This is a genomic window from Rhodococcus phenolicus, from assembly GCF_001646785.1.
GTDB lineage: Bacteria > Actinomycetota > Actinomycetes > Mycobacteriales > Mycobacteriaceae > Rhodococcus > Rhodococcus phenolicus.
The window spans coordinates 1-57671 of record NZ_LRRH01000052.1 but is presented as its reverse complement, the minus strand read 5'-3'; the positions used below and the strand labels follow the sequence as shown (position 1 = coordinate 57671).

At 67.2% G+C, this 57671-nt stretch carries 49 protein-coding genes, 1 tRNA gene and 3 pseudogenes (1 of these 53 running past the window's edge); 26 read left to right on the top strand and 27 right to left on the bottom strand.

The genetic code is table 11. The features are described from left to right. Positions 1-224, top strand: partial view of an AraC family transcriptional regulator gene (locus A8G15_RS15065; RefSeq protein ID WP_068160879.1) — the final stretch only. Its footprint begins 712 nt before the window's first position; only the last 224 of its 936 coding nucleotides appear in the window; the start codon falls outside the window, past its left edge; it ends in the stop codon at positions 222-224. Positions 225-251: 27 nt separating this feature from the next. Here the strand turns inward: A8G15_RS15065 and A8G15_RS15060 are convergent, their stop codons facing one another. After that, positions 252-1046 (bottom strand): IclR family transcriptional regulator domain-containing protein, encoded by a 795-nt coding sequence (locus tag A8G15_RS15060; protein ID WP_068160876.1) that lies wholly within the window; start codon positions 1044-1046, stop codon positions 252-254. A 207-nt stretch (positions 1047-1253) separates the two neighbouring features. Here A8G15_RS15060 and catA point away from each other — a divergent pair, with 207 nt between their 5' ends. The 3 genes from catA (at position 1254) to catC (ending at position 3654) form a co-directional block, all read left to right on the top strand. Beyond that, positions 1254-2105, top strand: coding sequence for a catechol 1,2-dioxygenase (gene catA, locus A8G15_RS15055; protein ID WP_068160872.1), 852 nt, complete (start codon positions 1254-1256; stop codon positions 2103-2105). Positions 2106-2207: 102 nt separating this feature from the next. Then, a complete protein-coding gene (locus A8G15_RS15050; RefSeq protein WP_068160868.1) occupies positions 2208-3335 on the top strand; it encodes a muconate/chloromuconate family cycloisomerase in 1128 nt (375 codons plus the stop codon). A gap of 37 nt (positions 3336-3372) precedes the next feature. Further along, positions 3373-3654 (top strand): muconolactone Delta-isomerase, encoded by a 282-nt coding sequence (catC, locus tag A8G15_RS15045; protein ID WP_068160865.1) that lies wholly within the window; start codon positions 3373-3375, stop codon positions 3652-3654. Here catC and A8G15_RS30670 read toward each other — a convergent pair. Both A8G15_RS30670 and A8G15_RS15040 read right to left on the bottom strand, forming a co-directional pair. Then, the gene (locus A8G15_RS30670) at positions 3647-4327 is read right to left on the bottom strand and encodes a hypothetical protein (protein WP_156665410.1); all 681 of its coding nucleotides are present in this window, start codon (positions 4325-4327) and stop codon (positions 3647-3649) included. The genes catC and A8G15_RS30670 overlap by 8 nt on opposite strands. Positions 4328-5512: 1185 nt before the next feature. Continuing rightward, positions 5513-6892 carry an FAD-binding oxidoreductase gene (locus A8G15_RS15040; RefSeq protein ID WP_068160862.1) on the bottom strand — a complete coding sequence of 460 codons (1380 nt, stop codon included), beginning with the start codon at positions 6890-6892 and terminating at the stop codon, positions 5513-5515. A gap of 204 nt (positions 6893-7096) precedes the next feature. On the opposite strand from A8G15_RS15040, the gene A8G15_RS15035 reads away from it, so the two are divergent. Both A8G15_RS15035 and A8G15_RS15030 read left to right on the top strand, forming a co-directional pair. After that, positions 7097-8245: an alkaline phosphatase family protein gene (locus tag A8G15_RS15035; protein ID WP_068160859.1), complete on the top strand. Its 1149-nt coding sequence runs from the start codon at positions 7097-7099 to the stop codon at positions 8243-8245. 86 nt (positions 8246-8331) lie between these two features. Beyond that, positions 8332-9309: an alpha/beta hydrolase gene (locus A8G15_RS15030; protein ID WP_068161006.1), complete on the top strand. Its 978-nt coding sequence runs from the start codon at positions 8332-8334 to the stop codon at positions 9307-9309. Positions 9310-9385: 76 nt separating this feature from the next. On the opposite strand, the gene A8G15_RS15025 is transcribed toward A8G15_RS15030, so the two are convergent. Continuing rightward, positions 9386-10570, bottom strand: coding sequence for an alpha/beta hydrolase (locus tag A8G15_RS15025; protein WP_068160857.1), 1185 nt, complete (start codon positions 10568-10570; stop codon positions 9386-9388). 61 nt (positions 10571-10631) lie between these two features. Between A8G15_RS15025 and A8G15_RS15020 the strand changes: the two genes are divergently transcribed. Then, positions 10632-11273 (top strand): TetR/AcrR family transcriptional regulator, encoded by a 642-nt coding sequence (locus A8G15_RS15020; RefSeq protein ID WP_068160854.1) that lies wholly within the window; start codon positions 10632-10634, stop codon positions 11271-11273. Positions 11274-11293: 20 nt separating this feature from the next. On the opposite strand, the gene A8G15_RS15015 is transcribed toward A8G15_RS15020, so the two are convergent. Then, entirely contained in the window at positions 11294-12133 is an 840-nt protein-coding gene (locus A8G15_RS15015) for an alpha/beta hydrolase (protein WP_068160850.1), read from the bottom strand. Positions 12134-12318: 185 nt separating this feature from the next. Here A8G15_RS15015 and A8G15_RS15010 point away from each other — a divergent pair, with 185 nt between their 5' ends. Next, positions 12319-13587, top strand: a complete 1269-nt coding sequence (locus tag A8G15_RS15010) for an MFS transporter (protein ID WP_068160847.1) — start codon at positions 12319-12321, stop codon at positions 13585-13587. A 5-nt stretch (positions 13588-13592) separates the two neighbouring features. On the opposite strand, the gene A8G15_RS15005 is transcribed toward A8G15_RS15010, so the two are convergent. Continuing rightward, a complete protein-coding gene (locus A8G15_RS15005; RefSeq protein WP_068160844.1) occupies positions 13593-14477 on the bottom strand; it encodes a LysR family transcriptional regulator in 885 nt (294 codons plus the stop codon). A gap of 135 nt (positions 14478-14612) precedes the next feature. On the opposite strand from A8G15_RS15005, the gene A8G15_RS15000 reads away from it, so the two are divergent. Continuing rightward, the gene (locus A8G15_RS15000) at positions 14613-15998 is read left to right on the top strand and encodes an NAD(P)/FAD-dependent oxidoreductase (protein WP_068160841.1); all 1386 of its coding nucleotides are present in this window, start codon (positions 14613-14615) and stop codon (positions 15996-15998) included. Between the two features lie 69 nt (positions 15999-16067). On the opposite strand, the gene A8G15_RS14995 is transcribed toward A8G15_RS15000, so the two are convergent. The 4 genes from A8G15_RS14995 to A8G15_RS14980 form a co-directional block, all read right to left on the bottom strand. Beyond that, positions 16068-17180, bottom strand: coding sequence for an NDMA-dependent alcohol dehydrogenase (locus tag A8G15_RS14995; protein WP_068160837.1), 1113 nt, complete (start codon positions 17178-17180; stop codon positions 16068-16070). Positions 17181-17218: 38 nt separating this feature from the next. Then, positions 17219-18718 carry an aldehyde dehydrogenase family protein gene (locus tag A8G15_RS14990; RefSeq protein WP_068160834.1) on the bottom strand — a complete coding sequence of 500 codons (1500 nt, stop codon included), beginning with the start codon at positions 18716-18718 and terminating at the stop codon, positions 17219-17221. Between the two features lie 97 nt (positions 18719-18815). Continuing rightward, complete coding sequence (locus A8G15_RS14985) at positions 18816-20474, bottom strand: sigma-54-dependent Fis family transcriptional regulator (protein ID WP_245687854.1); 1659 nt, start codon at positions 20472-20474, stop codon at positions 18816-18818. Positions 20475-20692: 218 nt separating this feature from the next. Then, positions 20693-22078 (bottom strand): wax ester/triacylglycerol synthase domain-containing protein, encoded by a 1386-nt coding sequence (locus A8G15_RS14980; RefSeq protein ID WP_068160830.1) that lies wholly within the window; start codon positions 22076-22078, stop codon positions 20693-20695. Between the two features lie 476 nt (positions 22079-22554). On the opposite strand from A8G15_RS14980, the gene A8G15_RS14975 reads away from it, so the two are divergent. After that, positions 22555-23592: an NADP-dependent oxidoreductase gene (locus A8G15_RS14975; RefSeq protein ID WP_068160827.1), complete on the top strand. Its 1038-nt coding sequence runs from the start codon at positions 22555-22557 to the stop codon at positions 23590-23592. 62 nt (positions 23593-23654) lie between these two features. Here the strand turns inward: A8G15_RS14975 and A8G15_RS14970 are convergent, their stop codons facing one another. From A8G15_RS14970 to pcaD, 3 genes and pseudogenes are all read right to left on the bottom strand, one after another. Continuing rightward, on the bottom strand, positions 23655-24866 hold the full coding sequence (locus A8G15_RS14970; protein ID WP_068160825.1) for an acetyl-CoA C-acetyltransferase: 1212 nt from the start codon (positions 24864-24866) through the stop codon (positions 23655-23657). Between the two features lie 24 nt (positions 24867-24890). After that, positions 24891-25685, bottom strand: a complete 795-nt coding sequence (locus tag A8G15_RS14965) for an IclR family transcriptional regulator (RefSeq protein ID WP_068161005.1) — start codon at positions 25683-25685, stop codon at positions 24891-24893. A gap of 80 nt (positions 25686-25765) precedes the next feature. Further along, positions 25766-26524: pseudogene (pcaD, locus tag A8G15_RS14960) on the bottom strand (3-oxoadipate enol-lactonase); the annotation flags it as partial. A gap of 73 nt (positions 26525-26597) precedes the next feature. On the opposite strand from pcaD, the gene A8G15_RS14955 reads away from it, so the two are divergent. Further along, positions 26598-27344, top strand: a complete 747-nt coding sequence (locus tag A8G15_RS14955; RefSeq protein ID WP_068160821.1) for a CoA transferase subunit A — start codon at positions 26598-26600, stop codon at positions 27342-27344. Between the two features lie 34 nt (positions 27345-27378). Here A8G15_RS14955 and A8G15_RS31860 read toward each other — a convergent pair whose 3' ends face one another. Next, a complete protein-coding gene (locus A8G15_RS31860) occupies positions 27379-27606 on the bottom strand; it encodes a zinc ribbon domain-containing protein (protein ID WP_245687858.1) in 228 nt (75 codons plus the stop codon). Here A8G15_RS31860 and A8G15_RS31855 point away from each other — a divergent pair. Beyond that, positions 27554-27724, top strand: coding sequence for a hypothetical protein (locus tag A8G15_RS31855; protein ID WP_245687860.1), 171 nt, complete (start codon positions 27554-27556; stop codon positions 27722-27724). The genes A8G15_RS31860 and A8G15_RS31855 overlap by 53 nt on opposite strands. Here the strand turns inward: A8G15_RS31855 and A8G15_RS31850 are convergent. Further along, a pseudogene (locus A8G15_RS31850) lies at positions 27721-28398 on the bottom strand (RNA-guided endonuclease InsQ/TnpB family protein); the annotation flags it as partial. The gene A8G15_RS31855 and the pseudogene A8G15_RS31850 overlap by 4 nt on opposite strands. Positions 28399-28649: 251 nt before the next feature. Here A8G15_RS31850 and A8G15_RS14945 point away from each other — a divergent pair. Both A8G15_RS14945 and A8G15_RS14940 read left to right on the top strand, forming a co-directional pair. Further along, entirely contained in the window at positions 28650-29297 is a 648-nt protein-coding gene (locus A8G15_RS14945; protein WP_068160818.1) for a CoA transferase subunit B, read from the top strand. Between the two features lie 194 nt (positions 29298-29491). After that, a complete protein-coding gene (locus A8G15_RS14940; RefSeq protein WP_068160814.1) occupies positions 29492-31027 on the top strand; it encodes an FAD-binding protein in 1536 nt (511 codons plus the stop codon). A 270-nt stretch (positions 31028-31297) separates the two neighbouring features. Here A8G15_RS14940 and A8G15_RS14935 read toward each other — a convergent pair whose 3' ends face one another. From A8G15_RS14935 to A8G15_RS14925, 3 genes are all read right to left on the bottom strand, one after another. Further along, complete coding sequence (locus A8G15_RS14935; RefSeq protein ID WP_068160812.1) at positions 31298-31786, bottom strand: DUF1269 domain-containing protein; 489 nt, start codon at positions 31784-31786, stop codon at positions 31298-31300. Between the two features lie 204 nt (positions 31787-31990). Beyond that, positions 31991-33100, bottom strand: coding sequence for an AI-2E family transporter (locus A8G15_RS14930; protein WP_068160808.1), 1110 nt, complete (start codon positions 33098-33100; stop codon positions 31991-31993). Between the two features lie 97 nt (positions 33101-33197). Further along, a tRNA-Met gene (locus tag A8G15_RS14925) sits at positions 33198-33274 on the bottom strand. Positions 33275-33568: 294 nt separating this feature from the next. Here A8G15_RS14925 and A8G15_RS31100 point away from each other — a divergent pair. From A8G15_RS31100 to A8G15_RS14910, 4 genes and pseudogenes are all read left to right on the top strand, one after another. Continuing rightward, positions 33569-34218, top strand: a pseudogene (locus A8G15_RS31100) (heterodisulfide reductase-related iron-sulfur binding cluster); the annotation flags it as partial. A 126-nt stretch (positions 34219-34344) separates the two neighbouring features. Next, on the top strand, positions 34345-35262 hold the full coding sequence (locus tag A8G15_RS31095; RefSeq protein ID WP_068161002.1) for a polyphosphate polymerase domain-containing protein: 918 nt from the start codon (positions 34345-34347) through the stop codon (positions 35260-35262). A gap of 55 nt (positions 35263-35317) precedes the next feature. Next, positions 35318-35995, top strand: a complete 678-nt coding sequence (locus tag A8G15_RS14915) for a DUF4956 domain-containing protein (protein WP_068160806.1) — start codon at positions 35318-35320, stop codon at positions 35993-35995. Further along, entirely contained in the window at positions 35995-37656 is a 1662-nt protein-coding gene (locus tag A8G15_RS14910) for a CotH kinase family protein (protein ID WP_211270174.1), read from the top strand. The genes A8G15_RS14915 and A8G15_RS14910 overlap by 1 nt, the downstream gene beginning before the upstream one ends. Positions 37657-37717: 61 nt before the next feature. On the opposite strand, the gene A8G15_RS14905 is transcribed toward A8G15_RS14910, so the two are convergent. The 3 genes from A8G15_RS14905 to A8G15_RS14895 form a co-directional block, all read right to left on the bottom strand. Then, positions 37718-38338: an LON peptidase substrate-binding domain-containing protein gene (locus A8G15_RS14905; protein WP_068160998.1), complete on the bottom strand. Its 621-nt coding sequence runs from the start codon at positions 38336-38338 to the stop codon at positions 37718-37720. A gap of 7 nt (positions 38339-38345) precedes the next feature. Further along, positions 38346-38819, bottom strand: a complete 474-nt coding sequence (locus A8G15_RS14900) for a DUF309 domain-containing protein (RefSeq protein WP_068160804.1) — start codon at positions 38817-38819, stop codon at positions 38346-38348. Positions 38820-38912: 93 nt separating this feature from the next. Continuing rightward, entirely contained in the window at positions 38913-39515 is a 603-nt protein-coding gene (locus A8G15_RS14895) for a TetR/AcrR family transcriptional regulator (RefSeq protein ID WP_068160801.1), read from the bottom strand. Positions 39516-39620: 105 nt separating this feature from the next. Here A8G15_RS14895 and A8G15_RS14890 point away from each other — a divergent pair, with 105 nt between their 5' ends. The 4 genes from A8G15_RS14890 to fabG all read left to right on the top strand — a co-directional run bounded on the left by A8G15_RS14890 (position 39621) and on the right by fabG (position 43732). Further along, positions 39621-40766: an acyl-CoA dehydrogenase family protein gene (locus tag A8G15_RS14890; RefSeq protein ID WP_068160797.1), complete on the top strand. Its 1146-nt coding sequence runs from the start codon at positions 39621-39623 to the stop codon at positions 40764-40766. Positions 40767-40815: 49 nt separating this feature from the next. Beyond that, the gene (locus A8G15_RS14885) at positions 40816-42033 is read left to right on the top strand and encodes an acetyl-CoA C-acetyltransferase (protein ID WP_068160793.1); all 1218 of its coding nucleotides are present in this window, start codon (positions 40816-40818) and stop codon (positions 42031-42033) included. A 149-nt stretch (positions 42034-42182) separates the two neighbouring features. Next, a complete protein-coding gene (locus tag A8G15_RS14880; protein ID WP_068160790.1) occupies positions 42183-42944 on the top strand; it encodes an SDR family NAD(P)-dependent oxidoreductase in 762 nt (253 codons plus the stop codon). Between the two features lie 29 nt (positions 42945-42973). Further along, entirely contained in the window at positions 42974-43732 is a 759-nt protein-coding gene (fabG, locus tag A8G15_RS14875) for a 3-oxoacyl-ACP reductase FabG (RefSeq protein WP_068160788.1), read from the top strand. 60 nt (positions 43733-43792) lie between these two features. Here fabG and A8G15_RS14870 read toward each other — a convergent pair whose 3' ends face one another. The 6 genes from A8G15_RS14870 to A8G15_RS14845 all read right to left on the bottom strand — a co-directional run bounded on the left by A8G15_RS14870 (position 43793) and on the right by A8G15_RS14845 (position 51470). Next, positions 43793-44830, bottom strand: a complete 1038-nt coding sequence (locus A8G15_RS14870; RefSeq protein ID WP_068160783.1) for a beta-ketoacyl-ACP synthase III — start codon at positions 44828-44830, stop codon at positions 43793-43795. A 160-nt stretch (positions 44831-44990) separates the two neighbouring features. After that, positions 44991-45221 (bottom strand): hypothetical protein, encoded by a 231-nt coding sequence (locus A8G15_RS14865; protein ID WP_156665407.1) that lies wholly within the window; start codon positions 45219-45221, stop codon positions 44991-44993. Positions 45222-45406: 185 nt separating this feature from the next. Next, positions 45407-47149: an ABC transporter ATP-binding protein gene (locus A8G15_RS14860; RefSeq protein ID WP_068160778.1), complete on the bottom strand. Its 1743-nt coding sequence runs from the start codon at positions 47147-47149 to the stop codon at positions 45407-45409. Next, positions 47146-49734: an ABC transporter ATP-binding protein/permease gene (locus A8G15_RS14855; protein ID WP_068160776.1), complete on the bottom strand. Its 2589-nt coding sequence runs from the start codon at positions 49732-49734 to the stop codon at positions 47146-47148. Before A8G15_RS14855 ends, A8G15_RS14860 begins: the two co-directional genes overlap by 4 nt. Further along, a complete protein-coding gene (locus A8G15_RS14850) occupies positions 49734-50414 on the bottom strand; it encodes a TetR/AcrR family transcriptional regulator (RefSeq protein WP_245687852.1) in 681 nt (226 codons plus the stop codon). The genes A8G15_RS14855 and A8G15_RS14850 overlap by 1 nt, the downstream gene beginning before the upstream one ends. A gap of 207 nt (positions 50415-50621) precedes the next feature. Further along, positions 50622-51470: a ribonuclease HI gene (locus A8G15_RS14845; RefSeq protein ID WP_068160771.1), complete on the bottom strand. Its 849-nt coding sequence runs from the start codon at positions 51468-51470 to the stop codon at positions 50622-50624. A 179-nt stretch (positions 51471-51649) separates the two neighbouring features. On the opposite strand from A8G15_RS14845, the gene A8G15_RS14840 reads away from it, so the two are divergent. The 4 genes from A8G15_RS14840 to A8G15_RS14825 are packed head-to-tail and all read left to right on the top strand — an operon-like array spanning position 51650 to position 57526. Then, positions 51650-53719, top strand: coding sequence for a hypothetical protein (locus A8G15_RS14840; protein WP_068160768.1), 2070 nt, complete (start codon positions 51650-51652; stop codon positions 53717-53719). A gap of 2 nt (positions 53720-53721) precedes the next feature. Continuing rightward, positions 53722-55335, top strand: coding sequence for a class I SAM-dependent DNA methyltransferase (locus A8G15_RS14835; protein WP_068160997.1), 1614 nt, complete (start codon positions 53722-53724; stop codon positions 55333-55335). Beyond that, entirely contained in the window at positions 55332-56444 is a 1113-nt protein-coding gene (locus A8G15_RS14830) for a restriction endonuclease subunit S (protein WP_068160766.1), read from the top strand. The genes A8G15_RS14835 and A8G15_RS14830 overlap by 4 nt, the downstream gene beginning before the upstream one ends. Beyond that, positions 56441-57526 (top strand): phospholipase D family protein, encoded by a 1086-nt coding sequence (locus A8G15_RS14825; RefSeq protein WP_156665406.1) that lies wholly within the window; start codon positions 56441-56443, stop codon positions 57524-57526. The genes A8G15_RS14830 and A8G15_RS14825 overlap by 4 nt, the downstream gene beginning before the upstream one ends. Positions 57527-57671: the final 145 nt, after the last annotated feature.

The following is a 57671-nucleotide window of genomic DNA, read 5'->3' as shown; positions in this document are numbered from 1 at the left end:
GCCGGCTCCAGGAGGGTTTCCGCGAGTACCTCGGCGTCTGCCCCCGCGAATACCTGCTCGACCTGCGCCTCGAGCGCATCCACTCGGAGCTGTCCGAAGGCGACCGCGGGACGGTCTGCGTCACCGATGTCGCGCTCAAGTGGGGTATCACCCACACCGGCCGGTTCGCTGCGGCCTACCGGCGCAAGTACGGGGTCGCGCCGTCCGACACGCTGCGTTCGTGAGCCTGGGGCCGGGCCGGTTTCTGCAGGTCAGGATCGAAAACCGAGGTCCCGGCTCAGTGCGTCGGCCGCGTCCACGACGGATGCGGCGGCAGCGTCGCGGAACGAATCCGGGGTGTGCCTGCCCACCGACGTCGAACATGCGACGACCCCGACGACCGTACCGGCCGGGTCGCGCACCGGGGCGGCCAGGGAGATCAGCTCGTCCTCGAGTTCGGCCGCCGTCAGGGCGAAACCGCGGGCGCGCACCCGCGCGAGCTCGGCGCGCAGGTCCTCCCCGGTCGTGAGGGTGGACGACGCGAGCTGCTCGAACACGGTGTCCGCGACGACCCGATCGACGATTTCCGGTCGCGCCCACGCGAGCAGAGCCCGTCCCATCGAGGTCGCGTACGCGGGGACCCGGGTGCCGACTGCGACGTTGATGCTCATGATGCGGCGGACGGGCACACGCGCTGCGTAGACGACCTCGGTACCGTCGAGTACTCCGAGCGAGGCGGATTCGGTTGTGCGATCCGAGAGTTCGACCAGGTGCGGCATCGCGGCGTCGACCAGCGTGTTCGCGGCGGAGTACCACCGGCCGATGCTGAGCACACGAGGGGTCAGGGACCAACGGGCTCCGGTGTCGGTGACGTAACCCAGTTTTCGCAGCGTCAGCAGGATTCGGCGGACGGCGGGACGGGACAGTGCTGTGGCACTGGCGAGTTCGGCGGTGGTGGGAGCCGGGCCGGTTGCGCCGAATGCGTCGAGGACGGCGAATCCGCGCTCTATGCTCTGGATGAAGTCGCGTTCCGTACCTCGGGCATCTACCTGGTCTTCACTAGGCATCACTTTCTCCCACCTGCTGCTTTTCCGGATCCGGCGGACCCGTGGTTGACAAGCGGTGTGACAGCGCGCACAGTATCCAACGTACGCATTGCGCGCCGCTTGTACGCACAGCGTACATCGCCTCGGGCCACAGGCCAGCCCCCCGCATGTGCCCCCACAACTTTCGCGACTGCCGCGTCAGATCGTCGACCCTCACGAGGAGCGTCCATGACCACCACGGAGAACCCCACCGCCTTCGGTTCGGGCAACGCCGCCACCGACAAGTTCAAGCACGAACGGGTCACGTCCGACACCTCGGTCGATCGAGCCGGCGCGATCATCAAGGACGTGCTGTCGTCGCTCGCCGAGGTCGTCCACAAGCATCAGGTGACCTACGACGAGTACCGGGTCCTCAAGCAGTGGCTCATCGACGTCGGTGAATACGGCGAGTGGCCGCTGTGGCTGGATGTGTACCTCGAGCACGAGATCGAGGCCGTGCACTACGAGCGCAAGCAGTACTCGGGCACCAAGGGCAGCATCGAAGGTCCCTACTACGTCGAGGGCGCTCCGCAGCTGCCGTCGAAGTGCACGATGCCGATGCGCGAGAAGGATGCTGCGGCACCGTCTCTGATCTTCAAGGGTCAGGTCACCGATCTGGACGGCAAGGGGCTCGGCGGGGCGACCGTCGAACTGTGGCACGCCGACGAGGAGGGCTTCTACTCGCAGTTCGCGCCCGGCATCCCCGAATGGAACCTGCGTGGCACCATCGTCTGCGACGACGACGGCTTCTTCGAGATCACCACACTCCAGCCCGCGCCGTACAAGATCCCGGCGGACGGACCGACCGGTTGGTTCATCGACTCCTACGGCGGCCACCCCTGGCGTCCGGCGCATCTGCACCTGATGGTCAAGGCTACCGGGCATCGCGCGATCACCACCCAGCTCTACTTCGAGGGCGGCGACTGGGTCGACAGCGACGTCGCATCCGCGACCAAGCCGGAACTCATCCTCTCCCCGCAGCCGAACGCCGATGGTGTCGCCGAGGTGACCTACGACTTCGTGCTCGACCCCGAGGCCTGACCGGCATCCCTTGCTCGTGCGTGGTTTCGGTAGCGCCCGCTACCGGAACCGCGCACGGGCGCGAGAGCACCGCCGGCAACCGACCCGAATGCGAGTTCCTCGATGTCCGACAAGGACCTGAAGATCGTCTCCGTCGAGACCACAATTCTCGACGTCCCGCTGATCCGACCCCACAAGTTCGCCACCACGACCGCCGACGCGCAGCCGATCCTGCTCGTGGCGGTCACCACCGCCGGCGGGGTCACCGGTTACGGCGAAGGTGTCGTGCCCGGGGGTCCCTGGTGGGGAGGCGAATCCGTCGAGACGATGAAAGCGATCGTCGACCGCTACATCGCGCCGTACATCACCGGGCGTGGCGTCGACGACATCACGGGCATCATGGTCGATCTCGAACGGATCGTCGCCAACGCCCGGTTCGCGAAGGCCGCCGTCGACGTCGCACTCCACGACGCCTGGGCGCGCAGTCTCGGCGTCCCGGTGCACACGCTGCTCGGCGGCGCGTTCCGCACCGGCGTCGACGTGCGCTGGGCGCTCGGTGCCGCTCCCCTCGAGGAGATCGTCGAGGAGGTCACGCACAAGATGGAGCAGCGCCTGAACTTCGCGTTCAAGCTCAAGATGGGCGCGCTCGATCCGGTGGTGGACACCGAACGCGTCGTCAAGGTCGTCGAAGCGTTCGACGGCAAGGTCGGTTTCAGCATCGACGTCAACGCCCGCTGGGACCGTTTCACCGCACTGCGTCACGTACCGCAACTGGTCGACGGCGGCGTCGAGCTCATCGAACAGCCCACCCCGGCAGATCAACTCGATGTTCTCGCCGAGATCAATCGGAGGGTTGCGGCGCCGGTGATGGCCGACGAATCCGTGCAGACACCCCACGACGCATACGAGGTGGCCACCCGCGGTGCCGCCGACGTCATCGCACTCAAGACCACCAAATGCGGTGGGCTGCAACGCAGCAAGCAGGTCGTGGCGGTCGTGAAGGCAGCCGGGCTGCGCTGCCACGGTGCCACCTCGATCGAAGGTCCGATCGGTACCGCCGCGTCCGTCCACTTCGCGTGCGCGGAACCGGGGATCGACTACGGTTCCGAACTGTTCGGGCCCCAGTTGTTCGCGGTGGAGCTGCTGCAGAGACCGCTCGAGTATTCCGACGGCCGGGTGCACCTGCCGCAGGGTCCGGGCCTCGGCGTCGAACTCGACATGGACGTCGTCAAGCGTCTCACCCGCGACTGACCCACCGACGAAGCCACAGATCAGGAGAGAACCGACCATGGCGCTGTTCCACGTTCGCATGGACGTCGACATCCCCCGCGACCTCGACCCCGAGGTCCGCGCCGACACCATCGCGAAGGAGAAGGCGTACAGCCAGGAGCTGCAGCGCAGCGGCAAGTGGCCGGAGATCTGGCGCATCGTCGGCCGGTACAGCAACATCTCGATCTTCGACGTCGACTCCGCCGACGAACTCCACGAGATCCTGTGGAACCTCCCGCTGTTCCCCTACATGAACATCGAGATCATGCCGCTGACGAAGCACGGTTCCGATATCAAGTAGTCACTGCCCGCGGCTCGCGCCGAAATGGAGATCCGCTCCCATCCATAAGGGAATCGGATGTCCATTCGTGTTGTGGTCGTGGGAGACCCGACCCGCGACCCCATCTCGGGAATCCCAGTCGAACACCCGGGGGAAATCCTCCGGGGCTGGTCACGGTGAACGCATCCTCGGTGATCACTATGCGAACAGCGCCGGCGGCGGTGTAGTCGCGGTGGAGCAGGGCGTTTGTGAGGGCTTCTCGTGCAGCTGATTCCGGAACTTTCGGTGGTGCCACACGGATCATTCCGAACTCTACTTCTTCTTCGGTATTCCATGCTCTGAAGGAAGAGAGCAACTCCTCGGAAGCGGCGAAGTGCGGTGACCGGCCGAACTTGTTTGCTGCGATCGATATATCCGAGTTCAGGATCTGGAATGCTGTCTCATGGTTGGGCACGTGTCGTTCGATCGCGGAACGGGTGCCGAAGAGAAGCACGGCACCCAATGGGGGGTGTACGGACCCGTCGACGTCGACGATGGTGACTTGTAATGCCTGACAGATCCCTTGGTCATCGAGGCTGGCGGTAGCAGGATCGGCGTTCGATGCAATCGCGAGTTGCCGGAAGCGTTGTATTTCCTGAGGGTCGATGTCGGTCCAGGCCGCTCCGCGTGCAGGGAGACGCGCGTAGTCGATCACTCCGCCCTCGAATTTCGACTCCGAAGAACAGTTCACGACACTGATCGACGACCCGCAATTGCTCCGCAATCTGGCGGACCGGTTGGTGGCGAAGGGTAAGGGGCCGTACGAGCAGTACCACAACCGTTGGTTCACTCAGGCGGTATTCGAGCGACTACGGGAACAAGTCGACTCCGTGACCTCCGGTGTGAGCGCGGAGGAATCGTAGGAATGGTCTTCGAGGTCACAGCCACTCATCGGGTAAGGGCGACCGGTGTCGCGGCGTGCGAGATCTATCCCGACGTCTTCGTCATCGAGGGCCGATGCGGGGTCTATTCCCGGCTGGCCGGCACGGCCGCGCAGCTGCCCGGCGATTTCGTCACTGCGCTACCCGAGGGTCCGATCCCGCCGACCGAGAGGAGAAGGACGCCCTGCGGGCGGCTGCGCCCAACCGATCGGAGACCCTACGGGTCCCTGAGCTTGTCTCGGCCCCTTCCCCAACGCTGCCCGGTCGCCATGCCCCGATAGACCGTCTCGGCCAGCACTTCTGGCCCCATGTCGGAGGTGACGTGTGGCTTGTGCTGGACCCGGTCGTTCGTGTCGACCCGCACGATCGGGTGCTCCACCGCCAGCTGTGGAGACGAAGGATACTGGCGCCCAGTCGGTTTCGAACACGGGGAATGGCACCCCGGTTCGCAGCGTCGATGCGCTGACGTCGGACCTGAAGGAGATGAGCGACGAATGTCCGACGTGCCGCGGTTACCGGAACGGCCCGCGCCCACGTCGAAGCGAAACACCTCGAGCCCCTCGACCGGTGGGTCGAGGGGCTCGTGAGGTCAGGACGTCGGTAAGGGTCCCGGTGGGCTGAGAAGGAGGCCGGCATCGAAAGCCGAACCGTGTGCAGCGCCCCCTGGGGGCGTGTGGATAGACTCCACCGTACGGTGCATGACAGGTCCAATCTGTCGTGTGCCCAGACCCCGGTCGGTGTTGGTAGCACCTTCCGGGGTCGACCTGTATTCAGGCCGGTGCAGGCATGGTTCCACGCGCGAGAGCGGTCGTCAACTCGAACACGCATTCGTGTCGAAACGGGCCGCCGCACGAACGAGGATGTCGCGCTGGGCGGGTCCGCATCATCGCCGGCGCTGGAGGTGGAACCCGCCTACCGCAAATCCGAGAAGAGCGCAGCAGGCGATCGTCCTCCGAGTATCAGAGCGCGACGCCCCGATTCAGGATCTCCTGCGGATCGAACAGCTTCCGCAGTGCGCGCTGCATGTCGGCGTTCACCGGGTCCAACTCCCGCGCCAGCCATCCCGCCTTGAGCCGGCCCACGCCGTGTTCACCCGTGATGGTGCCGCCGAGTTCCAATGCGGCAGAAGTGATCTTGTCGAAAGCAGTGTGCGCCGCAGCCAGGGAGCCGGCGTCGGATCGGTCGAAGATGATCGTCGGGTGCAGGTTGCCGTCGCCGGCATGCCCGAACACGCCGATGGTCAGGCCCACCTCTACGGCGATCCCCTCGATGGTCGAGATCAGATCCACCACCTTCGCGCGCGGCACGCACACGTCGTCGAGCAGCCAATCGCCGAGCCGCTCGAGCGCGGGCAGTGCGAGGCGCCGCGCTTCCATGAGCATCGTCGACTCTTCGACGTCGTCGGCGCGGCCCACCTCCGCACCGGCGGCAGCGCACAATGCCTCGACCTTCGCGAGGATCGCGTCGGCATCCTCGGAGTCGGCCTGGACCAGCAGCATCGCCGCAGCATCACCGAGGCCCATCTTCGCGACCTCGTCGACGGCCCGCAGGGTCGTGTGGTCGAGGATCTCCACCGCCGAACACGGCAGTCCGGCCGCTGCGATCGCAGCCACCGCGGTACCCGCCGACGTGAGGTCGGCGAACGACGCGGCGAGCGTCAACGCGGGCGCCGGGGCGGGAACCAGCCGGACCGTCACTTCGGTGACGACACCGAGAGTGCCCTCCGAACCGACGAACAAACCCGTAATGTCGTATCCAGCAACACCTTTCACCGTGCTCGTGCCGGTGCGCATCACGCGCCCGTCGGCGAGCACCACCTCGAGGGCTTCGACGAAGTCGGCCGTCACGCCGTACTTGACGCAACACATGCCGCCCGCGTTGGTCGCGACGTTCCCGCCGATCGAGCACATCGCCACCGAACCCGGATCCGGCGGGTACAGCAGGCCCTGCTCGGCCACGGCCGCGCGCAGATCGCCGGTGATCACGCCGGGTTGTGCGACCGCGAGCCGCTCGACGGGGTCGATGTCGAGGATCGTGTTCATCCGATGCAGTGACAGCACCACGCCGCCGTCGGTGGCGTTGGAACCACCGCTCAGACCACTGCCGGCGCCGCGTGTCGACACGGGAATCGACGCGGCGTGACAAGCGCGCAGGCACGCCGAGACTTCCTCGGTGGTGCGGGGTGCGAGCACGGCGACGGCTGTGCCGGCTTCCGTCAGACGTGACTCGTCACGACAGTACCCGGCGACGATATCGGGATCGGTGATGACGATCTCGCCAGGCAGATCTGCAGTGGCGCAGGTGAATTCGGACGGTGGATGGACGGTGTTCGCCGTCATGTGTCTGCTCCTACCTGTGGGTCGGATGGGTGGATGCCTGGCGCCGGGGGTGATCGGCGGGCCGGTACCGATCCAGAGTAGAGCACGGTGATCTGCGCCCCATCACAGCTGCTCCGGCAGCGGGTCGCGCGGTCCTGACCGGGGAAGGCGGTTTCCGGAGGCGGAACCGACGGGGGGAGCCCGGGGAGGCGGCATACTCAGGGTATGGGTGTGCCGCTACGCGACGTCTACGAACAGCCGACTCTCGCCGACCTGTTGCCGTCGGTGCTGGCGTCGGCCGGCGTGACTGCGGAACGCAACCGGCTCGACCTGACCGACTGTGCCCGCACCGTCGTGTTGCTCGTCGACGGCATGGGATGGAACCTGGTGCAGAACTACAGCGGTGCCGCGCCTTTCCTCACCGGGATGGCAGGGCACGCGATCCGTGCGGGATTTCCCACGACCACCGCGGTGAGTCTCGCATCGCTGGGCACGGGTCTGCCGTCGGGGCGGCACGGTGTCACCGGTTACCAGTCCTATCTGCGTGAGCTCGACAGTCCCTTCAACTGGCTGCGCTGGACGCTGGCCGGCACCGCCGTCGACCAGCGCACCCAGCTCGTTCCCGAACTCGTCCAAGCGCATCCCACCGTCTTCGAACGCGCCGTACGCGAGGGGATCGCCGTCACCACCGTCGTCCCCCGGATCTTCGAAGGCAGCGGGCTGACCCGCGCAGTGCTCCGCGGCGGCACGTTCGCCGGTGTTTCCGCCTACGGTGACCTTCTCGCCCGCATCGTCACCGCGGCCGGTTCCGCGGACCGCACCCTCGTCTACGGGTACCTCGGCGAGGTCGACACCCTCGGTCACCTCTACGGTCCCGGGTCCGCGGCGTGGCTCGCACAGCTCACCGTCGTCGATCGGTTCGTCGAACAACTCGCGGACGCACTGCCGGACGGAACGCGGCTGGTCGTCACCGCCGATCACGGCATGGTCGACACCAGCCGGGGCAGGCGCATCGACTTCGATCAGTGTGACGGCCTGTCCGAGGACGTCACCGTCATCACCGGGGAGCCGCGCTGCCGCCACGTCCACACCGAACGGGTCGACGCGGTGCTCGAACGATGGCGCAACGAACTCGGTGACGACATGTGGATCGGCACCCGCGACGAGGTGCTCGCCGCGGGCCTGTTCGGTCCGGAACCGTCCCCGGACGCGGCGAGCCGGATCGGCGACATCGTCGCGGTCGGACGCGGCGCATCCTCCGTGATCCGCACCGACGGGGAGATGATCATGTCCCGGATGCCCGGACAGCACGGTGCGCTCACCGACGACGAACTGCTGATTCCGCTGCTGGTGCAGGACCCGGCCCGGCGCTGAACGGCATGACCCGGCCGACATCGGCCGTGATCCTGTGAGCGACCGAACCTCGCCGCGACCCCCGAGCCGGACCTATCGTGGCGTACATGCGCACCCACGGAGCGACGGTCTGGCACTGGTCGGCCAGCGTCAAGGCCTGGTTCATCTTCTGGTTCGCCCGGATCTTCATCAAGCCGATCATGAGCTGGTGGCCGGCCACCGATCGCGGGATCTCCGTGTTGAGCAGGCTGGACCGCCGGATCGACAAGCTGCTGCCCCGGCCGCGCGGTGTGGACATCGACGCCGTGACCCTGGGCGGGGTGCCCGGCGAACGGATCGCACCGCCGCGCCCGGCCACCGACGCCCTCGCCGGCGCGACCGTCCTGTACTTCCACGGCGGTGCGTTCGTGTTCTGTGGACTGGCGACGCACCGCACGGTGTGTTCGCTGCTCGCCGCGAAGTCCGGTGTTCCCGTGTACTCCGTTGCCTACCGGCAGCTACCGGAAGGTTCGATCGGCACGTCCGTGATGGACGCGATGGCCGCGTACACCGCGATCCTCGCGGTCGCCGAGGACCCGACCCGCGTCATCGTGGCCGGTGATTCCGCCGGCGGCTATCTCGCGATGAAGGTCGCGGAGATCGCCGCGCTGCGCGGCATGACCCGGCCCGCCGCCGTCATCGGATTTTCACCGTTGCTCAACCTGAACCTCGAGGCCCACGACCCCGACTACATGAAGCGCGACGCCTACCTGCCGATGAGCCAGCTCGAGAAGCTGCGCGACAAGTGGCTCGACGGCCCCGATCACATCGAGGGCGCCCAATCACCGGTCGACGCCGATCCCGGCATCTTCCCGCCGGTGTTCTTCTCCGTCGCCGAATACGAGATCACCCGGCCCGACGTCGAGATCGTCACCGAAGCGATCGAAGCGGCCGGGCGTCCGGTCGAGACCCACATCTGGGCCGGGCAGGTCCACGCCTTCCCGGTCATCGGCCAGACACTGCCGGAAGCGCGTGCCCTGCTCGATCTCGGCATCGACTTCGCCCGGCGGGCCGTCGCCACCGAGGACAACAGGCGCACCGCGTAGAGCGCGGGCACCGTCCGGCGACGCGTACCGTCGGACGGTGCCGCGGTACGCGTCCGTACCGGAAGTGCTCGGAGAGTCAGTCCCCGGCGCAGGTGGTGTCGGGTGTGCCACCTGCCCGCACGTCGTCGACGAAGGCCTGCACGTCGTCGAACGACGTCTCGAGGACACCTCGATGGTCGGCGCCGTCGTAGACGCGGTAGGTCAGTTCGGCGCCGTTGCCGCACAACGCGTCGACGATCCGGTCGGTGATCGGCCGGGACACCAGCACATCGGCGGTGCCCTGCACGACCAGTGTCGGCACGGCAGAAGTGAGCGGTTCGAGTTCCTGGGTGGCGAAGTACTCGCCGATGCGGCCCATGTCCGCCTCGGGTGTGAACACCTGATCGACGGGAACGGTCGCGGCCGCCGCCCGCACGTCGTCCATGCATCCGCTGCGCGCGGCTCGGATCAGCGGAAGCGCCGACTCCGTGAGCATCGCTTCGGCCGAGATGCTCGGATCCGCGGCTTCCGCGCCGAGCAGGAGGACCGGCAGGAAGCTCAGGGCCTGCCCCATGTTCGGGTCACCGGATGCGAAGTATGCTGCCGTGTCGCTCGTACGGCTACCGGGCGCGAAGGACACCGCGGCCTGGAGTTCGAGTTCGGGTGCGCGTTCCTGTCCGCCGTCGGCGGTGAACAGGGCGGCATGCCCACCTTGGCTGTGCCCCATCGCAATCCAGCGTGTCCCGATGGAAGGATCGAGTTCCCTTGCCGCGCGGACGATGTCGACGACCGTGTTCCGGGCGCTCTCCCCGTTCATGTAGGGATGCCCGCCGGGGGTGCCGAGTCCCTCGTAGTCGGTCTGGGCCACGGCGTACCCCTCGCTGACCCATCGGTCGAGCAGTGCGGTGGTTCGAGCGACGTAGCTGTGTGCCGGACCGTCGACCGTATCGGCCGACGGGGCGCACGCGTCGCCGACGCCGGTCGTGCCGTGCGCCCAGCTGACGACCGGCCATCCGCCCTCCGGTGCTTCGCCGCGGGGGATCGCGACGGTGCCGGACACGAGAATGGGCTGTCCGTCGGCGCCCTCGGAAACGTAGGTGACCAGTTCGGTGCGGGAGGCGCTGGGGAGCACCGCCGCCGCCGTCGACGGACGGTGCGTGATCAGGGCACCGGCGGAGGGTCCGGCCGATGCTGCCGGTTCGCTGTCCGCACAGGATGCGACCCCCAGGATCGTCGTGAGTGCGAACGCCGCGAGGACCGGCCGGGAGTAGCGGTTGCCCATGACACCTCCGATAAGAAACGTGCATTAATCACGCAGACAGATTTCTTAGTACAGTGCGTCCATGGCAGTGTCAACGGGCCGTCTCGCTCTCCTGGATTCCGCCGAGGAACTGATCGCCCGGCGGGGCATCCACGGGACCTCCGCGCGCGAGGTCATCAAAGCTGCCGGTCAGCGGAACAACTCGGCCATCACCTACCACTTCGGTTCGTGGCACGGACTCCTCGACGAGATCTGGAGCCGGCACGCACCGCGAATCAACACCGAGCGGGCGGCGCTGCTGGACGCGGCAGGGCTCGACGGCCCCCCGGATCTCGAACAACTCGTGTACGCGTACGTGCATCCGATCGCGACGAAGCTTGCGCGGGACGAGCCCAGCTACTGGGCGCGCTTCAACGAACAGTGGCTCACCACCGCGCCGCTCGAGTTCCTCACGGTGCCCGAGCCGGGGGCCGTCCGGGCCGACTACTATCCCTCCGACGAGTCGCTGGGCACGTTGTCGTCGCTGTTGGACCGAATCGCCGACCGGCTCGACCTTCCTGTCGGCGACGCGCGACGGCGGGTGGGCCTGACGGTCCGATTCGTCATCGGGTCGTTCGCCACGTGGGAGCGCGCCCACGACGTCGGCGATGCACCCGACCTGAACGAATTCGAAGCGGAGATAATGGATCTCGCCTGTGCGATGCTGCGTTCTCCGCGGCGGTGAGACCCCCGGCGCCTGGGTGGTTACTCCGCCAAGCGGGGTTTCAGCCAGCCGGTGAGGTCGTCGAGGACCTTGTCCTTCTCGTATTCGTTGAAGATCTCGTGATACAGGCCGTCGTACATCTTGAGGGTGATGTCGTCGGAGCCGGCCCGGTCCGCGACCAGCCGGCTGCCCGACGGGTCGGTGAGCCTGTCGTCGGCGCCGTGTTGCACGAGCACCGGCACCGTCAGTGACGGCAGGCGCTTCGCGTAGGACTGCTCGCCGAGAACGAGAACCCGCGCGATCCCGGCGGGCACCAGTCCGTGATGCACGAGCGGATCCGCGTTGTACGCGGCGACGACCGCCGGGTCGCGGGAGACGTGGTTGCTGTCGAGTTTCTGCACGGGCAGGTCCGGCAGGAACCGGCCGATCAGCTTGCCGGCCTCGACGACCACTCCGGGTGTGCCCGCGGTGACGACGACCGCGGGACCGGACAGTGCGAGCGCTGTCAGTTCCCCCGGGTGGTCGAGCGCGTAACTCAGCGCGATCGCCCCGCCCATCGAGTGCCCGAGCAGGAATCGCGGCAGACCGGGATGCGCCTCGTCGGCGATCGCGAACAGCCGGGCGATGTCCTCGGTGAACTCGGTCATGTCCCGCAGGTGCAGGCGCTTGCCGCCGGACCGGCCGTGACCGCGATGATCCGGGGCGTAGACGACGAGCCCGATCTCGGTGAGCCGCGCGGCGACGTGGTCGTACCGCCGGGCGTGTTCGCCGAGGCCGTGGCACAGCACCAGGACACCGCGGGGGTCGCGCTCGGGCGACCAGACGTCGTAGACGATCCGGGTTCCGGATCCGCCGGTGAACGAGGACTCGGAGTGCTGCATGGCGTCTCCCTGTCGTGGGTTCGACGTGCGTGACGACCGCATCCTTGCACGAGACGACGCGGCGCGTGCCCGGTACCCGCGGACCGGGCCGGCCTCGTGCCGGACGGTGAGCCGGAAAAATGCGTGGCTCGCGGACCCGTCCCGATGAGAGCCTGGTACGCGTGACCTCCCTCGAATCGACTTCCGTGGACGCGCGCCGCCGGCGGGCATTCGCGCCGCTGCGTCGCCGCGACTACCGGCTGTTGATCGCCGCCGTCGCGTTGTCGTTGTTCGCGAGTGGCATGTGGACCGTGGTGATGGTGTTCCAGGTTCTGGCCCTTGCGGATTCACCGACCGCATTGTCGGCGATCGCGGCCTGTTTCAGCGGAGGCCTGATCGCGTTCGCTCTCGTCGGCGGTGTCGCGGCGGACCGGCTCTCGAAACGCGCGATTCTCGTGACGGTCGAGGCGGCGAGCCTGGTCGCGGTGGTTGCGGTCGCTGCGCTCGGAACGACCGGCACGCTGTCGCTGTGGCACATGGCGGTCGTGTCCGTGGTGCTCGGCGCCGGTGTCGCGTTCTTCTTCCCGGCCTACAGCGCGTATCTGCCCAGCGTGCTGCCCGCGGACGAGTTGCTCGCCGCGAACGGACTGGAAGGGGCGTTGCGGCCGACGCTGCAGCAGGCGTTCGGTCCTGCCGTCGCGGGGATGGTGGTCGGTGCCTTCGTGCCTGCCGCGGGTGCAGTCGTCGTGGCGGTCGCCCATGCCGCGGCGATGGTGCTGCTGCTGCGGGCGCGCTCGCGGGCCATTGCCGTCCCGTCCGCACCGGAGGAGCGGACCAACGTGCTCGCCGACCTGCGGGAAGGCGTCGCGTTCGCCGTGCGGACACCGTGGCTGCTGTGGACGCTGTTGTTCGCGTGCCTGATGGTGCTCGTGGTCATGGGGCCGATCGAAGTGCTGCTGCCGTTCCTGGTCCGTGACAACTTCGCCGACGGGGAGCGTGCCTTCGGTCTGCTCCTGACCGCGTTCGGAGTCGGCGGGGCGCTGGGATCGCTCGCGGTGACGGCCGGCCGGATGCCGCGCAGGTACCTGACGGTGATGGTGCTGTGCTGGGGCCTGGGATCGGTGCCGTTCGCGGTGCTCGGCTACACGTCGTCGTTCTGGGTGATGGCGACCGCCCTGTTCGTCGTCGGATTCACCGACGGTGCCGGGATGGTCATCTGGGGCACGCTGTTGCAGCGCCGGGTGCCGGGGGAACTGCTCGGTCGCGTCTCGAGCCTCGACTTCTTCGTCTCCCTCGCGCTGATGCCGGTGTCCGTGGCACTCGCGGGCCCGCTCGCGACGGTGGTCCCGGTCCCGGTGATCTTCGCGGTCGCGGGCACGGTGCCGCTGGTACTCGCGCTGGTCGCCCTGTCCGTGGGCCGCATGCCCGCCGACGAGATCGCCCACCCGCTCGATGTCGTCGAACGGGTCGCGTAGCCGGCCTAGTCCGACGGCACGATCGACCGGGCCAGCGCCTGCACGAGGTGGTCGAACTCGGGGGTGCGGACGGTGCCCGCCCGGACGACGGCGCACACCGGTACCCGCAGCCGCTGCCGGGATTCGCGCATGATCCGCAGGCCGGTGGGAGGTGCCGCCTGGACGGTGCCGGCGTACAACACCGTCCATGCCCGCGGGTTGGTGAGGACTTCGAGGGTCGCGGTGTGGTCGCTCGCGATGGCCGGGCCGAGCCGGACGCGGCGCCCGACCTCGAGGAAGGCGTCCTCGACGATCCGGTGGATGAGGATCTGACTGTGCCGGGGCGGCAGCAGCAGCGGATAGTGCGCGAGTTCGCCGAGGTCGACCGTGGAGAACGCGGACAGCGGGTGCTGGCTCGAGGTGACGATGACGAGGTCTTCGACGCCGAGTTCGATCGTCTCGAGTTCCGGCCGGTCGACGCCGCCGCGGATCAGGGCGAGATCGGCGTCCCCGGACGCGACCGCGTTCATGCGGTCCGCGAAGTCCTTGATGACGAATTCGATGTCGAGGTTGGGATGCTGCTCGCGGACCCGGGAGATCGCGTCGAGGCTCTGCGCGGCGAAGCTCATGTTGGCGCTGATCCGGATCCGGTCGCGGGGCGGTTTGCCGACCTCGAGGGCGCGGGCCTCGAGACCCAGGACCTCGGCGGCGATCGGCATGAGGCGCCGGCCGGCGTCGGTGAGCCGCACGACGCGGGTGGACCGTTCGAACAGGCTGGTGCCGAGTTCGTTCTCGAGCTTCGCGATCTGATGGCTGATCGCCGACTGCGAGATGAAGCATCGCTGTGCGGCCCGGGAGAAGCTCGACTCCTCGCCGACGGCCACGAAGTACCGCAGTTGCCGGAAGTCCATCGCCCTCCTATTTATGAGCAAACCAGATAACAGTATTTCGAATATCCCAGGTTAGTGGACCGCAACGGGGGTGATCCATACGGTGGATCTCATACATCGACTTCAGTCGGCTTCAGTGTGGAGGTTTGGTCAGTTATGGGCGATGCAGAGTTCGATCGGACGGACGTCGTCATCGTGGGTTCGGGTTTCGGGGCCCTCGCGACCGCGAAGAAGCTCGCCAAGGCGGGTACCCCGTTCGTTCTGATCTCCGAGACCACCGAGCACCTGTTCCAGCCGCTGCTCTATCAGGTCGCCACCGGGGTCATCTCGCCCGGTGAGATCGCCCCCTCGGTACGTGCGATCCTCGCCAAGTACCCCAATGCCGACGTCCGGCTCGGACGCGTCGTCGACGTCGACCCCGACGCGAACACCGTCGTCTACGAGGCGGCAGGCAAGCGTCACACCCTCGGCTACAAGCACCTCGTCGCCGCGACCGGCGCCCGCCAGGCGTACTTCGGCCGGGACGAGTTCGCCGATCTGACGTTCGCCCTCAAGACGGTCGACGACGCCGAGAAGCTGCGCCGTCAGATCATCCGGTGCTTCGAGGAAGCGCACATCACCACCGACCCCGAACTCCGCAAGAACCTGCTCAGCTTCATCGTGGTCGGCGCAGGCCCGACCGGTGTGGAGCTGGCGGGTCAGATCAAGGAACTCGCGCAGCGGTACTTCGCGGAGTCCATCGGCAACATCAACGCCGCCGATGTCACCGTCACCCTCGTCGAGGGCGCGGACAAGGTGCTTCCGCCGTTCGGCGGCAAGCTCAGCGACTACTCGAAGGAATCGCTCGAGAAGGCCGGCGTCGACGTCGTGCTGAACACGATGGTCACCGACATCGACGAACACGGTGCGACGCTGTCGACGCCCTCGACCGAGGAGACGCGCCGGCTCACCGCCGAGACGATCATCTGGTCGGCCGGCATCCAGGCCAACGATTTCGCCGACGTCCTCGCCGAGCGCACCGGCTGCGAGACGGTCCGCGGTGGCCGGCTTCTGGTCGACAACGACTTCACCGTCGGGCGCGCCGACAACATCTACGCGATCGGCGACATGGTCACGCTGGATAATCTGCCCGCGCAGTCGCCGTTCGCCATGCAGGGCGGCCGTCACGTCGCGAAGATGATCCTCGGCAAGGTTCCTGCCGGCACCCCGTTCAAGTACAAGGACAAGGGCAGCATGGCGATCATCAACCGGTTCCGCGCCATCACGCGGGTCGGCAAGATCGAACTCACCGGTTTCATCGCGTGGGTGCTGTGGCTCGCCGTCCATCTGGTGTACCTGGTGGGCTTCCGCAACCGCTACATCGCGGTGATGTCGTGGTGCGGGTCGTTCCTCGGCCACCGGCGTCCGCACTTCTACTACGCGCAGACGGACGAGCCGGCCGGCGCCGAGAGCGACCCGGTCGCAACCGGGGACGAACCGGCCGCCGCGGAGACCGAAGAGACGCCGGACGGCGAACGCGAGCCCGCTCCGGCCATCGCCTGACCGATACCGACGAACTGCGCCCCGGACGAATCCGTCCGGGGCGCAGTTCGTCGTCCGCGAGCGAGTCGGTCACTGCTCGTGCACGATGACTCCGCGGATGTTCTTGCCGTTGCGCAGGTCTTCGTACCCCTGGTTGACCTCCTCCAGCGAGTAGCGGGTCGTGACGAGTTCGTCGAGCTTCAGCTCGCCCTGGTCGTACATGCGCAGCAAGCGGACGATGTCGTACTGCGGGTTGGCCGAGCCGAACAGAGTCCCCTTGATCGTCTTCTCGTTGAGCGTCAGATCCGCACCCGAGACGTGCACGGTCAGTTTGCTCGGATCGGCCAGGCCGGTGATGACGACCGTGCCGCCCTTGCCGATCACGGCGGTCGCGGCCGCGACCACCTCTTCGTCGACCGTGCCGACCAGGACCAGCGCCTGATCCGCGCCCTGGCCCCAGCTCAACTCGTTCACCTTCGCTGCGGCCTCCTCCGCCGTCGCGAAAGCGTGCGTGGCCCCGAACTTCAACGCCGTCTCCCGCTTGAAGGAGAGCGGATCGACCACGACGACGTACCGTGCCCCGGCCTGCACCGCACCCTGCACTGCGTTGATTCCGAGGCCGCCGATGCCGTAGACGACGACGATGTCGCCGGCCCGGACGCCGCCGGCGTAGACCGCCGTCCCCCATCCCGAGGGAACACCGCAGCCGACGAGAACCGCGGTCTCCAGAGGCAGCCAGTCGTCCACCTTGACGACCGAGTGCTGCGAGATCGTCGCCCGCTCGGAGAAGGTTCCCAGCATGCACATGGCGCCGAATTCTTTTCCACCGGAACGGAATCGGAACGTACCATCGGGCATCGATCCCTCCAGGATCGTTGCGCCCATGTCGCACAGGTTCTGCCGGCCGGTGGCGCAGTAACGACAGGTCCCGCAGTTGGGGATGAAGCTGCAGACGACGTGATCGCCGGGTTTGACCTTCGTGACTCCGGGCCCGACCTCCTCGATGATGCCCGAGCCCTCGTGCCCGCCGACGATGGGATAGCGCGGCGGGAGGTCACCGTCGGTCAGGTGCAGGTCGGAGTGGCACAGTCCCGCCGCGGTGTACTTGATGAGTACCTCGCCGGGGCCGGGGCCGTCCAGGTCGAGTTCCATGATCTCGAACGGCTTTCCGGCCTCGAGCAGAACAGCAGCCTTGGTCTTCATGAGTTCTCCTGATGAGTTGCGGGGTGCGGGTGGAGACGTCAGAGTGCGACGTTGACGGCCTTGGTCTGGGTGTAGAGGTCGATGGCCGAGGCGCCGAGTTCACGGCCCCACCCGGACTGCTTGTAGCCACCGAACGGCATGGCCGTATCGAAGCCGTTGTACTGGTTGATCCACACCGATCCGGCCTTCAGGAGGCGCGCGGTGCGGTGCGCCTTCGAGATGTCCCGGGTCCAGATGCCGGCAGCGAGCCCGTAGATCGAGTCGTTGGCGGAAGTGACGATGCCGTCGTCGGCATCGAACGGCATCGCAGCGACGACCGGCCCGAAGATCTCCTCTCGCACGACGCTGAACTCCGGCTTCACGTCGACCAGCACGGTCGGTTCGACGAAGTATCCGGTCTCGCCCCACCGTGAACCGCCGGTCAGTGCACGCGCGCCGTCCGCGAGTCCGTCGCGCAGATAACCGGTGACCCGGTCGAGCTGCTCCTGCGACACGAGCGGACCGAGTTCGGTCGTCGGGTCGAGTCCGGGACCGATCCTGACCTTGCTCGCGGCCTCGGCGACCGCCTCGGTGAAGCGTTCGAAGATGCTGTTCTCGACGTACAGGCGTGTGCCGGCGACACAGCACTGTCCATGGTTGAAGAGCCACGCGTTGAGCGAACCTTGGACGGCCGCATCGAAATCGGCGTCGGCGAACACGATGTTGGGACTCTTGCCGCCGAGCTCGAGGGTGACCTTCTTGAGGTTGCCCTTGGCTGCGTCGACGATCTTCTTTCCGACCTCGGTGGAGCCCGTGAAGGCGATCTTGTCGACGTCGTCGTGCGCCGACAGGGCCGCGCCTGCGTCACCGAAACCGGGTACGACGTTGACCACGCCGGGCGGGAAGCCGGCTTCCTCGAAGATCTCGGCGAGCATCAGTGCGGTGAGCGGTGTCTGCTCGGCGGGCTTGAGGATCACCGTGTTGCCGGCCGCCAGCGCGGGCGCGAGCTTCCAGGATGCCATGAGCAGCGGGAAGTTCCACGGCACGATCAGCCCGCAGACCCCGACCGGCTCCCGCAGCGTGTAGGCGTGGAACTGACCGCCCGGCGCGAACGGCATCGAGACGTTGACTGTGCTGCCCTCGATCTTGGTGGCCCAGCCCGCGTAGTACCGGAAGACATCGGCTGCCCACGCCGTGTCGACCGCCGAGGCGACAGCGGCCGACTTGCCGTTGTCGAGCGCCTCGAGCTGACCGAACTCGGCGGCGCGCTCGGTGAGCAGGTCGCCGACCCGCCAGATCAGACGCTCACGCTCGTTCGGCTTCATCGAGGCCCACGGCCCCTCGTCGAATGCACGGCGCGCGGCCCGGACGGCGCGGTCGATGTCGGCGGCCTCACCGTGCGCGACCTCGGTGAGACGCTCACCGGTGGCGGGGTCGTACGTGACGAACGTGCGGCCGGATGCTGCATCGACGAACTCGCCGTCGATGTACAACAGTTTGGTACCGGCGAGGAACTCACGCACTCTCGGTGAAACCGACTGCTCGGCAACGACAGTCATGCCACAACCTCCTGGGGACGATGCATATGATGTGGAACACACTCATCGTGCTTCGTGGGAGAGCGGCGGAACTGTTCAAGCTTTGGACAGCAGTTGGTCACACGGTGATGTCGAGCGCCCGGATCCGGCTGTACAGCGTCGTACGGCTGATACCGAGGTGGGCAGCCGCATGAACCTTGTTGCCGCAGCTTTCCTGCAACGCCTCGATGATCGCTTCCCGCTCGGCGCGTTCGCGGCCGCCGAGCCGGGCCACCCGAGCGGGTGCCCGATACGCCTCGGGCAGGTCCTCGACCCGGATCGCGGCGCCTCCCTTGTCGGGCAGACCCGCGAGGACCGCACGCAGTTCGACGAGATTGCCCGGCCACGTGTGTTCCGACAGCGCCGCCGACGCACTGGGCCCCACACGGATCTCCGGCCGTCCGAGCTCGGCGGTGAGCGCGGCGACGAGCGCCGGCAGTTCACGGATCCGCTGTCGCAGAGCGGGCACCGTCACCTGTGCGCCGCAGCGGGCGAGCAGGTCTCGCACGGCGGGCCGGACGGTGTCGACGGGATCGGCGGTGAACACGAGTCTCGGTCCGCCGGCGCGTGCGGCGAGCGACGCCAGCAGCGCGACGACCGAGTTCGGTGCGAGATGGACGTGTTCGATCAGGACGTGCGCGGGTCCGGTCTCGATGTGCCTGAGCAACCTTGCGGACCAGTTGCGTTCGCCGTCGGCTATCACGTGCGCGGCGTCCACGGCCACGACAGGTCCCGTCGCAAACTCGTGCGCGGCCCAGCTGCGTCCGCTACCGACCTCGCCGACGATTGCGATTGCGCCGGTGCCGGAACGTAGTTCGGCCAAGCGGGCGCGCAGCCGGGAGGTCGCATCCTGCGGTGTGGCCCGCCGGCGCACGGGCGGGCGGGCCTCGTCGACATCGAGCAGGAACAGCGCGCCGCTCTCGGTGCCGGACACTCGGTCGATGCGGAGCGCGGTGCATCCGCCTCCGGAGAGCGCGAAGTCGAGCGTCCGCGACCCGCCGGGCGGCACGTCGTCCACGAGTGCGCGCAACGCCACGTGATCACCCGGTTCGAGCAGTTCGACGGCGGCCTTGTTGGTGAGCATGACGTCCTGCCCCATGGCGGCCACGGCCACACCGCGTTGACGGGCCGCGATCTGGAACGCGTCCACGACGCGTCGATCCGATTCGCGCGCTCCCTCGAGCAGACGCGCCTCGATGTCGCGGACGGCACGCGCGAGGAAAGGCACGAACAGGGGGTTGGCGGTCTTCTCGGTCGCGGTGATGTCGAGGATGCCTTCGATCCGGCGCGTGACCGGATGCACGATCGGGTGGCCGTAGCAACTGAACTGCCGGAACGATTCGAGGAAGTGCTCGTCGCCGTGGACGACGAGGCCCTGACGTACCTCGAGCGGGGTCCCGAGCGCGTTCGTGCCGTACGTCTCCTCGGACAGCGCGACGCCGGGCAGCACCCCGACATCCTCCATCGCGGACCGCATCGCGTCCGAGTCGAACACCCGTGAGACGACGCAGCAGTCGCGGTCGACCAGGAGGATCCCACAGTCTGTGCCCGCCAGCTGTACTCGTAGTTCGTCGAGCACCGGCCGGGCGGCCCGCAACAGCCGACCCGCCGAGTCCGACGGGTCCAGCAGGGTCGGTTCGGGGACCCGTGCCGGATCGATGCCGCTGAGCTGAGAGCGCTTCCAGGACAGTTCGATCTCCGGTCGTAAGGCGTGCATCGCCGTTCCCCTTCCCGTCATGCCCGGTCGATCGGTGCGTCCTGTCGTCGAGGTGTCCGGCGGTTGCGAAGCGGACGGTTCGTCATCGTTCCTCTCCGGGCGCCGGCCTCCCAACGTACCCACACGAGTGTGATCCAGGTTATATTCGCCGGTCCCGGGTGCCGCCAACTGTTCAGAATCCGAACACACGGCCGGAGCCGGCACGGCGCCGCAGCAGACGGGCCGGCCGTACCGCGGGTTCAGTTCTCGCGCCGGAGCGCTTCCCTGACCTCCTCGAATGCCGTCCCGAGGAGCGCGGCGTAACGACGGGCGTCGGGCATGACCTCCGGGGAGGTCAGCACCGTCAGGGTCAGGTCGTCGCCGTGACCGAGCAGACCATGGGTGAGGGTGGCCTCCGACGTCAACGGTGGGCTCACGGTTCCGAAGAGCAGCGGCCGGCCGGCCAGGGCCCACGGAGTGGTGTCGGCGACCCGGATGCTGGTCAGCACCGTGTGCATGCGCGGGGCGGTGCGGGCCTGCAGACGCCGCTGGTTCGCGGCCAGTTCCACGGGCAGCAGGAACGAGGGAATCGCGCTGGCGTCGGTCAGTCGCCGCAGGGTTTCGGCGGTGGCGGTTTCGCGGCGCTGACCCAGTGCCGCCTGCACCGAGGCGGCCCGTCCGTGGATCGACTCGTCGCCGGGATGCAACGCGACGTCCGTCCAACCGATGCGATTGATGCCGAGGGTCTCCGGTGCCGTGCCGACTGCGAGCGTGACGAACGCGGTCAGGTCCGGCGGGCACTGCCCCTCCGTCTCGATGAGATAGCGTTGCAGTGCAACCGATATCGTCGTCAGTGCGAGTGCGGTGACCGTGAAACCCTTCGGGAGCGGACCGGGACGCCCCAGCCGCAGGACCAGCAGTGTTCGCTGCGGGCCGGGATCCCGGTTGAGCCGGGTGGGGGAGAGGTTCGGCCGGGAAACGGAGCCGGAAGCCCCGGACGTCCGGGCGCGTTCGGCGTCGCGCAGCGCGGCGCGCATCGCCCGGACGTAACGCACCGTCGCACGGGGGGCGCGCGCGATGCCCCGGGCCACCGCGAGCACGCGGTTGACGTGCGGGACGGCCGGCCCCAGCCCCGGGAAGTGCACGGGCTCGGTGTCGTCCCCGAAGAAACCTTCCCACAGGTGATTCGCGATCGGCCCCGTGATCAACGAGTGGTTCCCGCGGAGGACCACGACCGTTGCGGGCGTCGAGGCGCCGGGCACGTCGCGGACGCCGTGGAACACATCGAGCCGCCACGCCGTCGCCCGGGCGTCGAACGAGGTTGCGGCGAGCTGTCCGAGCGCATCGTGCAGTTCCCCCCAGTCGAGTCCCGACCGCTCGTCGTGGACGATGCGCTGCTCGACCGGACGGTCGTCGGCCACCCAGTACGCGTGGTCCAGGTGCCCGGGTACGTCGTGGAAGAGACGATTGAGCTGGGCGTAGAACGGTGCACGCCTACGGAAGTGTTCGGTGATCTCCTCGGCGCCGGGAGGTGCCCCGGCCCCGGAATCGAAGGCCCAGAAGAAGAGCGGATCGAGATGGTGACCGCGGTCCGCTTCGAGGACGTAGGCGGCGTCGGCCGGCTGGACCTGCGATGTCAGTCCCACAGAACTCCTTCGTGTACGTGCAGAACCCGATCGCTCGCGTTCGGGTCGGGGCGTGGTTCGATCGGGCGGGGAACACGCACCCGACCGGTGTGCCTGCCGGGGTACGCCTTCGGCGCCGGTGCGGTGCGGGAACGAGACGATGAATGCCGTGCGAGCGACGTTCACCGGTGATCATGACAGTGCACTGTACCGAAATGACCGGACCGCCCCTGTCCGCCGCCCCAGGGCCGCTGCGGTCGGCCTCGGTGAAGGATCACTGCTTGCCGACCCGTTGGAACCGACGGGTGCTCCTCACGCGTGGAAATTCCTGCGGAGCAACGCAAGTGGAAAAGGGTGCGGGTCGTCGCGACGTTCGCGCTCGGCTCCCGTGGGCGACGACGAGTGACGATGAGGGAATGTCCCCGTCCGGACGATGGTCACCCCTGGTCCGGGCGTGCGGGGCACGCAGGCGCGGGTGGACGGGCACACTGGGGGACATGAGCGATTCCACGAATGTCCAGAGCACCCGGATCGTCCTCGCGTCCCGGCCGACCGGGGCGCCCACCGCCGAGAACTTCCGCACCGAGACCGTCGCCGTTCCCGAACCGGCGGACGGGCAGCTGCTGGTGCGGGTGGTGTATCTGTCGCTCGACCCGTACATGCGGGGACGGATGAGCGACGCGAAGTCCTATGCGCCCCCGGTCGAGCTCGACGCGGTGATGGTCGGAGCGACGGTCGCGCAGGTCGTCGGTTCGCGGCACGCCGACTTCGCCGAGGGAGACTACGTGCTGGCCGGAACGGGCTGGCAGACGCACGCCGTCGTCGACGGCCGGGCCGTGCGCAAGCTCGATCCGGAGGCGGCGCCGCTGTCGACGGCGCTCGGTGTCCTCGGCATGCCCGGTTTCACCGCGTATGCGGGTCTGCTGAAGATCGGGCAGCCGAAACCGGGCGAAACCGTCGTGGTCGCGGCGGCGAGCGGTCCCGTCGGGTCCGCCGTCGGGCAGATCGCGAAGATCAAGGGTGCCCGGGCGGTCGGGATCGCGGGCGGCCCGGACAAGTGCCGGCACCTGCTCGACGATCTCGGGTTCGACGCCGCCGTCGATCATCGTGCCCCCGATTTCGAGCAACGCCTCCGTGAGGCGGCGCCGGACGGTATCGACGTCTACTTCGAGAACGTGGGCGGACCGGTTCAGGCGGCGGTGGTGCCGCTGCTGAACCTGTATGCCCGGATGCCGGTGTGCGGTCTGGTGGCGCAGTACAACACGCTCGCAACCGAAGGTCCGGACCGGCTGCCCGCGTTCTTCTCGGCGGTGCTGGTGAAGAGCCTGACCATCCGCGGGTTCATCCAGTCCGAGTTCGTGCCGGAGATGCACGACGACTTCCTGCGCGAGGCCTCCGAATGGGTCCGGTCCGGCGCCCTGAAGTACCGGGAGGACGTCGTCGACGGTCTCGACGCCGCGCCCGAGGCGTTCATCGGGCTGCTCGAGGGCAAGAACTTCGGCAAGCTGGTCGTGAAGGTCGCTCCGGAGTCCTGACCGCCCCCGGGTGAGGGGAACCATCATTCGGTCAGGCCGAATGATGGTTCCCATCACCGGGTTCAGGCGATGCGCTCGAATACCGCGGCGAGACCCTGACCGCCGCCGATGCACATGGTTTCGAGACCGTAGCGGCCTTCGCGCCGGTCGAGTTCGCGCAGCAGGGTTGCGAGGATGCGGGCGCCGGTCGCCCCGACCGGATGCCCCAGCGAGATGCCCGAGCCGTTGGGGTTCAGGCGAGGGTCGCCGGGGTCGAGTCCCCAGGTGCGGGTGACGGCGAGTGCCTGGGCGGCGAACGCCTCGTTGAGCTCGATGACGTCGAGGTCGGCGAGAGTCAGGCCGAGACGGCCGAGTGCCTGCTCGGTCGCGGGCACCGGGCCGATGCCCATGGTGCGCGGCGGCACGCCCGCGACCGCCCAGCTCGCGAGGCGGGCCAGCGGGCGCAGGCCCAGCCGGGCGGCCTTCTCCGCGGTCGTGACGATGGCGAGGGCGGCGCCGTCGTTCTGGCCGCTGGCGTTGCCTGCGGTGACGGTGGACTCCGGGTCGATCCGGCCCCGGATGGGGCGTAGCTTCGCGAGCGATTCGATGCTGGTGTCCGCGCGCGGGTGTTCGTCGTTGTCGACCGTCACCGGGTCGCCCTTGCGCTGCGGCACCGCGACCGGGACGATCTCCTGCGCGAACACGCCGTTGCGCTGGGCTGCGACGGCACGCTGGTGCGACTGCACCGCGAGTGCGTCCTGGTCGTCACGACTGATGGAGAACTCGGCGCGCAGGTTCTCGGCGGTTTCGATCATGCCGCCGGGGACGGGGAAGTCGCGGCCGCCGGCGGTGACCCGGGCCCGGGCGAGACGATCGTTGAGGGCGACCGCCTCACCTTTGACACCCCAGCGCATGCCGGTGGCGTAGAACTCGGCCTGGCTCATGGATTCCGTGCCGCCGGCGAGGACGAGATCGCTGCCGCCGGTCTGTACCTGCATGACGGCCTGGATGATCGCCTGGAGGCCGGACCCACACCGTCGGTCGACCTGGAGTCCGGGAACATCCACGCCCAGACCGGAATTGAGCGCTGCCACCCGCCCGATCGCGGGAGATTCACCGCCGGGAGAGGCCTGGCCGAGGATCACGTCGTCGATGTCCGTGCCGGAAATTCCGGTGCGGGTGATGATCTCACGGATGACGGTGGCCGCCAGGTCCTCCGGGGCGACATCTCTCAGCGCGCCGCCGAAACGGCCTACGGGGGTGCGGAGCGGTTCGCAGATCACTGCGTCGGGCATGGTGTTCCTCGGTTCGGTTCTTCGCTAATGGGTTTGGGTGTTCGCGAGGTCGGTGGAGATCGCGGAAGCGGTCGCGACCACGGCGGGGACGAGATCGGCGCGCACGGTGTCGAGGGTGTAGCGGGCGGCGTGGGTGGAGATGTTCACCGCCGCGACGACCGTCCCGGACGCGTCGCGGACGGGTGCCGCCAGCGACCGGAGCCCTTCTTCGAGCTCCTGATCGACGATGCAGAATCCGTTGCGGCGGATGGTGTCGAGCTCGGCGCGCAGGTCGGCGACCGTCACGATGGTCCGGCCGGTCAGGCCGGCCAGGTCGGCGCGGGAGAGGTACGCGTCGAGGTCCTCGGCGGGAAGGCCCGCGAGCAACACGCGTCCCATGGACGTGGCGTGCGCCGGGAAGCGGGTGCCGAGGGTGATGGACACGGTCATGATCCGGCTGACCGGCACCCGCGCGACGTACACGATGTCGTCGCCGTCGAGTACGGACACCGACGTCGATTCGTGCACCGACGCAGCCAGCGCTTCGAGGTGCGGCCGTGCGACGTCGGGCAGCGTCAGGCTCGACAGGTAGCTGTAGCCGAGTTCGAGTACGCGCGGCGTCAGCCGGAACCGCGACCCGTCCGTACGGACGTATCCGAGTTCGACGAGGGTCAGCAAGAACCGGCGGGCGGTCGCGCGGGTCAGGCCGGTGGCCTTGGCGACGTCACTGAGGCTGCGTTGCGGGTGCGCCGCGTCGAACACCTTGACCACCGCCAGCCCCCGCGCGAGTGACTGCACGAAGTCGGGGGAGGCACCGGGGGTATCCGTCGTTGTCTCGATGTCGTTCACGATCCGCTCGTCCCCTCGATGTCTGCTGCCTGCCGGGTCGCCATACTTCCACGCGCCGGTCAGCGGCCGTTCGCGATGTGCGCGACCACCAGTTCCGTGATGCGGTCGGACTGCTCGACGTTCGCGAGGTGCGCGCCCGGGTCGACGACGTGGAAGGCGGCGCCCGTGATGGCGGCGGCGAGTTCGCGCATGGTGGCGGGTGGTGTCGCGGGATCCTGCTCCCCGGCGACGACGAGCGTCGGTGCGGCGATCCGCGCGAGATCGGGCCGCCCGTCCCAGGTCGCGAGCGCTTCGCAGCACGCGGCATAACCTTCGTCGGTCGTCGCCTTCACCATCTCGACGTGCCGGGCGACCAGCGCGGGGTCGCGGTCGCGCAACGCGGGTGTGAACCAGCGGTCGACGATGGATTCGGCGATGGAGGCCACGCCCTCGGATCGCACGGTCGCGGCGCGGTCGTGCCACGGTCCGGCGGGGGCGAACGCGGCGGAGGTGCACAGCAGGGTGAGGGTGCGGACGCGCTCGGGGTGGTGCGCGGCGAGCCATTGCCCAACGGCGCCGCCCAGTGACAGTCCGACGAAGTGCACGGCTCCGAGCCCGAGGTCGTCGAGCAGCGCAACGATATCGGTGCCCAGCTCATCGAGCGTGTAGGGGCCTTGTGGCGCAGGCGATTTCCCGTGTCCGCGGTGGTCGACGGTGACGACGTGCGCGACGGCGGACAGTGCCTCGATCTGCGGTGCCCACATCGAGAGGTCGGATCCGAGCGAGCCGAGGAGCACCACGGGTGCGGCGGCCGGGTCGCCGTGCCGTTCGTGGTTGAGCGTGACGGTCATGCATCCAGCATAGCTGTTGTTCGTAATGCGTACAGGGGTTCACATTGCGTACGACTCCGGCTACTCTTTCGGCATGGACAAAGTCGTTGCCACCGCCGCCGAGGCCGTAGCCGACATCCCGGACGGCGCTACGATCGCGGTCGGCGGATTCGGACTGGTCGGCGTCCCCGAAATCCTCATCGATGCCCTCCTCGACCAGGGCGCCACCGACCTCGAGACGGTCAGCAACAACTGCGGAACCGACGGATTCGGTCTCGGTGTGCTGCTGGAGAAGGGCCGCATCCGCCGCACCATCTCCTCGTACGTCGGCGCCAACAAGGAATTCGCCCGCCAGTACCTCGCCGGGGAACTCGAGGTCGAGCTGACTCCGCAGGGCACCCTCGCCGAGCGCATGCGCGCCGGCGGCGCCGGCATTCCGGCGTTCTTCACCCCGGCCGGCGTCGGCACCCAGGTCGAAGAGGGCGGATTGCCCCTGCGCTACGACGGCAAGGGCGGCATCGCGGTTGCGTCCCCACCCAAGGAGACCCGCGAATTCGACGGAGTCACCTACGTGATGGAACGCGGCATCGTCGCCGACTACGCCCTCGTCCACGCATGGAAGGGCGATCGGCACGGCAACCTCGTCTACCGGCAGAGCGCCCGGAACTTCAATCCGCCGGCCGCGACGTCGGGCCGCATCACCATCGCCCAGGTCGAGTATCTCGTCGAACCGGGCGAACTGGATCCCAACGAGATCCAGACCCCCGGCATCCACGTGCAGCGCGTCGTGCCGGTCGGCCCGGTCACCGTCGGCATCGAGAACAGGACAATCCGTTCTTAACGCCTCTCCCGCCCGTGGCCAGGAGATTCCCGGCTCAGACCGCAACCGCACCACCTCGAAGGAGGTGATCCGCTTGACTCACGTCGTCAACACCGGTGTGGCCACGCTCCGCCACAACCAGAACCACCCTGGCAGCGTTCCGATCCCGGCACGCGGTATACCCGCACGCCCAGCACCGGAATATTCGTTCCGCGAGTTCGAGGGGTTGCTTGGCTCTCGTAAAACACCCCGAACACGTCATCGTCGTATACGCGGGCCGCACCACCACCACCTTCCGGCCGGCCCGCCTGCCCTGCTCGATCAACTCCCGTTTCACCGTCGCGACCGCGGCATCCGCCGCCTTGCGCGCCATGCTCGTCTTCGACAGGAACTTGGGCTAGAAGTCCTCCACCGCAACGAGATGATGCGCGTCCACGACGGTCTTGGCCCAGATCCGGCCGTCGTGCCGATTCTGCCGGGCCGCCTTCTTCTGCACCTTCGCCGCGGTCTTGCGGGCCCGCTGATAACCCATCGACGGAGCGTGTCCTTTCCCGCGGCGCCGCCGTGCCATCCGGCGTTGGGATTTCGCCAACTCCGCCGCGCATCGTTTCCGGTGTCCGGCATGGGGCAGATCGAACCGGGTGTCGGTGGCCGTCGCGGTCTGCGTCACACCCCAAGCGATCCCGACCATGCTGTCCGGATCGGCGACGGGAATCGGCTCGGCGACGCGGGTCACCACGAACGAGGCATACCAATGCCCCACCGAATCACGCGTGATACGCACACTGGACGGCTCCGACGGCAACTCCCGCGACCACACCACCGGGATACTCACGCCTTTGGGCAACACCAGCCGCCCGTCCCGGATCCCGCGGCGCGTGTACTCGAGCGACGGCAACGTCTTCTTCCGCGCCTTGAAACGGGGCCGTCCCCGGCCCTTGACCGTGAACGAGGTGTCCAACGCCTGCGCGTAGGTGCGCAACATCTGCTGCTGCGCCACCTGCGAACCATCCCGCAGCCACGACGACCGTCCCCGGGCCCGAGTCAACTGTTTGCTCAGTTTCGCGAACGTCGGCTTCCCGCCGGTCTTGAACTGGTGGACCGCTTCGTTTCACAGGAACCGGCAGCGATGCCACTCCTCGATCAGGGCGCGTTCGGCGAGCGCTCCCGGCCGCAACCGGTAGTTGTAGCGCCCCACCTCGGTCCCCATGCCGGGCACGCTAACCGCACCCACCGACACGTTCGTTCGACACCACTACACCTCGGGAGAGGAGGTCGGCGCTTCCTCTCCCCCGTGAACGGGGGAGTATCCGCGCCGAACATCAGATGACTCAGGCAGCCACCCGCAAACTGACCCGCGAACAGATGGCCGCGCGCGTCGCACAGGAACTGTCCGACGGGCAGTACGTCAACCTCGGCATCGGCATGCCCACGCTGGTCCCGAACTTCCTCGACCCGGACATCGAGGTCGTGCTGCACTCGGAGAACGGGGTGCTCGGTGTCGGCCCGTACCCGTACGAGGACGAGATCGACCCCGAGCTCATCAACGCCGGCAAGGAACTCATCACCGTCGTTCCCGGCGCGTCCTTCTTCGATTCGTCGCAATCGTTCGGGATGATCCGAGGTGGCCAGATCGACGTCGCCGTCCTCGGTGCGATGCAGGTCAGCGCGAAGGGTGACATCGCCAACTGGATGATCCCCGGCGCCATGGTCAAGGGCATGGGCGGCGCGATGGATCTCGTGCACGGGGCACGGCGTGTGATCGTGATGATGGAGCACGTCACGAAGAAAGGCGAACCCAAGATCTTCGAGGAGTGCACCCTGCCGCTCACCGGCAAGCGCTGCGTCCAGCGGATCATCACCGACATGGCCGTCATCGACGTCACCGACGACGGACTGAAGCTCGTCGAGACGGCCCCCGACGTGAGTGTCGAGGAGGTCGTCGCCGCGACTGCCGCGGCGTTGATCCTCTAGCGCTCGCCCGCGTCGCCCGCCGGCCTTGCAGGGGGACCGGCGGGCGGCGCTGTCTTCGATGGACGACGGCCGTCGGCCGTGCGTGCTTCCCTCGGATCGTGATCTCCCGGTGGGTGGGATCTTTGTGTGCCGCTGCACATCGAAGGGTTAGCGTCCTGCTCGACGGCCTGAGATCGATCGATCGGGGAGCAGTGATGGTGGACTGGGCGGAAGAATGCGACGTGCTCGTCGTCGGGTCGGGAGCCGGTGGGTGCTGCGGCGCTTACACCGCCGCCCGTGAGGGCCTGTCGGTGATCCTCGTCGAGGCATCGGAGCAGTTCGGCGGCACCACCGCCTACTCGGGTGGTGGCGGCGTGTGGTTCCCGACCAATGCCGTGCTGCGTCGCGCCGGCGACGAGGACACCATCGAGGACGCCCTCACCTACTACCACGCGGTGGTCGGCGACCGTACGCCTCGCGAACTGCAGGACGCGTACGTCACCGGCGGCGCCCCGCTGATCGACTACCTCGAACAGGACGACGACCTCGCGTTCGTCGCCTACCCGTGGCCGGACTACTTCGGGAAGGCGCCCAAGGCCAGCGCCACCGGTCGCCATATCGCCCCGGTTCCGCTGAAAGTGCCCGACGAGCCCGAGCTCAACGAGTCGATCCGCGGACCGCTCGGACGTGAGCGCAACGGAGAGCCGTTGCCCGACATACTCATCGGTGGTCGCGCCCTCATCGGACGGTTCCTGATCGCGCTGCGCAAGTACCCCGACGTGCAGCTGCATCGCAACACCCCGCTCGAGGAACTCGTCGTCGAGGACGGGGCCGTGGTCGGGGCGATCGTCGAACGCGACGGCGAACGTCGCGCGATCCGCGCACGGAAGGGCGTCGTCCTCGCTGCCGGTGGGTTCGATCAGAACCAGGAGATGCGGACCGAGTTCGGCGTGCCGGGCTCGGCGCGCGACTCGATGGGGCCGTGGTCGAACCTCGGGAAGGCACACCGCGCCGGTATCACCGCGGGCGCCGACGTGGATCTCATGGGCGAGGCCTGGTGGTCCCCGGGTCTGACCCATCCGGACGGCCGTTCGGCGTTCGCGTTGTGTTTTACCGGTGGCATCTTCGTCGACCAGGACGGCCACCGTTTCACGAACGAGTACGCCCCCTACGACCGGCTCGGCCGCGAGGTCATCGCGCGCATGGACGCCGGCGAGATGACCCTGCCGTTCTGGATGGTCTACGACGACCGTGCGGGAGCGGTGCCGCCGATCGCGGCGACCAACGTGCCGCTGGTGGAGACCGAGAAGTACGTCGATGCGGGTCTGTGGAAGTCCGCCGAGACCCTCGAGGAACTGGCCGAGCAGATCGGGGTTCCGGCCGACGAACTGGTCGCGACCGTCGCGCGGTACAACGAGCTCGCGGGCAAGGGTGTCGACGAGGACTTCGGTCGCGGTGACGAACCGTACGACCTGGCATTCACCGGTGGTGGATCGGCCCTGGTTCCGATCGAGAAGGGCCCGTTCCATGCCGCACAGTTCGGCATCTCCGACCTGGGCACCAAGGGCGGTCTGCGCACCGACACCGTCGGGCGGGTGCTCGACACCGCCGGCGAACCGATCCGCGGTCTGTACGCCGCAGGCAACACCATGGCCGCACCGAGTGGCACCGTGTACCCGGGCGGTGGCAACCCGATCGGTACGAGCGCGCTCTTCGCGCACCTCGCGGTGCGTGACATGGCGGGCAATTAGGCGAGTCCGTCGCCCGTCCGACTTTCCCGGCCCCAGAGGCGCTGTTCGGCCGGACGAAGTGAGACGCGGGATGTCCACCCGGATGTGAGCCACGATGCGGTGACGCAGGTGCGGACACCCGATCCGGTTACGGACTTTGCTGTAACCGGATCGGATCCGGGAACAGGGCCGGTGGACCCCCGGTCCCACCGGCTCGCCTCCTGCCAGAAGACCCGCACCCTCGAGACGATCAGCCCTTCCGCTCGGCCGGGAAGGCGAAGACGATTGCTGCTATTCGGCGAACACCTCGCGCAGCTGTCGTTCCTCTTCGTGGCTGAGATTCGTCGAAACCAGCTCACCGGATTGTCCGGCAAACGCTTCGTGGACTCGGTCGACCGTGGCGTCGGACGTCAGTACGAACAACGCCGAAGTTCCGGGGGTCACCTTGTCGCGCACACCTTTGATGAAGTCGTCGTCGATACCGACGTCCGTCAAGGATCCGGTCAAGGCGCCGATGCCGGCTCCGATCGCAGCCCCGAGCAGCGGAACGAAGAACAGCAGCCCGAACAACAGTCCCCAGAAAGCGCCGCCGAGGGCGCCGACACCGGCGAGGTTGTGGAGCTGACGGGTCTTCGGTTTCTTCGCTCCGTCCATCCACGAGACGATCGCGGCGTCGTGCACGGTGATGAGTTCCTGCTTCTGGAGGTTTTCGAGGGTGGTGATCGCGGTATCGGCCCCGGAAGGGGTCGGGAACTTCCATACCGTCAACGTCGCACTCATATCCCTGGCTCCTTCGTTTCGTCAGCGATCGGATTACATCTATGACGGTATGAATTCACCGGTGCTGTGGCGTCACTCGTTTCGGATGAACCACGGTGCACCCGGCCCCGATTCGTCGAGCACAGCAGGGGGCCGTGTCTCACATCTGTGTAGACAGCACAGCTCCTGGAGGAGCCGGAAGGAACACGGGTGCGACGGCGCACCTCAATCGTCGGGCGGCTCGGTGCGGTCCGGGTCGGCTACCTCGTCGACGAGTTCGTAGCGGTGACCGTAGGTTTCGACGAGCGCCTGGATCACCGCCACCACCGGGACCGACACCAGCGCGCCCATCGCCCCGAACAGTGACGCACCCACGATCACCGAACCGAACGCCATCGCCGGGTGGATCGACACCGTCCGCGACGTGATGCGCGGATGCAGTACGTAGTTCTCGACCTGTTGGTAGCCGGTGCCGAAGAGCACCACCCACAGCCCGTCGATGGGTTGATTGGCGGCGGCGATGATCGCGGGCAACCCGATCGCCAGATAGGTGCCGAGGGTCGGGACGAACTGAGACACGATGCCCGTCCACAGGGCGAGAGGCAGCCAGTAGGGCACACCGATGATCATCAGGAAGATGCCGGTGCCGACCGCGCTGATGGCGCCGAGGATCAGCCGCGAGACGACGTAGCCGCCTGCCTTGTCCACGGACGTCTCCCACACGTCGGCGATGATCTTCTGCTGCCGGGCGGGAAACCAGCTCGCGATATGCCGGCGCAGGGCCGGCCCCTGTGCCGACATGTAGAACACGAACAGCAGCATCGTCATGGCCTGGAACACGACGCTCACGACCGACGAGACGACCCCGAGCACGCCGGGTGTGAACCGTTGCGCGAGATCGCGGACGGTGTCCGGGGTGAGGTGGATGAGCTCGTCGCCGGTCGAGAAGTTCGTGTCGAACGTGCGGTTGGACCATTCGGTGACCGTGGTGATCGCGTCCGGGAGCGCCTTGAGCAGCTGGCCGAGCTGGTCGACGAGCAGGGCGCCGAACAACGCGACGAAACCGATCAGGAACGCGAGCAGGCCGAACAGGACCAGTCCGGTCGCGGCGCCGCGTCGCATCCCGAACCGGTCGAGCCGATCGACGACCGGCTCGATCGTGATGCTCAGCAACCACGCGAGGAACAGCAACCCCAGGAAGTCGCGCAGGTTGTAGAACAACCATCCGGACAGCTGGTAGGCAGCGACCGCGAGCAGGACGTAGAGGATCGCCGGCCGAAGCCAGCGCGGGGTGCTGGGCCGTCGGGACGATTCGCTCGGTCCGTCCTCGCTCATCTCGCCTCCCGGTCGCCGGCCCGACGGTTACACAAGGCGGAATCTACCCTCGGCAGCAACAAAACCGGCCCGGACTCGTGAGAGTCCGGGCCGGTGGTGGTAGCGGGGACAGGATTTGAACCTGCGACCTCTGGGTTATGAGCCCAGCGAGCTACCGAGCTGCTCCACCCCGCGTTGCGTTGTCCACAGTACACCATCGGACGGGGTGCTCCGTTCAGGGGCTCGTGACCGCGTAGTAGCCGCGGATGTGATCGGTGATCCGCTGCCGCGCGGCGTGCGCATCCGGCGTGCACGGTGTCGACGAGCCCGCGATGTTCGCCGCGCAGCCGGTCGCAGGTCGTGGGCCACGTGGCGAGCGGGGCACGGGCCAGCAGTAGCTCCAGCAGAGCCTGTGCCGGTCGTTTGCCGTGCGGCGTCGCCACGCGTGCGTTGTGGTCGGACCGCACGGTCCGGATGCGGAGATCCACGATGCGAGTCGCCTTGTTCGCCACCTGCCTCGGGGACACCCTGTTCCCGGCGCGGTCGAAGCCACAGCCCTGCTCCTGGCTCGCCTCGGCCACGACGTGGTGTTCCCGCCCGGCCAGACCTGCTGCGGCCAGATGCACGTCGACACCGGATACCAGCCCGACGCACTGCCCCTGGTGCGCAACTACGCCGAGACCTTCGGCAACGGTTCCATCGACGCGGTCGTCGTCCCGCCCGGATCCTGCGCCGGATCCGACCGGCATCAGCACGAGATCGTCGCCGGCCGCTACGGCGACGCCGCGCTGTGCGGACGCCCCGTCGAACTCCCCGAAGCGGATTCGTGCTGCGGCTTCGGCGGCACGTTCGCGATCAAGAACGCCGGAACATCCACGGCGATGCTCTCCGACAAGCTCCGCAACATCGCCGCCACCGGTGCCGGATGCTGCACGGCCGGTGACTCGTCGCTGGTTCCGGCCCTGGACGTGTGCGTCGTGCCACTCGACACCGTGGAGGTCGGGGTGCCCGAGGCCATGGCCCGGCTGGTGCCGGAGCGGCCCACCACGCTGATCAGCGGCCCGTCCGCGACCTCGGACATCGAACTTGAACGGGTCGAGGGTGTGCACGGGCCGCGGACCCTCGTGGTCGTGGTCGTGATCGTGGGATGGTCCTCATCGACTCCCAGCCGATTGCCAGCTTTCTTCCAGCTTCCCGGAAACGTCGCCGGGTGTACTCGTGGCGTTCACCTGTTCGCCGCCGATCAGCCGGGAGTTGCCGCCGCCATGAGCCTCATCGATCGATTCCGGAAGCGATCCTCGCCGCATGATCGAACCGAATCGGCCGAGGACGTTCCGACCGTCCCCTCCGGCTATCAGCAGACGGCGAGCAAGCTGCACGCCTTCAACCGGTACGAGATCAAGTACTTCGTCGACGAGATGAAGGTCCCCGAGTTGCGCGCCGAACTCGCCGCGCGGATGGAGACCGATCCGTTCTCACCGCACGGCGGGTACCCGGTGACGTCGCTCTACTACGACACCGCGGATCTGCGCTTCTACTGGGAGAAGATCGAGGGCCTGAAGTTCCGGCGAAAGCTCCGGATGCGGCTGTACGGTAATCCGGCGGATTGCACGGACGACACGTCGGTGCAGATCGAGATCAAGCAGCGCGTCAACCGTGTGACGCAGAAGCGCCGCATCGCACTGCCCTACGGGGTGGCGCGCCGGTGGTTGGACGGGCGCGAGGAGATCGAGTGCGATCCGTCGCAGCGTCCGTTCGTACACGAGGTGACCGCCCTGATCGGCAATCTCGATCTTCGGCCCGTCGTCACCACCGGCTATCTGCGGGAGGCGTTCGTCGGCCGCGAGGCGGACCTGGGGCTACGGGTGACCATCGACCACAAGGTTCACGGCCGTGACCGCGATTTCCATTTCGCTTCCGGCGCCGGGAACAGATTCGTCATTCCGCCGAAACTGGCCGTCGTCGAACTGAAGGCGAACGAGCGTGTTCCCTACTGGGCGACGGATTTGACTGCGCGTCTGGATATGTCGGTGATCCGGGTGTCGAAGTACTGTCAGTCGGTTCAGGCATTCGGGCTGGCGCCGCGATCGATCGTCGGGGCTCCCGAACTGGTCCTGCCGGACGGGTTCGACAATCGCGCGCCCGCCGATCTTCTCGGAACTCCCGTGCCGGCACTGGGCTGAACACGCGCCCTGCCTCTGCTCCGACATCCACAACATCCGAACTACTAGGACAACAATGAATTTCGATCTCCAGGATCTCAGCGGAACGTTCTCGACATTCGACATCATCGTGTCGCTGTCGTTGGCGTTCGTGCTGTCCGCCGTCATCGGCTGGGTGTACCGGTACACCCACAAGAACGTTTCCTACAGTCAGTCCTACGTGCAGACGCTCGTCATGGTGGGCATGATCATCTCGCTGATCATGCTCGTGGTCGGCTCCAACATCGCCCGCGCGTTCGCTCTCGTCGGCGCGTTGTCGGTCGTACGATTCCGTAACGCCATCAAGGAAACTCGTGACGTGGGCTTCATCTTCCTGGTGATGGCGGTCGGTATGACCACGGGCACCCGCTTCTATGTGCTGGCCATCGCCGCGACCGTCGCGATCTGTCTCGTGCTGCTGATCATGAACAAGTTCAACTGGTTCAAGCTCGACGTGCAGCGTCAGGTCGTGAAGGTGCAGGTACCGCCGGAGCCGGAGTTCGACGCACTCGTCGAGGACGTGCTCATCCGGTTCTGCTCCGAGTTCGAACTCGTCTCCACCGAGAGCGTCCGGGCAGGAGCATTGAACGAGCTGTATTACACGGCGCAGCTTCGTAATGGCAAGAAGTCGTCCGAGCTGATCGCGGCGCTGAGCGCGGTCAACACAGGTCAGCGGGTCACCGTCCTGACCGGATACGACCAGACGGACATCTGATGAACGAGACGAACACCGCCGGCGAGCCCCGACCGCGGCGTCGGCTGAAACATCGGATTCCGACGTCGCTGCGTCAGCACTGGAAGCTGCTGGTGGTGTTCGTCGCGTTCGTCACGGTCATGGCGACGGTGTTCGGATCGGCCAGGATCCGTCCCTACATCACCGGGGATACCACGGTCATCGCGTCGGAGATCACCGACAACATCAGCGGCACCGTCGATCTGTTCGACAGTTCGGTGCAGCACGAGGTTTCGCTCGAGATCTCCGACGCCGAATACGACGACATGATCGCCACCTTCCAGAAGACCGGCGAGAAGAAGTGGGTCATCGCCGATCTCACCATCGACGGCACCTTCGTCAACGACGTGGCCGTGCGGCTCAAAGGCAATTCCACCCTGATGGGTGTGCGCGGCGACGGTGCCGTGCCCGGCGGTTCGGGTTTCCGGCCTCCGGAGGGCATGGAATTGCCCGAAGGTTTCGAGTTGCCAGAGGATTTCGATCCGGCGGAGATGACGGGAGGAGGTCCCGGTGGTGGTGCAGGCGGCATGATGTCGCCTGCCACCGCGGACGACCCGACGTCGTTGCCGCTGCTCATCAGCTTCGACGAGAACGCTTCCGGCCGTGCCTACCAGGGCATGACCCAACTGTCCGTACGGCCGGGGACGCCGGTACTCAACGAGGCGATGGCATTGTCGCTCACCGCCGAAACCGGCCAGCCGACACAGCGATACGCGTATACGGTGTACTCGATCAACGACAGTGCCACCGCGACGCGTCTGCTCCTCGAGCATCCCGACGACGGCTACGCCAATTCGCTGTTCGACGGCGACGGCTACCTGTACAAGGCCGACGCCAGTTCGCGTTTCGAGTACATCGATGACGACCAGTCCTCCTACTCCGATCAGTTCAAGCAGATCAACGCCGTCGGTACCGGCAATCTGCAGCCGATCGTCAACTTCCTGAAGTGGATGGACTCGGCGACCGACGAGGAGTTCGATGCCCATCTGGCCGACTGGGTCGACGTCGAGTCCTTCGCGCGCTACGTCGCGACGCAGAACCTGATCGTCAACGGTGACGACATGAGCGGCCCGGGCCAGAACTATTACCTCTGGTACGACCTCGACACGAAGAAGATCACGGTCGTCTCGTGGGACCTGAACCTCGCGATGCAGGGCGGCACGAGCACGGGACCGAACGATCCGGTCGGCATGGGCGGCGGCCGGCCGGGCGTGCGACCGGGTGCGACCGGCACCGACGATACCCAGAGCGCCGCGGGCGGTACGGCCCTCCCCGAGAGCATGACGCCGCCTGAGGGAATGACTCCGCCGGCCGCGGTGACACCGCAGGACGGGACGACCGCGCCGCAGGGCCCGGGGACGCCCGGTGGTGGCGACGGCCCGCAGGGAATGCGATCGGGTAACTCGCTCAAAACCCGCTTCCTCGACTCGGACGCGTTCACCGCCCTGTACGAGAGTGCGTACTGGGACCTGTTCGAGCAGATGTACGGCAGTGGCCGCGCCGGCACGCTCCTCGACGAGATCGCCGCGACCGTCCCGGTCACCGACGGTCTGACCCGGGAAACGCTGCAGGAGAACGTCGATTCGATGCGCACGTGGATCGATCAGCGCACGGAGGCGCTGGCCACCCTGCGCACTCGGTGAGCGGGACCGGCGGCAACCGAACGGCGGCGCGGTGTTCCCACATCGCGTCGCCGCTGCCCGGTCATTGTTCCTTCAGCCGCCATTCGGCGATGTCGATTGCCGTGGAGATCGCTTCGGTGAGTACGGCGAGTCGTTCGTCGGGACCCGGGGCGGTGAGCAACGCGAGCTTGTCCGCCTCACCCATCGGTACCCAGCGCGACAACGCATACAACCGGGCACCCGGGTCGTCGGGCAGATCGTCCGCGCGCGGGGGTGTCACTCCGTTCTCGGTGAGCCGGTCGAGCAGTCCGTACAGCTTCCCGAACAGACCGGTCAGCCCGGAGAGGTCCGTGCCCTCGGACGGAGCGTCGGGCCACGGCTCGACTTCGGCGCGTGGATACGGGTCGTCCGGCAGCCACCGGACGATGCGGATGCGTTCCTCGGCGAGGCATTCGAGCCGGTGGTGGCCGCCGCCGAGTTCGGTGTCGACGACGATCCGCGCGACCGTCCCGACGTCGTGCCGGACGTCGCCGCCACCGACCTCCCGTCCGCGGGCAATGAGTACGACGCCGAAGCGGGGTCCGTCGGGCGCGGCCATGCAGTCGTGGACCAGTTGCTGGTAGCGGGACTCGAACACACGCAACGGCAGGTGATCGCCCGGCAGCAGCGCTGTTCCCAGCGGGAACATCGGCAGGATCGGCATCACCGCATCATGGCATCCGCAGGCGTGGAACGGGAGGTTCGGGGATCGGGTCGCCGCGGTCGATTTCGGCGAGCAGGTGGTCGGCCCACGCGGACAGGCCGTCGATGTCCAGCCCGTGCGGGGGCGCATCCTCGTAGTGGCGGACGCGCGCTTGCCCCTGTTTCAGCAGGGATGCCGCCCCGGCCGGGTTGCCGCGCAGCAGGTGGGTGAGCCCGACCGCGAGTTGTGCGAGTCCCTGCCACAGGGTGCGCTCCTCGAGCGGCGCGGATTTCCACGACCCTTCGAACACTTCGTGCGCGTGGAACGGATAACCGTGGTCGAGCAGACGCTGGGCCTCGGTGATCGCTTCGTCGGGTGACAGGTCGAGATCCTCGGCGACCGGTTCGACGCCCTCCTCACCGTAGGGGAGCGGGCGGCCCAGCGCGTCGCGGGGGCGGGCGTTCTTCGGTTTACCGTCCAGGTCCCGGTCGCGGTCGGTCATGTCGTCGAGACTACCCCGGGATCCGCGCGCCGCGACGACAACCGCGTGCAGGGGTCGTCGGCGGTTGTCCAGCGGCCGAGCGTTTTTCGCGGCTCAGTGCACGGCGCCGACGAGGCGCAGTGCGAGGTCGCCGTAGAGCGTTCCGATGGTGTCGGGATCCTGGTAGCGACCCGACGGATACCAGCGGCAGATGTCGACGCACAGCGACATCAGCGCGAGGGTGACGCCCTCGGCGTCGGGCACGGTGAATTCGCCGGAGGCCAGGCCGGCATCGACGACGTCACGGACCACCTGGGTGGTGCGCCGCCGCAGGCCCGTGATGACGCGGTAGTGCTCCGGGGTGAGAGCGTTGAGTTCGTACTGCACGACGCGGGCGCGGCTGTGGTTCTCCGCCTGCCACTCGGCGAAACGCCGGATGATTGTGGTGAGACGACGGGTGGCTTCCGCGTCGGGGATATCGGCGTCCTTTACGACCTGCAATGCCAGGTCGTGGCCCTCGTAGCTGATCGCGTAGAGCAGTTCTTCCTTGGATTTGTAGTGCGGGTACATCGCGGCCGGGCTCATGTCGAGGCGTGCGGCAATCTGCCTGGTGGTGGTGCCGCCGTATCCGCTCTCGGCGAATACCTCGACGGCGGCTTCCCGTAGGCGGGCCGCCGCCTTGGATCCGCTGATCACGGTGTCTCTCGATGTGGTCACTGTCGCTCTCCCTGTGTCGCCCCGGCAGTTGACAACTTGCCGCATCGAGGCCACTATAAGCAAGCGCTTAGATTATAAGCGATTGCTTAGATTAGGAGCGGTTGAATGCGACGCACCCTGTACGGTCCCGATCACGAGGCCTTCCGCGAGTCGGCTCGCGAGTTCGTGAACCGGTTCGTGATGCCCCGTGCCGAGGAACTCATCGAGCGCCACGAGATTCCCCGCGACATCTGGCTCGAAGCAGGCAAGGCGGGCTTCCTGGGACTCGAGATCCCCGAGCGTTTCGGCGGCATGGAAGCGAACGACTACCGGTTCAACGCGATCGTCGCCGAGGAGTTCGCCCGCGCGAACATGGCGCTGTCGTCGTCGCTCGGCATCCACTCCGACATCACCGTGCCGTACATCGTCCACCTGGGTAACGAGGAGCAGCGCGAGCGCTGGCTGCCCCGCTGCGTCACCGGTGAGCTCATCTGCGCGATCGGCATGACCGAGCCTTCCGGCGGTTCGGACCTCGCCAACCTCAAGACCACCGCGGTCCGCGACGGTGACGACTGGATCCTCAACGGAGCGAAGACCTTCATCACCAACGGCTACAACTGCGATCTGGTCGTCGTCGCGGCGCGCACCGATCCGTCGAAGGGTGCCAAGGGCATTTCGCTGCTCGTCGTCGAGCGCGGTATGGAAGGCTTCGAGAACGGCCGCAAGCTCGACAAGGTCGGCCAGCCCGAGGCCGACACCGCCGAACTGTTCTTCAAGGACGTCCGTGTCCCGGGCCGGAACCTCCTCGGCGAAGAGGGCATGGGCTTCATTTCGATGATGAAGCTGCTCCCACAGGAACGCCTCGGCTCCGCTGTCAACAACGTGCACCACGCCAAGCACATCCTGCTCGAGACCCTCGAGTACGCGAAGGAGCGCAAGGCGTTCGGCCAGGCCATCGGCACCATGCAGTACAACAAGTTCCTGCTCGCCGAGCTCGTCACCAAGATCGAGGTCGCCGAGGCGTACGTCGACCAGGCCGTGGAGGCCCACGCCGACGGTGAGCTCAGCGCGGTCGACGCCGCCAAGGCCAAGTGGTGGTCGGCGCAGACACAGTCCGAGGTTCTCGACGCCTGCGTGCAGATTCACGGCGGCTACGGCTTCATGAACGAGTACCGTGTGGCCCGTGCCTGGAAGGATGCCCGCGTCACCAAGATCTGGGCCGGCACCAACGAGATCATGAAGGAACTCATCGGCCGCGATCTCGGCCTCTAGCGCCGGCCGTATTCCCTGATACGTCAGATTCCACTCGAAGGAGCTTCCGATGCCCGAAGCAGTGATCGTCTCCGCAGTACGCTCGCCCATCGGCCGCGCGATGAAGGGTTCGCTCAAGTCGCTGCGTCCCGACGACATGGCCGCCCAGATGGTCGCCGCCGCGCTTGCGAAGGTGCCCGAACTCGACCCGGCCGAGATCGACGATCTCCTCCTGGGCTGCGGCCAGCCCGCCGGCCAGTCCGGCTTCAACATCGCACGGACCGTCGCGGTGCAGCTCGGCTACGACTTCCTGCCGGGCGTGACCGTGAACCGGTACTGCTCGTCGTCGCTGCAGACCACCCGCATGGCGCTGCACGCGATCAAAGCCGGTGAGGGCGACGTGTTCGTCTCCGCCGGTGTCGAGTCGGTGTCGAGCTACGTCACCGGCAACGCCGACGGCCTGCCCAACACGAAGAACCCGCTCTACGCCGACGCCGAGGCCCGCACCGCGAAGCTCGCCGAGGGCGGCACCGCATGGACCGATCCGCATCAGGACGGCCTGCTGCCCGACGTCTACATCGCGATGGGTCAGACCGCGGAGAACGTCGCCTCCTACACCGGGATCTCCCGCGAGGACCAGGACCGGTGGGGCGTGCGTTCGCAGAACCGCGCGGAGGAGGCCATCAAGTCCGGCTTCTTCGAGAAGGAGATCACCCCGCTGACGCTGGCCGACGGCACCGTCGTCTCCACCGACGACGGCCCGCGCGCCGGCACCACCTACGAGGCGGTCAGCCAGCTCAAGCCGGTGTTCCGCCCCGACGGCACGGTCACCGCCGGTAACGCGTGCCCGCTCAACGACGGTGCCGCCGCGCTGGTGATCATGTCCGACACCAAGGCCGAGGCGCTGGGGCTGACCCCGCTCGCGCGCGTCGTCTCGACCGGCGTGTCGGGTCTGTCGCCGGAGATCATGGGCCTGGGTCCGATCGAGGCCGTGAAGAAGGCACTCGCGCTGGCCGGCAAGTCGGTCTCCGACATCGACCTGTTCGAGATCAACGAGGCGTTCGCGGTGCAGGTGCTCGGCTCGGCCCGCGAGCTGGGTATCGACGAGGACAAGCTCAACGTCTCCGGCGGTGCGATCGCGCTCGGCCACCCCTTCGGTATGACCGGTGCCCGCATCACGAATACGCTGATCAACAACCTGCAGGCCCAGGACAAGCAGTTCGGTGTCGAGACCATGTGTGTCGGCGGCGGGCAGGGCATGGCGATGGTCCTCGAGCGCCTCAGCTGACGCCCACATAGGCTCGGGCAATCACACCGTTAGGCCGTATGTCTGAAAAGGCATGCGGCCTAACGTTTTTCAGGGCCAATCCTGTTTGAAAAAGCACCACCCTTGGGCTATACAGATCTGTAGCCCCCGTCACTCACGAGGAGACAACTGTGTCCGCTCTCGACAGGTTCCGCCTCGACGATCGTGTCGCGATCGTCACCGGAGCATCGTCCGGCCTCGGCGTCGCGTTCGCGCAGGCACTGGCCGAAGCCGGAGCCGACGTCGTGCTCGCGGCCCGCCGCGTCGACCGGCTCGCGAAGACCGCCGAACTCGTTCGCGCCGCCGGTCGCCGTGCTGTCACCGTCGAAACCGACATCGCAGATCCGGACCAGGCGCAGCGCATGGTCGACACCGCCGTCGAACAACTCGGCAAGGTCGACATCCTCGTCAACAACGCCGGCATCGGTACTGCGGTCCCCGCCACGAAGGAGACCCCGGACCAGTTCCGCCGCGTCGTCGACATCAACCTCAACGGCTCGTACTGGGCCGCGCAGGCCGCCGGTCGCGTCATGCAGCCGGGCAGTTCGATCGTCAACATCTCCTCGATCCTCGGCATCACCACCGCCGGGCTGCCGCAGGCCGCGTACGCCGCGAGCAAGGCCGGTGTCATCGGCCTGACCCGCGACCTCGCGCAGCAGTGGGGCGCCCGCAAGGGCATCCGTGTCAACTCGATCGCCCCGGGTTTCTTCGCAACCGAAATGACCGACGAGTACCCGGACGGCTACATCGAGGGGATGAAGTCGCGGATCGTCCTCGGCCGGACCGGTGACCCGGCCGAACTTGCTGCCACACTCGTGTGGCTGGTCTCCGACGCGGCCGGGTACGTCACCGGCCAGACCCTCGCGGTCGACGGCGGCCTCACCATCAACTGACCGTTCCACCCATCACACGGAGGTATGTAGTGAGCTCGACAGTCCGCACCGCCATCGTCACCGGAGCCGCCCGCGGCATCGGTGCCGCCGTCGCCAAGCGTCTCGCGTCCGACGGCATGCAGGTCGCCGTACTCGACCTCGACGCCGACAACTGCGCCGACACCGTCGCCGCCATCGAAGCCGCCGGTGGCAAGGCCCTCGCGGTCGGTGCGAACGTCGCCGACGAGGCGTCCGTCGCCGCCGCGGTGGAGAAGGTCGTCGCCGAACTCGGTGAGCCCACGGTGCTGATCAACAACGCCGGCATCACCCGCGACAATCTGCTGTTCAAGATGACCGTCGAGGACTGGGACGCGGTCATGGCCGTGCACCTGCGCGGCGCATTCCTCATGGCCCGCGCCACCCAGAAGTACATGGTGGACAACAAGTACGGCCGTATCGTCAACCTGTCGAGCACGTCCGCGCAGGGCAACCGTGGGCAGGTCAACTACTCCGCGGCCAAGGCCGGCATGCAGGGCTTCACCAAGACCCTGTCGATCGAGCTGGGCAAGTTCGGTGTCACCGCCAATGCGATCGCCCCTGGCTTCATCGCCACCGAGATGACCGCCGCCACCGCCGAGCGCGTCGGTGCGTCGTTCGAGGACTACAAGAAGGTCGCCGCCTCGCAGATCCCGGTCGCGCGCGTCGGCGAGCCCGAGGACATCGCGCACACCGCGTCGTTCCTCGCGTCCGAGGGCGCCGGATTCGTGTCCGGCCAGGTCATCTACGTCGCCGGCGGTCCGAAGGACTGACTGCCGATCGGGTGCGGCGCCGTGATCCCGGCCGGGACCACGGCGCCGCACTCGTTTCGGTCACCCCAGCGACGGCAGCCGCACGACCTGCCCGGCGTAGGCGAGCCCGGCGCCGAATCCCACCAGGAGTGCGGTGTCACCGGGTTTCGCGCCACCGGACCGGAGGAGCTGTTCCATCGCAAGCGGAATCGACGCGGCGCTCGTGTTGCCGGTCTCGGCGATGTCCTGTGCGACCGTGACGGTGTCGGGCAGGGACAACGCGCGAACCAGTGCGTCGGTGATGCGGCTGTTGGCCTGATGCGGCACGAAGGCGTCCAGATCGTCGACGGTGACCCCGGCCTTCGTGAGAGCGTCGCGGCACGCCTTCTCGAGGAACGTGACGGCCCACCGGAACACCGCAGCACCGTTCATACGGATGTACGGTCGTTCGGGCACGTCACCGCTGCCCCCGGCCGCCTCGACTTCCGCGAAGTACCGGGCGAAGTCCTTGTCCTGCTTGATGGCGTCGGTCTGGGTGCCGTCCGAACCCCACGCGACGGGACCGATGCCCTCGGTGTCGGACGGGCCGACCACTGCAGCGCCGGCGCCGTCGGCGAAGATGAACGCGCACGTGCGATCGGTGGGGTCGAGCAGATCCGACAGCCGTTCCACCCCGATCACGAGGACGTACCGGGCCTGCCCGGCCCGGACCAGCGCCGCGGCGTTGCCCAGTGCGTAACAGAACCCGGCGCAGCCTGCGGAGATGTCGAACGCGGCTGTGTCGTGCATGCCGAGTTCGGAGGCGACGACCGCGCCGGCTGACGGTCCGAGAACCATCTGCGACGACGTGGCCAGCACGACCGCGTCGATCTGGTCCGCGGCCAGCCCCGCGGCGGACAGCGCGTCCCGGGAAGCGGCCACGCTCATAGACACGATGGTCTCGTCGGGCTCGGCCCAGCGGCGGGTGGCGATGCCCGAGCGCGTTCGGATCCACTCGTCGGACGAATCGATGCGATCGACGATCTCGGAGTTGGGCACGACGCGTCGCGGCCGGTAGGCCCCGATCCCGAGAAGCGCAGCGTGCGTGACCGCCGAAGCGGTGGTGATAGCGGTGGGCATGACGTCCTCTCCGGCCGAATCGAACGTTTCCGGCCGGATCCATCATGGAACCGATCGGCGGGTTTAGGAATGGAGTTCCCGCAATCGCGTGTCGCACGAGCCGTCCGGCGCCCGCCGCGTGCCCCGACTCGGCGGCGTCCCGGGGATCGGATTCCGGTCCTTACGGCAGGATCGATCCGGACCCGGACTTCAGCGAACCCGACTGGCTCAGCGCGCAGAAGATGTTCGACAGAACATCGCTGGGAAGGCACCCGAGCTCCGCGACTCCCGCGCGAGGTGTCCCGCTCACCGGCGCAGCGGACTCCGGCGGGACGGTGTTCGCATTCGCAAACCCGGCCGCGGCCGCTGCGAGTCCGACCGCGAGTGCCACGATCGATATCGATCTACGCATGAAGGTTCCTCTCCGATGTACCGGTAAAGGCGGAAGCTAACACGGAACGCGTCGAACCAGGACCATTGCCAGCGCCTTTGGGAACAGTCCCATCGCCGAGTCCCGGCGTATGTGGAATCGAACGATCCCGGAGCGGAGCCCTCTCGCCGGCGGAGCCTGCAGGCGCGGGACACCGTTGTCCGTCACTACCTGCGTGCGGCCTCCAGTCGCCACCCTGAGGCGGCATCGCGCTGACGCCAGAACTCGGCGAAGCGTCCCCCGGCAGCGAGCAACCCGTCGACGGTGCCGTCCTCGACGACTCGTCCGTTCTCGAGGAACACGACCCGATCGGCGGTGCGGATGCTTGCGAGACGATGCGCGACGATCACACGGGTTCGCGGTGTCGGGTCCGCGGTCAGTGCCTGCACGATCGCGGTTTCGTTTTCGGTGTCCAGCGCGCTGGTCGCCTCGTCGACCAGCAGCACCGGTGCCGGTTTGAGCAGTGCTCGCGCGATCGAGATACGTTGCCGCTCACCGCCGGACAATGCACTACCACCCTCGCCGACCCGGGTTTCCCAGCCGTCCGGGGACGCCGCGACGATCTCGTCGACCCGCGCGAGTGCCGCCGCGGTTCCGAGCGCGGCGCCGTCCGCGTGCGGGTCACCGACCCGGATGTTCTCGCGGATCGTGCCGTCGAACAGATACGGATGCTGAAAGACCACACCGGTCAGGTGGTGCCGTGAGATCGGGTCCAGCGCGGCGGTGTCGATACCGTCGACGAGGACCCGGCCGGTGTCCGGTTCGTGCAGGCCGGCCAGCAATGCCAGCACCGTACTCTTGCCGGAACCGGACGGACCGACGATCGCGGTGGTGGTGCCCGCCTCGAACATCAGGTCGAGGCCGTCGAGCGCCGCAGGGGACTCGTCGTCGTACCGGAAGCCGATGCCCTGCAATTCGATTCGCGGTGCGCGACCGACGATCGTCATGGTTCCGTTCTCGTCGTCGACGGGCGCGGTGAGCACGGCGCGGATGCGGCGCAGCGTCGTGATGGACGCCTCGACACCTCCGGCGAGATCACCGAGGGTGGTGAACGAATCGAGATAGCGGACGACGACGACGATCAGAGCGATCGCCTCCGGAACGTCCAGGTCGCCGCGGACGGTCAGCGCCGTCACCGTGCCGGCCAGGATCACCAGCGCGAGTTGGCTCGCCAGACCGAACACCAGCTGCCCGGGGATCTGCATGAAGATCAACCGGAACGTCGCCGCATGCTGAGCCGACAGGGCCGAGCCCACATGACTCCGGGCCGGTTCGACGCGGCGCGCGGCGCGCAGCGCCTGCTGTGTGCGCGCGAACTCGACGATCCGTTCGGTCAACGCGACGTTGGTGTCCGACGCGACGCGATCCGCATTGCGCGAGAACCGACCGGCTGCGAGAAACGCGCTGAGCAGCAACGGGATTCCGGCGAGCGCGGCGAGACCGAGCACCCACGAGACCGGAAAGAGGGCGATCGCGAGCGCCAGCGGGAGCAGCACGGCACCGAGCAGCGGTGTCACCAGGTACACGATGAGCCCGACGAGGTCGGGTCCCGTCGCGGCGATGGCCTGACGGGCGGTCGCGGTGTTCTCAGCGGTGAACCAGGTGAGCCGGATACGGGCGATCCGGTCGGCGACCTCCTGCTGGGCATGCGACAGCAGCCCGAAACCGAGGTCGAATCCGAAGCGGGCGCCCCACGCGTCGACCACCCAGCCGGCGACGGTGACGGCAGCGAGCGCGCCCAGCCACGGCCAGGCGTCGGCGGGGGCCGAGCCGAACAGTGCGCCGACGAGCGGCACGAGCAGGACTACGCCCACGGCGCGGAGCAGCACGCCGATCACGGTCAGCGTCAGGTGTGTGACGACGGTGCGGCGGCTGCCGGGCGGCAGCAGGGTGAGCAGGGTACGGATCATCGGGCCGGCTCCTGATCTGCATCGGCGAGGGTGCTGGACGGGACGGCTCCCGCATCCCACAGCCTCCGGTAGCGGCCGTCACGGGCGAACAGTTCGGTGTGGGTGCCGGTCTCGGCGATGCGGCCGCGGTCGAGCACGACGATGCGATCGACCCCGGCGACGGTGTGCAGCCGGTGGGCGATCACCAGGACGGTGCGCCCCTCGGTGAGCCGGCTCAGCGCCTGCTGCACGAAGTACTCGGATTCGGGATCGGCGTAGGCCGTCGCCTCGTCGAGCACGAGGATCGGGGTGTCCGCGAGAATCGCCCGGGCGATCGCGATGCGTTGCCGCTCACCGCCGGACAAGGGCGGATTCGCGCCGAGCATCGTGTCGTACCCGTCGGGCAGCTCCGTGATGCGGTCGTGGATGTAGGCGCTGCGGGTCGCCGCCTCGACCATCTGATCGGTCGCGTCGGGAACGGCGAGCGCGATGTTCTCCCGGACCGTGCCCTGGATCAGCTGGGTCTGCTGGAACACGAAACCGACCTGCCGGTACAGCTCGTCCGGAGTCAGCTCACGGATGTCACGACCGAAAACGCGGATCGCGCCGTCGTCGACATCGTGGAACCGGGCCAGCAGCGCCGCCATCGTGGACTTGCCGGAACCGGACCGGCCGACGAGCGCGGTGACCGTCCCGGCCTCGAGCTCGAGCGAGATGTCGTCGAGCACAGGAACACCGGGCCGGTACGAGAAGCGGACATCGTCGAACTGCACCGCGGTGAAGCTCTTCCGGACGTGGCGGCCCGCGTGATTCCGGGACACGAGTTCGGGTTCGTCGAGCGCGACCTGGATGCGGCGAGCGGCGAGCATGCCGTCGCGCAGGCCGGACAGACCGTAGCCGAGTCCGAGGAGCCGCGCACCGAAAGTGGTGCCCAGGAACAGGAACGGGAGCAGCGTCGTCGGATTCGTGCCGCCGGTGACCAGTAGGGTGCCGAATCCTGTGATGAGCAGCAGGAAGGTCGCCGGCCGGGTCGCGAGATCCATGAGAGCCTTCTTGCCGGTGAACGGTCGCTGCCAGTCGTCGAGGAACCCGATGTACTCGCGCAGACGCGCCCGGAACGTGGAGGCCGCGGCGCCGCCGAACACGCGGATGACGGGCTGGCCGTCGAGGTAACCCGCGGCTTCGGTGTCCATCCGTTCGGCCCAGCGAGCGGACTGGGCGGTCTTCGGCCCGGACTGGGCCATCATGACGACCATGGTCACGATGTAGACGAGGATCGGGAGGAACAGTGCGAGCGTGAGACCCCAGTGGACGGTGAACAGGTAGACCAGTACGGCGAGCGGCGCGACGACCGCGGCGGCCGCGTCGGGCACGGCGTGCGTGACCAGATAGTGCAGAGACAGGGTGTCGTCCTGCACGAGACGCTTGACCCGACCGGAGTCGCGTGAGGTGAACCAGCCGAGGGGCACCTTCGCGAGCTTGCCGAGAAGTTGTTGCCGCAGATCGCGTTCGAAGCGTGCGTCGACGGCGTGCAGCCACAGGGTCAGGGCCGATGCGAGGAGCATGCCGGCACCCATCAGCCCGATCGCCCACGCTCCGAGATTCCACAGTTGCGCCGACGGTGCGCCATCGAGCATCCGGCGGGCCAGTTCGGTGAGCAGTACGAACGGGGCGAGCTGGATCAGGGTGACGATCGCCTGGACGACGCCGGCGGTGACGAGGGTGGGCTTCAGCGGGGACACGAGCCGCCCGCCGGCCTGCGCCTGCCACGTTCCGCGGTCGGATTGCGCCGAGATGGGTGTTGTTTCCACCGGTTTCTCGGCGGGCACCGGTGCGGTGGTGGTCTCTTCGGTCTCGGTGGAGCGCAGCTTGCCCATGGCGCGTCCGTGGTACCAGTACGCCTGCGCGTGCACCTCGGACTTGGGGAAGCCGAAGTCGTCGCGCAGCCGGGTCCTCAGGTGTTTGAGCGATCCGGATTCGGGACCGGCCCACGCGTACCAGTTCGACCAGTCCCGGTCCTCGATGGCCGCGGCCAGTGAGGTCGCTCCGCTCCTCGGAACCCAATGCTTCTCCAGCAGAGGGTGATCGGCCATGGGAATGAGAAGGTCGTCCTCGTGGTGCTGTTCGAGATACAGTTCGACGGCGACGTCGTGGGGGAGAGCGGTGAGGATACTGTTGATCGCGGGGATCGACGCGGAGTCGCCGATCAGCAGGTAACCGGCCGGCAGGTCGTCCGGTACCTCGAGCGTCCTCGACCCGAACGACGTGACACTGAGGTGGTCGCCCGGTGCAGCGCGCTGCGCCCACGTCGACGCCGGGCCTGCCGGCTCGTGCAGCACGAAGTCCACCGCGAACGTGCCCTCATCCGGATCCGTCTCCGAAAATGTATATCCACGTTGGTATTCGGCATTTCCGCCGTCGGGGTCGGGAAACCAGATCCGAACCCACGCGGTCGGTCCCGGATCGGCGTCCCGGAACAGTGTCGGTGACGACATCCTCACCCGCAGAAAGTGCGGTGCGAGTAATTCGGTGCCGGTCACCACGGCATCGTGATCGCGGGCACCGAACCCGCGCATCATCGCCCCCTGGAAGCCGCGTTTGGCCATCAGACCCCCACTCCCGCCGCCGCAAGGTCGGCGATCACCTGATCGAGCGGCCGCCCGGGAGGGGCGGCCGACAGAACTCCTCGGATCGTCGCTGTCAGAACGAGTCTCACGTATTGTGCATGTTCCACCTGAGGTAGGTCGCGATGCACTTCCCCCAAATTCTCGTCGGTCGAGAGCTGATCGGTGACCTCACGGCGCTGCTCCTCGAGGCTGTCGCCCCGTTCGAGCTGCGAGTCCTCGGCCACCGCGTAGTTGATGGCGACGCCGGCGATCACGCTGGACAGCGCGATGGCGACGTCGGGGGTGTAACCGCGCCGGCTCAGTGCCTCGATCTGATGTGCCATCAGGAGACGACCGGCGTCGCCGCGGGGGAACAGGGTCTGCATGTACACGCCCAGTCCCGGATGCCGGACGATGAAGTTCCACATCTGCAGGCCGAAGGACAGCAGGTGCTGTTCGACGTTGTGGTCCGGATCGTCGCGGAGCGTGAGGTCGCCGAGCACGCTCTCCCCGACGAGTCGTTCGAGCCCCCAGCGTCCGTCGACCGCCCGGTACAGCGCGGTCGAGGACACGCCGAGTTCCGCGGCGACGGCGTTCATGCTCAGCCGGCGCATCCCGAGTTCGCGACCGACGCGAATGATGTCGTCGATCTCGAACATGCGCGGACGTCTGCCGATCACGTGTGTGTACCCCTGATTCTCGGTAAGTTATGCCCTGTAACTTAGGTGAGTCTAAGTTCCGCCCCCAGTGCCGTGCAACACGGTCGTACGTCGAAGGTGATCTTGATCCTCGCGCGGTACCTCAGCGACCGCCGCGCTCCGGGTGAAGGGAACCATCATTCGGATAGACCGAATGATGGTTCCCACCACCGGGTTCGGGGCGCGTTCTTACGCGCTGTGTCGATTGTCCTCGAGGAGCGACTCGACGATGTTGTCGGCGATCGCGGCCGCGACGTCCTGCGACACGTTCGCTTCGTAGCAGCGACGGGCCGCGACCGCGAGACGGTGCGCTGCCTCGTTGAGCGGATGCCTGTTGTGGCCGCGCACCCACGCGAACCGCACGTTGCGACCTCTGGCTGCCTCGTGGATGCGGTCGACGACGGCTGCGACACCGGGACGCCCGTGGTAACGGCCGTCGAGGGCGGCGATCGCCAGCCGGCTGTCGGTGAGGATGTGCAGGTCGCGGTCGCGGAACCGATCGATGCCCATCTCGATCGCGAGCAGTTCGCCCTCCAGAATCGACCGGGCGTCGGGAGCCATGTGCATCCGGCGACGTCCGGTTTCGGAGATGCAGCCGAGCCCGACGCCGCGCAACTTTCGCGCCTTCGACGCATCGGTGGCGACGAGCAGAGGCGGCAGCGCGGCGCGGGCGGCCTCCCGGCGTGCTTCGTCCGCGGCGAGGAGGCCGGCGACATGCTCACCGATCGCGTCGGACGCGTGGCGCAGGAGCGCGCCGAACGGACCAAATGCGGTGTCGACGAACTCGACGGCCGGGAACGAGGCCGCCACGAACTTCAGATTGCGGCGCAGGCAGGCGTCGGAGAGGTGCAGCCGCGCCGAGTCGTAGCGGACCTGCTCGTACAAGAACGCGAACGCGTCGAGTCCGACGAGGTTGCGGTCGGTGTCTGTATCGCCGTCGCGGGTGAACAACCGGACGCCTTCGTGGGTGGCGAGGGCGGCGAACGTGAGCGGGCCGAGGTCGGTGCGGACCTGGCGGATGTGGATGGCGGCGAGCATGTGTTCCTCCTCGGTGATCGACTGGCATCCACCCTGCGGGCGTCGCTGGCCCCGCCGCGAGCAATGGGCTGATAACAGGGGATATCAGCCCTACGTGTGGTCGTGTCGGGTCTCTCCAGTAGATTTCGCTGCGAACTCGGCAAGGGTTGCCGACGCTATCGAAGGGGGCCGACAACACCGTGCGTGACGAACCGGCCCTGCTTTTGACCAAGACCGACATCGCGGCGCTCGCCGGCGTGAAACGCCCCGTCGTGTCGGTGTGGACCACGCGCTACAGCGGCACCGACCGCCCGTTCCCGCGACCTGTACGGGTCGATGCGCGGCAGGAGAAGTTCGCGGCCGACGAGGTCGTCGACTGGCTCCGCGACCGCGGACTCGGCAACAACGAGGCACTCGCCGAGGACGTTGCGATCCACGCTGCGCTCGATCACCCCGCCGGCATCGGCGCGGACACCGCATTCGCCGGCCTCACCGCACTGCTGTGCCTCGCGGCGCACCTCGGTAGCCCCCTCGCTGACCTCGACGACGATGACATCCTCGACGAAGCCGACGAGTTCGACCCCGACGACGACTATCTGTACCGGGAGATCGCGGACCTGGGCGATCATCTCGCCAGCTACGCCCGGCATGCCGATCGCATGGCCGACGCTGCCTACACTCCGGAACGCGCGTTCGAAGCGCTTCTGGCGCAACGGTTCCGGGTCCCACTGCCCGACCTCGCCGATTCGGCCCTCACCGACACGGCTCTCGAACTGTGTGTGCGCGTTGCGACCGCGCTCGTCGCCGACGATCGGACCGTGTTCGTCGATCCGTCCGCCGACGGCAGCGACCTGCTCGTCGCGTTGCGTCGCACGCTCCTCGAGGATGTCGAACCGGTCGCGATCACCGGGCGATCCGACACCGCCTCCGCGCGGCTGGCTCGCCGGCGGCTTGCGATGCACCGGTGGCGTCGCCACCCCGCACCCGAAGAAGGTTTCGGGGCGGACTTCTCCGTCGACCGACCCGCTCTGTTCCTCACCCAGTACCCATGCCCGTCCACGCGGGGCGCGTCCGCTGTCGAGGTGCTCACCGAAATCGACAACATCACCATGCAGATGGGTCGCGATCATCTCGCGGTCGTCATCGCGCCCGCCGCCATCCTCGTCGACGCGTTGCGGGATCGTGAGGCGTCGGCGATCCGATCCGGCATTCTGCGTTCGGACCGATTGCGCGCCGCGATCCGGCTGCCGGAGGGGCTGCTGGTGACGCGACCCGGCACGTCGATGGCGTTGTGGGTGCTCGGCGCGGCCGACGAACGTCTCGCCCCCACGGACCTGTTCACGGTGCTGGCCGACATCGGGCACCGCAGTCTCGATCGCGACACCATCGACGGCGTGGTCTCCGACGTGGTCGCGGCGATGGGTGCGTGGGATTCTGTGCGAGCGCACGCCTTCCATTTCGGCGCGGTGCACCCCACGTCCCAGTTGCTCGCCGAAGACAGCCGTGGCCTCGTCGCCACCCGCACCGTGCTTCCGGCCGGTCGTGGTGCCGATGTCGCGAGCCGGACGATGTCGCTCGTCGATCGCATCAACGACCAGGCATGCAAGGTGGCCGGCGGACTGTCTCTCGCCGTCGAGTATCACCAGCCGAAGGCGACTCCGCTGCCGACCGCCGGTGAGCTCGTCGCGCAACGCAAACTCGCGCTGGTCTCCGGCAACCGGATCGACACCGACCACGTGATCGCGGGTGGTCAGGTGCGCGTCATCGGCACCGAAGAGTTATTGGGGCAGAAGCGGATCGGAGTGCGTGGTGTCGACCGGCTGGTGCACACCGCGAACTATCCGAGCAGCCGGTACACCGAGCCCGGCGACATCGTCTTCTGCACGGCGCCGCGCTTCGGGATCACCGTCGACACCGACGGCGCGTCGCTGGTCCTGGCCCCCGCCCGCGTGCTGCGGGTGCGCAACAGCAAGGTCGACGGCCTGGTGCCGGGGCTCATCGCCCGACACCTGCGGCAGCTCGCCGCCGACGACAAGCCGGCGGGCGCGATCCGTGGCGGTCGGCGCTGGCAGGACTGGACGGTCCCGGTGATCGCGCCGAACCGGGTCGCCGCGGCCGAAGCATCATTGGCCGAGTTCGAGAGCCGACGACGCGACGCGCAGCTATTGCTGGACAGTTTGGATCTTTTGGCCGACACGATCATCGACGGAGTGACTCGCGGAGTCCTGTCCGTCGACATTGAGCACGGGACAGTCCCGGAGGAAGGGTGAAGATGCCACCGAGGAAGAAGGCGGCGGTCACGGCACCGTCGACGATGAAGGAACTGAAGGACACGCTGTGGAAGGCCGCGGATAAGCTGCGCGGATCCATGGACGCGTCGCAGTACAAGGACGTCATCCTCGGACTGGTGTTCCTCAAGTACGTCTCCGACGCGTTCGACGAGCGGCGTGAGCAGCTCGAGCAGGAACTCATCGCGGACGGTCTCGACGAAGAGGGCATCGCGTCGCTCATCGACGACCGCGACGAGTACCTCGGGTCGAGCGTGTTCTGGGTGCCGGAGGAGGCCCGCTGGTCATACCTCGCGCAGAACGCAAAGGGTATCCAGGAATCCGATGACGTCGAGGCCCGTACCGTCGGTGAACTGGTCAATGGCGCGATGCGCGGGTTGATGGCCGAGAACGCCACCCTCACGGGCACTCTGCCGATCATCTTCAACAACCCGAGTGTCGACCAGCGGCGACTGGGTGAGTTGATCGACATGTTCAACGACACCCGCTTCACGGGCGAAGGCGCGCGCCGTGCCCGGGATCTGCTCGGCGAGGTGTACGAGTACTTCCTGGAGAAGTTCGCCCGCGCCGAGGGCAAACGCGGCGGCGAGTTCTACACGCCCGCAGGGGTTGTGCGCGTTCTCGTCGAGATGCTGGAACCGTACAACGGGCGGGTGTACGACCCGTGCTGCGGTTCGGGTGGCATGTTCGTGCAGGCCGAGAAGTTCATCGATCACCACGGCGGCAATCCGGCCGATATTTCGGTGTACGGGCAGGAACACAACGAGCGCACGTGGCGGATGGCGAAGATGAATCTCGCCATTCACGGCATCACCGCACAGCTCGGCCCGAAGTGGGAAGACACGTTCGCCCACGATGTGCATCCGGATCTGCTCGCAGATTTCGTGATGGCGAATCCTCCTTTCAACATCAAGGATTGGACGCGCCGCGAGGACGACAAGCGGTGGAAGTTCGGTGTCCCGCCGGCGGGCAACGCGAACTACGCGTGGATTCAGCACATCCTGTCGAAACTCGCCGAACGCGGCAGCGCCGGTGTGGTCATGGCCAACGGAACGATGTCGTCGAATTCCGGTGGTGAAGGCGATATCCGGGCTCGACTGGTCGAGGCCGACCAGGTGTCGTGCATGGTCGCGCTGCCGACACAGTTGTTCCGCAGCACGGGAATTCCGGTGTGCGTGTGGTTCTTCGCGAAGGATAAGGCGCCGGGGCCGAAGGGTTCGATCGACCGGCGTGGGCAGGTACTGTTCATCGATGCCCGCAACCTCGGTTACATGGTCGACCGCGCGGAGCGTGCGCTCTCGGACGAGGACATTGCGAAGATCGCCGGAACGTTCCACGCTTGGCGCGGAACGGAATCCGCGAAGGGTGTCGAATACGCCGACGAGGCCGGCTTCTGCTACTCAGCCACGCTCGCCGAGATCAAGGACGCTGACTATGCGCTCACCCCAGGTCGCTACGTCGGCGCGGCGCCGCTCGAAGACGACGGTGAGCCGATCGAAGAGAAGATCGCGCGGTTGACGAAGGAACTGTACGAACAGTTCGACGAGTCGGCGCGGCTGCAGGCTGTCGTGCGGGAGCAGTTGGGGAGGGTCGGATGACGCGGGTTCCAGCTGGCTGGACCGAGACCACGCTGGGGGATGTTCTCACGTTTCAACGGGGGTTCGACATAACCAGATCCGAGCAGCGCGACGGTGCGATCCCTGTGGTCTCATCGGGAGGTGTCAGTAGCTTCCACGATGTGTCGGTAGCACATGGGCCTGGGGTTGTGATTGGACGCAAGGGAACCCTTGGCAAGACTTTCTATCTTGACGGTGATTTCTGGCCGCACGACACCACGCTTTGGGTCAAGGATTTCAAGTCCAGTGTTCCTCGGTTTGTCTACTACTTCATGTCTGGTTTCGATACCACATGGTTGGACGCTGGATCGGCGAATCCGACACTCAATCGAAATCACCTACATCCGCTCAGGGTTCTATGGCCGCCAGTACGAGAACAGCGAGCAATTGCAGACCTCCTCGGCGCCCTCGACGACAAGATCGCCTCAAACCGCAAGCTTGCCGCAACAGCGAATGCACTTGCCGTGCTAATGCTAGGCGATTGTGAAGTTGCCCCGCTTGCCGAGTTGGTCCATCATCGGCGGTCATCGCGGATGCCTTCGGAGTCCGGTGCGGACCGAGTTGCTCACTTCAGCCTCCCGGCTTTCGATGAGGGCGAGTCGCCCGAGGTTATCGATCCAGCGGAGATCAAGAGCTCCAAATTCAAGATCGAAGCTCCATCGGTTCTCATCTCCAAGCTCAACCCTCGGTTTCCCCGGGTCTGGGAGATTCCGGCAGTTCCAGATATACCGGCGTACTCGTCGACCGAATTCCTTGTGCTCGAACCGAAATGCGGTTCAACCTCAACGTTGTGGGCTGCGCTTCGTCAAGCGGCGGTCGCCCGGCAGCTCGAGTCTATGGTCGCGGGTACATCGGGGAGTCATCAGCGGGTGAAGCCGGCAGATCTTCTCGGCGTGAACGTTCCAGACGTGCGTCAGCTCGACGACCGCGCGAGAAGTAACATCGACGGGTTGTCGTCGGTGATCCACGCAGCACGTCGGGAGTCGCAGGACCTTGCGGCACTTCGTGATGCCCTCCTGCCGAGGTTGGTGTCCGGTGAACTGCGCGTGCGGGCCGCCGAGAAGATTGTTGAGGAAGCACAGTCGACGTGACAGATGCTGCAAGCTTAGGGCTCGAAGATCGCACTGCACGAGTGGTTGCCGGGCAGCGAGTCTGGGATGAGCTCACCCCTCTCCTCGCTCCACACTCATCCACCATTTTGGCGGCGGTCGCCTACGTCGGCTCGCGCGGTGGTGATCTGATCAAGCTCGATCGTGGTTCTTCGATCATCGTCGACGCGAGCGTGGCAACGGTACGTGCCGGGTCGACGGACCCTCGCGTTCTCACTGAATGGATCGGGGCGGGTGTAGGCGTGTATTCGTGGGAGGGCGTGCACGCCAAGATGATTCTTGCCGAATCTACGGGGGAGTCGCATCCAGCCTTTCTGATTGTCGGGTCGGCGAACCTCTCGGGATCCTCGGCGGCAAGGCTCACCGAGAGCGTGATTCTGACCGACAGTCGAGACTGCCTCGACGAGGCTCGAAGTGAACTGCTGGCGTGGAAGGTGCAAGCCGGTAAACCGCTCACACTCGATGAAGCGCACGCGCTCGGCGAGCACTACCGAGCAGACGGAGCGCAGGACAGCGCTGCGCCCAGGGCGGGTGACGTCCACAACGAGGTGGCACCCACCGAAGAAGTGACACCTCCGACTCAGGAAGGGAATTCCGCATCGCGGCCGCGCCCGACGCAGCTACTGCTCGTGCGGATGACATCAGAGTTCGACCCTCCCTCTGAGGTCGTGCACCACCAAGGCCGGCTTTCAGCCGAATTGGGGTGCGACGCTCCAGACTCGGGCTCAGTTCTGTTCGTGTTCCGCGATCTCAATGAACCCGAGTGGCGGCTACCTCTCTCCGTGGGGTCTCACCTGATTTGTGTAGATGCGAGTGCGAGCGGGCGTGTGACGAATCAGACGCAGGTCGCGCCGCCGGGATCTGTTGTCTACCTGTATGACGACGACAACGGAGACAGGTACTGCTACTTGCACCTTACAGAGTCACCCCGTGATGTCTCGTGGGCAAACGTTCGTGCTGCGTTCGGCCCGCTCGGAGAGAAGCCTGAGTTCGAACGCAACTACTTCCGCAAGAGCGCAATCGATGCGCTTCTGAGCCTCTGGCCGGAGTACCGACAGGGATGAGGAGTGGGGTGTGCCTCGGAACTCGGGCACACCCACACTTTTCGGAGTGGCTACTCGGCCGGGGCGTTGGAGTTTCCCTTGGACGTCGGTCGGCGTCGAGATTGTCGTCGCTCGAGGAAGCTTGGGCCTGACTTGCACAGGTTGA

Coding starts and splice junctions, on each gene's coding strand:
- A8G15_RS14955 (WP_068160821.1), top strand. CDS start 26,598: ATGGACAAAGTCGTTGCCACCGCCGCCGAGGCCGTAGCCGACATCCCG.
- A8G15_RS14995 (WP_068160837.1), bottom strand. CDS start 17,180: ATGAAGACCAAGGCTGCTGTTCTGCTCGAGGCCGGAAAGCCGTTCGAG.
- A8G15_RS14990 (WP_068160834.1), bottom strand. CDS start 18,718: ATGACTGTCGTTGCCGAGCAGTCGGTTTCACCGAGAGTGCGTGAGTTC.
- A8G15_RS14855 (WP_068160776.1), bottom strand. CDS start 49,734: ATGGCCAAACGCGGCTTCCAGGGGGCGATGATGCGCGGGTTCGGTGCC.
- A8G15_RS14905 (WP_068160998.1), bottom strand. CDS start 38,338: ATGCCGATCCTGCCGATGTTCCCGCTGGGAACAGCGCTGCTGCCGGGC.
- A8G15_RS15060 (WP_068160876.1), bottom strand. CDS start 1,046: ATGCCTAGTGAAGACCAGGTAGATGCCCGAGGTACGGAACGCGACTTC.
- A8G15_RS14915 (WP_068160806.1), top strand. CDS start 35,318: ATGAATTTCGATCTCCAGGATCTCAGCGGAACGTTCTCGACATTCGAC.
- A8G15_RS14835 (WP_068160997.1), top strand. CDS start 53,722: ATGCCACCGAGGAAGAAGGCGGCGGTCACGGCACCGTCGACGATGAAG.
- A8G15_RS31095 (WP_068161002.1), top strand. CDS start 34,345: ATGAGCCTCATCGATCGATTCCGGAAGCGATCCTCGCCGCATGATCGA.
- A8G15_RS15025 (WP_068160857.1), bottom strand. CDS start 10,570: ATGGGCAACCGCTACTCCCGGCCGGTCCTCGCGGCGTTCGCACTCACG.
- A8G15_RS14940 (WP_068160814.1), top strand. CDS start 29,492: ATGGTGGACTGGGCGGAAGAATGCGACGTGCTCGTCGTCGGGTCGGGA.
- A8G15_RS15040 (WP_068160862.1), bottom strand. CDS start 6,892: ATGACGGCGAACACCGTCCATCCACCGTCCGAATTCACCTGCGCCACT.
- A8G15_RS15005 (WP_068160844.1), bottom strand. CDS start 14,477: ATGGACTTCCGGCAACTGCGGTACTTCGTGGCCGTCGGCGAGGAGTCG.
- A8G15_RS14865 (WP_156665407.1), bottom strand. CDS start 45,221: ATGCGTAGATCGATATCGATCGTGGCACTCGCGGTCGGACTCGCAGCG.
- A8G15_RS14930 (WP_068160808.1), bottom strand. CDS start 33,100: ATGAGCGAGGACGGACCGAGCGAATCGTCCCGACGGCCCAGCACCCCG.
- A8G15_RS14900 (WP_068160804.1), bottom strand. CDS start 38,819: ATGACCGACCGCGACCGGGACCTGGACGGTAAACCGAAGAACGCCCGC.
- A8G15_RS15030 (WP_068161006.1), top strand. CDS start 8,332: ATGCGCACCCACGGAGCGACGGTCTGGCACTGGTCGGCCAGCGTCAAG.
- catA (WP_068160872.1), top strand. CDS start 1,254: ATGACCACCACGGAGAACCCCACCGCCTTCGGTTCGGGCAACGCCGCC.
- A8G15_RS14890 (WP_068160797.1), top strand. CDS start 39,621: ATGCGACGCACCCTGTACGGTCCCGATCACGAGGCCTTCCGCGAGTCG.
- A8G15_RS14935 (WP_068160812.1), bottom strand. CDS start 31,786: ATGAGTGCGACGTTGACGGTATGGAAGTTCCCGACCCCTTCCGGGGCC.
- A8G15_RS14945 (WP_068160818.1), top strand. CDS start 28,650: ATGACTCAGGCAGCCACCCGCAAACTGACCCGCGAACAGATGGCCGCG.
- A8G15_RS15050 (WP_068160868.1), top strand. CDS start 2,208: ATGTCCGACAAGGACCTGAAGATCGTCTCCGTCGAGACCACAATTCTC.
- A8G15_RS15000 (WP_068160841.1), top strand. CDS start 14,613: ATGGGCGATGCAGAGTTCGATCGGACGGACGTCGTCATCGTGGGTTCG.
- A8G15_RS14860 (WP_068160778.1), bottom strand. CDS start 47,149: ATGATCCGTACCCTGCTCACCCTGCTGCCGCCCGGCAGCCGCCGCACC.
- A8G15_RS14975 (WP_068160827.1), top strand. CDS start 22,555: ATGAGCGATTCCACGAATGTCCAGAGCACCCGGATCGTCCTCGCGTCC.
- A8G15_RS15020 (WP_068160854.1), top strand. CDS start 10,632: ATGGCAGTGTCAACGGGCCGTCTCGCTCTCCTGGATTCCGCCGAGGAA.
- A8G15_RS14970 (WP_068160825.1), bottom strand. CDS start 24,866: ATGCCCGACGCAGTGATCTGCGAACCGCTCCGCACCCCCGTAGGCCGT.
- A8G15_RS14870 (WP_068160783.1), bottom strand. CDS start 44,830: ATGCCCACCGCTATCACCACCGCTTCGGCGGTCACGCACGCTGCGCTT.
- catC (WP_068160865.1), top strand. CDS start 3,373: ATGGCGCTGTTCCACGTTCGCATGGACGTCGACATCCCCCGCGACCTC.
- A8G15_RS14985 (WP_245687854.1), bottom strand. CDS start 20,474: ATGACGGGAAGGGGAACGGCGATGCACGCCTTACGACCGGAGATCGAA.
- A8G15_RS14830 (WP_068160766.1), top strand. CDS start 55,332: ATGACGCGGGTTCCAGCTGGCTGGACCGAGACCACGCTGGGGGATGTT.
- A8G15_RS15035 (WP_068160859.1), top strand. CDS start 7,097: ATGGGTGTGCCGCTACGCGACGTCTACGAACAGCCGACTCTCGCCGAC.
- A8G15_RS14885 (WP_068160793.1), top strand. CDS start 40,816: ATGCCCGAAGCAGTGATCGTCTCCGCAGTACGCTCGCCCATCGGCCGC.
- A8G15_RS14845 (WP_068160771.1), bottom strand. CDS start 51,470: ATGCTCGCCGCCATCCACATCCGCCAGGTCCGCACCGACCTCGGCCCG.
- A8G15_RS15015 (WP_068160850.1), bottom strand. CDS start 12,133: ATGCAGCACTCCGAGTCCTCGTTCACCGGCGGATCCGGAACCCGGATC.
- A8G15_RS14910 (WP_211270174.1), top strand. CDS start 35,995: ATGAACGAGACGAACACCGCCGGCGAGCCCCGACCGCGGCGTCGGCTG.